The 53392-nt window shown below is 74.1% G+C and carries 58 protein-coding genes and 1 tRNA gene; 33 read left to right on the top strand and 26 right to left on the bottom strand.

All coding sequences use genetic code 11. The features are described 5' to 3' along the window. Positions 1–133 precede the first annotated feature (133 nt). Entirely contained in the window at positions 134–1027 is an 894-nt protein-coding gene (locus ACFV1L_RS13760) for a S41 family peptidase (protein ID WP_380365569.1), read from the bottom strand. Positions 1028–1124: 97 nt separating this feature from the next. Between ACFV1L_RS13760 and ACFV1L_RS13765 the strand changes: the two genes are divergently transcribed. The 3 genes from ACFV1L_RS13765 to ACFV1L_RS13775 all read left to right on the top strand — a co-directional run bounded on the left by ACFV1L_RS13765 (position 1125) and on the right by ACFV1L_RS13775 (position 4636). Further along, positions 1125–1484: a PadR family transcriptional regulator gene (locus ACFV1L_RS13765; RefSeq protein ID WP_380365570.1), complete on the top strand. Its 360-nt coding sequence runs from the start codon at positions 1125–1127 to the stop codon at positions 1482–1484. After that, the gene (locus tag ACFV1L_RS13770) at positions 1481–2443 is read left to right on the top strand and encodes a hypothetical protein (protein WP_380365571.1); all 963 of its coding nucleotides are present in this window, start codon (positions 1481–1483) and stop codon (positions 2441–2443) included. The genes ACFV1L_RS13765 and ACFV1L_RS13770 overlap by 4 nt, the downstream gene beginning before the upstream one ends. A 75-nt stretch (positions 2444–2518) precedes the next feature. After that, positions 2519–4636, top strand: coding sequence for a histidine kinase (locus ACFV1L_RS13775; protein WP_380365573.1), 2118 nt, complete (start codon positions 2519–2521; stop codon positions 4634–4636). Between the two features lie 14 nt (positions 4637–4650). Here the strand turns inward: ACFV1L_RS13775 and ACFV1L_RS13780 are convergent, their stop codons facing one another. Next, complete coding sequence (locus ACFV1L_RS13780) at positions 4651–5259, bottom strand: DNA-binding response regulator (RefSeq protein WP_380365574.1); 609 nt, start codon at positions 5257–5259, stop codon at positions 4651–4653. A gap of 86 nt (positions 5260–5345) precedes the next feature. Between ACFV1L_RS13780 and ACFV1L_RS13785 the strand changes: the two genes are divergently transcribed. From ACFV1L_RS13785 to ACFV1L_RS13805, 5 genes are all read left to right on the top strand, one after another. Continuing rightward, a complete protein-coding gene (locus ACFV1L_RS13785) occupies positions 5346–6080 on the top strand; it encodes an ABC transporter ATP-binding protein (RefSeq protein WP_380365575.1) in 735 nt (244 codons plus the stop codon). Next, positions 6077–8554, top strand: coding sequence for an FtsX-like permease family protein (locus ACFV1L_RS13790; RefSeq protein ID WP_380365576.1), 2478 nt, complete (start codon positions 6077–6079; stop codon positions 8552–8554). Before ACFV1L_RS13785 ends, ACFV1L_RS13790 begins: the two co-directional genes overlap by 4 nt. Positions 8555–8609: 55 nt before the next feature. Continuing rightward, entirely contained in the window at positions 8610–9146 is a 537-nt protein-coding gene (locus ACFV1L_RS13795) for a nuclear transport factor 2 family protein (protein WP_380365577.1), read from the top strand. A gap of 121 nt (positions 9147–9267) precedes the next feature. Further along, positions 9268–10479 carry a hypothetical protein gene (locus tag ACFV1L_RS13800; RefSeq protein WP_380365578.1) on the top strand — a complete coding sequence of 404 codons (1212 nt, stop codon included), beginning with the start codon at positions 9268–9270 and terminating at the stop codon, positions 10477–10479. Between the two features lie 114 nt (positions 10480–10593). Beyond that, positions 10594–10992 (top strand): NUDIX hydrolase, encoded by a 399-nt coding sequence (locus tag ACFV1L_RS13805; protein WP_380365580.1) that lies wholly within the window; start codon positions 10594–10596, stop codon positions 10990–10992. Between the two features lie 63 nt (positions 10993–11055). Here ACFV1L_RS13805 and ACFV1L_RS13810 read toward each other — a convergent pair whose 3' ends face one another. Then, complete coding sequence (locus ACFV1L_RS13810) at positions 11056–12078, bottom strand: CU044_5270 family protein (RefSeq protein ID WP_380365581.1); 1023 nt, start codon at positions 12076–12078, stop codon at positions 11056–11058. Further along, positions 12075–12722 (bottom strand): RNA polymerase sigma factor, encoded by a 648-nt coding sequence (locus ACFV1L_RS13815; RefSeq protein ID WP_380365583.1) that lies wholly within the window; start codon positions 12720–12722, stop codon positions 12075–12077. The genes ACFV1L_RS13810 and ACFV1L_RS13815 overlap by 4 nt, the downstream gene beginning before the upstream one ends. 75 nt (positions 12723–12797) lie before the next feature. On the opposite strand from ACFV1L_RS13815, the gene ACFV1L_RS13820 reads away from it, so the two are divergent. Next, positions 12798–13637 carry a class I SAM-dependent methyltransferase gene (locus tag ACFV1L_RS13820; protein ID WP_380365585.1) on the top strand — a complete coding sequence of 280 codons (840 nt, stop codon included), beginning with the start codon at positions 12798–12800 and terminating at the stop codon, positions 13635–13637. Between the two features lie 61 nt (positions 13638–13698). Here ACFV1L_RS13820 and ACFV1L_RS13825 read toward each other — a convergent pair whose 3' ends face one another. After that, entirely contained in the window at positions 13699–14634 is a 936-nt protein-coding gene (locus tag ACFV1L_RS13825; RefSeq protein ID WP_380365586.1) for a LysR family transcriptional regulator, read from the bottom strand. A gap of 124 nt (positions 14635–14758) precedes the next feature. Between ACFV1L_RS13825 and ACFV1L_RS13830 the strand changes: the two genes are divergently transcribed. Both ACFV1L_RS13830 and ACFV1L_RS13835 read left to right on the top strand, forming a co-directional pair. Continuing rightward, positions 14759–16000, top strand: a complete 1242-nt coding sequence (locus ACFV1L_RS13830) for an MFS transporter (RefSeq protein WP_380365588.1) — start codon at positions 14759–14761, stop codon at positions 15998–16000. A 20-nt stretch (positions 16001–16020) separates the two neighbouring features. Further along, a complete protein-coding gene (locus ACFV1L_RS13835; RefSeq protein WP_380365590.1) occupies positions 16021–16578 on the top strand; it encodes an isochorismatase family protein in 558 nt (185 codons plus the stop codon). A 19-nt stretch (positions 16579–16597) separates the two neighbouring features. Here ACFV1L_RS13835 and ACFV1L_RS13840 read toward each other — a convergent pair whose 3' ends face one another. Further along, positions 16598–17383 carry a helix-turn-helix domain-containing protein gene (locus ACFV1L_RS13840; protein ID WP_380365591.1) on the bottom strand — a complete coding sequence of 262 codons (786 nt, stop codon included), beginning with the start codon at positions 17381–17383 and terminating at the stop codon, positions 16598–16600. Between the two features lie 225 nt (positions 17384–17608). Between ACFV1L_RS13840 and ACFV1L_RS13845 the strand changes: the two genes are divergently transcribed. The 3 genes from ACFV1L_RS13845 to ACFV1L_RS13855 all read left to right on the top strand — a co-directional run bounded on the left by ACFV1L_RS13845 (position 17609) and on the right by ACFV1L_RS13855 (position 20126). After that, on the top strand, positions 17609–18277 hold the full coding sequence (locus tag ACFV1L_RS13845) for a DUF4097 family beta strand repeat-containing protein (RefSeq protein WP_380365593.1): 669 nt from the start codon (positions 17609–17611) through the stop codon (positions 18275–18277). Between the two features lie 89 nt (positions 18278–18366). Then, positions 18367–19353, top strand: a complete 987-nt coding sequence (locus ACFV1L_RS13850) for an ATP-binding cassette domain-containing protein (protein ID WP_380365595.1) — start codon at positions 18367–18369, stop codon at positions 19351–19353. After that, positions 19350–20126, top strand: coding sequence for an ABC transporter permease (locus ACFV1L_RS13855; RefSeq protein WP_380365597.1), 777 nt, complete (start codon positions 19350–19352; stop codon positions 20124–20126). Before ACFV1L_RS13850 ends, ACFV1L_RS13855 begins: the two co-directional genes overlap by 4 nt. An 87-nt stretch (positions 20127–20213) precedes the next feature. Here the strand turns inward: ACFV1L_RS13855 and ACFV1L_RS13860 are convergent, their stop codons facing one another. The 5 genes from ACFV1L_RS13860 to ACFV1L_RS13880 form a co-directional block, all read right to left on the bottom strand. Then, positions 20214–21023: a hypothetical protein gene (locus tag ACFV1L_RS13860; RefSeq protein ID WP_380365599.1), complete on the bottom strand. Its 810-nt coding sequence runs from the start codon at positions 21021–21023 to the stop codon at positions 20214–20216. Continuing rightward, complete coding sequence (locus tag ACFV1L_RS13865; RefSeq protein ID WP_380365600.1) at positions 21020–21532, bottom strand: SigE family RNA polymerase sigma factor; 513 nt, start codon at positions 21530–21532, stop codon at positions 21020–21022. Before ACFV1L_RS13865 ends, ACFV1L_RS13860 begins: the two co-directional genes overlap by 4 nt. Positions 21533–21624: 92 nt before the next feature. Then, positions 21625–22617 (bottom strand): hypothetical protein, encoded by a 993-nt coding sequence (locus tag ACFV1L_RS13870; protein ID WP_380365601.1) that lies wholly within the window; start codon positions 22615–22617, stop codon positions 21625–21627. After that, a complete protein-coding gene (locus ACFV1L_RS13875; protein WP_380365603.1) occupies positions 22614–23522 on the bottom strand; it encodes an ABC transporter ATP-binding protein in 909 nt (302 codons plus the stop codon). The genes ACFV1L_RS13870 and ACFV1L_RS13875 overlap by 4 nt, the downstream gene beginning before the upstream one ends. Continuing rightward, the gene (locus tag ACFV1L_RS13880) at positions 23519–23707 is read right to left on the bottom strand and encodes a hypothetical protein (RefSeq protein WP_380365605.1); all 189 of its coding nucleotides are present in this window, start codon (positions 23705–23707) and stop codon (positions 23519–23521) included. The genes ACFV1L_RS13875 and ACFV1L_RS13880 overlap by 4 nt, the downstream gene beginning before the upstream one ends. A 513-nt stretch (positions 23708–24220) precedes the next feature. Here ACFV1L_RS13880 and ACFV1L_RS13885 point away from each other — a divergent pair. The 4 genes from ACFV1L_RS13885 to ACFV1L_RS13900 all read left to right on the top strand — a co-directional run bounded on the left by ACFV1L_RS13885 (position 24221) and on the right by ACFV1L_RS13900 (position 28100). Beyond that, entirely contained in the window at positions 24221–25348 is a 1128-nt protein-coding gene (locus tag ACFV1L_RS13885; RefSeq protein ID WP_380365606.1) for a sensor histidine kinase, read from the top strand. Further along, positions 25345–26004 (top strand): response regulator, encoded by a 660-nt coding sequence (locus tag ACFV1L_RS13890; RefSeq protein WP_380365608.1) that lies wholly within the window; start codon positions 25345–25347, stop codon positions 26002–26004. Before ACFV1L_RS13885 ends, ACFV1L_RS13890 begins: the two co-directional genes overlap by 4 nt. 76 nt (positions 26005–26080) lie before the next feature. Continuing rightward, positions 26081–26752, top strand: coding sequence for a hypothetical protein (locus ACFV1L_RS13895; protein ID WP_380365610.1), 672 nt, complete (start codon positions 26081–26083; stop codon positions 26750–26752). Between the two features lie 145 nt (positions 26753–26897). Beyond that, positions 26898–28100 carry a serine hydrolase domain-containing protein gene (locus tag ACFV1L_RS13900; RefSeq protein WP_380365612.1) on the top strand — a complete coding sequence of 401 codons (1203 nt, stop codon included), beginning with the start codon at positions 26898–26900 and terminating at the stop codon, positions 28098–28100. Between the two features lie 57 nt (positions 28101–28157). Here ACFV1L_RS13900 and gap read toward each other — a convergent pair whose 3' ends face one another. From gap to ACFV1L_RS13920, 4 genes are all read right to left on the bottom strand, one after another. Next, the gene (gap, locus tag ACFV1L_RS13905) at positions 28158–29156 is read right to left on the bottom strand and encodes a type I glyceraldehyde-3-phosphate dehydrogenase (RefSeq protein ID WP_380365613.1); all 999 of its coding nucleotides are present in this window, start codon (positions 29154–29156) and stop codon (positions 28158–28160) included. 172 nt (positions 29157–29328) lie between these two features. Continuing rightward, positions 29329–30285: a GlxA family transcriptional regulator gene (locus ACFV1L_RS13910; RefSeq protein WP_380365615.1), complete on the bottom strand. Its 957-nt coding sequence runs from the start codon at positions 30283–30285 to the stop codon at positions 29329–29331. A gap of 153 nt (positions 30286–30438) precedes the next feature. Then, positions 30439–31110: an NAD(P)-dependent oxidoreductase gene (locus ACFV1L_RS13915; RefSeq protein ID WP_380365616.1), complete on the bottom strand. Its 672-nt coding sequence runs from the start codon at positions 31108–31110 to the stop codon at positions 30439–30441. A 371-nt stretch (positions 31111–31481) separates the two neighbouring features. Beyond that, positions 31482–32051, bottom strand: coding sequence for a DinB family protein (locus ACFV1L_RS13920; RefSeq protein ID WP_380365618.1), 570 nt, complete (start codon positions 32049–32051; stop codon positions 31482–31484). 142 nt (positions 32052–32193) lie between these two features. Here ACFV1L_RS13920 and ACFV1L_RS13925 point away from each other — a divergent pair, with 142 nt between their 5' ends. Then, a complete protein-coding gene (locus ACFV1L_RS13925) occupies positions 32194–33180 on the top strand; it encodes a helix-turn-helix transcriptional regulator (RefSeq protein WP_380365620.1) in 987 nt (328 codons plus the stop codon). Then, positions 33177–33557, top strand: a complete 381-nt coding sequence (locus tag ACFV1L_RS13930; RefSeq protein WP_380365621.1) for a MerR family transcriptional regulator — start codon at positions 33177–33179, stop codon at positions 33555–33557. Before ACFV1L_RS13925 ends, ACFV1L_RS13930 begins: the two co-directional genes overlap by 4 nt. Positions 33558–33718: 161 nt before the next feature. Here ACFV1L_RS13930 and ACFV1L_RS13935 read toward each other — a convergent pair whose 3' ends face one another. Further along, on the bottom strand, positions 33719–34291 hold the full coding sequence (locus ACFV1L_RS13935; protein ID WP_380365622.1) for a TetR/AcrR family transcriptional regulator: 573 nt from the start codon (positions 34289–34291) through the stop codon (positions 33719–33721). A 104-nt stretch (positions 34292–34395) separates the two neighbouring features. Between ACFV1L_RS13935 and ACFV1L_RS13940 the strand changes: the two genes are divergently transcribed. Continuing rightward, entirely contained in the window at positions 34396–35418 is a 1023-nt protein-coding gene (locus tag ACFV1L_RS13940; RefSeq protein WP_380365624.1) for an NADP-dependent oxidoreductase, read from the top strand. A gap of 51 nt (positions 35419–35469) precedes the next feature. Here ACFV1L_RS13940 and ACFV1L_RS13945 read toward each other — a convergent pair whose 3' ends face one another. Both ACFV1L_RS13945 and ACFV1L_RS13950 read right to left on the bottom strand, forming a co-directional pair. Further along, positions 35470–35991, bottom strand: a complete 522-nt coding sequence (locus tag ACFV1L_RS13945; protein WP_380365626.1) for a DinB family protein — start codon at positions 35989–35991, stop codon at positions 35470–35472. A 4-nt stretch (positions 35992–35995) separates the two neighbouring features. Further along, positions 35996–36796 (bottom strand): VOC family protein, encoded by an 801-nt coding sequence (locus ACFV1L_RS13950; protein WP_380365627.1) that lies wholly within the window; start codon positions 36794–36796, stop codon positions 35996–35998. A gap of 314 nt (positions 36797–37110) precedes the next feature. Here ACFV1L_RS13950 and ACFV1L_RS13955 point away from each other — a divergent pair, with 314 nt between their 5' ends. The 3 genes from ACFV1L_RS13955 to ACFV1L_RS13965 all read left to right on the top strand — a co-directional run bounded on the left by ACFV1L_RS13955 (position 37111) and on the right by ACFV1L_RS13965 (position 40634). Continuing rightward, entirely contained in the window at positions 37111–38214 is a 1104-nt protein-coding gene (locus ACFV1L_RS13955) for a hypothetical protein (RefSeq protein WP_380365629.1), read from the top strand. Positions 38215–38426: 212 nt separating this feature from the next. Then, entirely contained in the window at positions 38427–39443 is a 1017-nt protein-coding gene (locus ACFV1L_RS13960) for a hypothetical protein (protein ID WP_380365630.1), read from the top strand. A 192-nt stretch (positions 39444–39635) separates the two neighbouring features. Beyond that, entirely contained in the window at positions 39636–40634 is a 999-nt protein-coding gene (locus tag ACFV1L_RS13965; protein WP_380365631.1) for a hypothetical protein, read from the top strand. On the opposite strand, the gene ACFV1L_RS13970 is transcribed toward ACFV1L_RS13965, so the two are convergent. Together ACFV1L_RS13970 and ACFV1L_RS13975 are read right to left on the bottom strand one after the other, a co-directional pair. Continuing rightward, positions 40622–41221, bottom strand: a complete 600-nt coding sequence (locus ACFV1L_RS13970; RefSeq protein ID WP_380365633.1) for a hypothetical protein — start codon at positions 41219–41221, stop codon at positions 40622–40624. The two genes, ACFV1L_RS13965 and ACFV1L_RS13970, sit on opposite strands and share 13 nt — an antisense overlap. Before the next feature lie 26 nt (positions 41222–41247). Continuing rightward, entirely contained in the window at positions 41248–41757 is a 510-nt protein-coding gene (locus tag ACFV1L_RS13975; RefSeq protein WP_380365634.1) for a SixA phosphatase family protein, read from the bottom strand. A 95-nt stretch (positions 41758–41852) separates the two neighbouring features. Here ACFV1L_RS13975 and ACFV1L_RS13980 point away from each other — a divergent pair, with 95 nt between their 5' ends. Both ACFV1L_RS13980 and ACFV1L_RS13985 read left to right on the top strand, forming a co-directional pair. Next, positions 41853–42434 carry an HhH-GPD-type base excision DNA repair protein gene (locus tag ACFV1L_RS13980; RefSeq protein ID WP_380365636.1) on the top strand — a complete coding sequence of 194 codons (582 nt, stop codon included), beginning with the start codon at positions 41853–41855 and terminating at the stop codon, positions 42432–42434. Positions 42435–42488: 54 nt separating this feature from the next. Further along, entirely contained in the window at positions 42489–42983 is a 495-nt protein-coding gene (locus ACFV1L_RS13985; RefSeq protein WP_380365638.1) for an FBP domain-containing protein, read from the top strand. Between the two features lie 7 nt (positions 42984–42990). Here ACFV1L_RS13985 and ACFV1L_RS13990 read toward each other — a convergent pair whose 3' ends face one another. Continuing rightward, positions 42991–43512 (bottom strand): YbhB/YbcL family Raf kinase inhibitor-like protein, encoded by a 522-nt coding sequence (locus ACFV1L_RS13990; protein ID WP_380365640.1) that lies wholly within the window; start codon positions 43510–43512, stop codon positions 42991–42993. Positions 43513–43561: 49 nt separating this feature from the next. After that, complete coding sequence (locus ACFV1L_RS13995) at positions 43562–44398, bottom strand: alpha/beta hydrolase (protein WP_380365642.1); 837 nt, start codon at positions 44396–44398, stop codon at positions 43562–43564. 94 nt (positions 44399–44492) lie between these two features. On the opposite strand from ACFV1L_RS13995, the gene ACFV1L_RS14000 reads away from it, so the two are divergent. Further along, on the top strand, positions 44493–45656 hold the full coding sequence (locus ACFV1L_RS14000) for a hypothetical protein (RefSeq protein ID WP_380365643.1): 1164 nt from the start codon (positions 44493–44495) through the stop codon (positions 45654–45656). A gap of 104 nt (positions 45657–45760) precedes the next feature. On the opposite strand, the gene ACFV1L_RS14005 is transcribed toward ACFV1L_RS14000, so the two are convergent. After that, the gene (locus tag ACFV1L_RS14005) at positions 45761–47341 is read right to left on the bottom strand and encodes a helicase HerA-like domain-containing protein (protein WP_380365645.1); all 1581 of its coding nucleotides are present in this window, start codon (positions 47339–47341) and stop codon (positions 45761–45763) included. A 134-nt stretch (positions 47342–47475) separates the two neighbouring features. On the opposite strand from ACFV1L_RS14005, the gene ACFV1L_RS14010 reads away from it, so the two are divergent. Beyond that, positions 47476–47772: a type II toxin-antitoxin system VapB family antitoxin gene (locus tag ACFV1L_RS14010; RefSeq protein ID WP_014136828.1), complete on the top strand. Its 297-nt coding sequence runs from the start codon at positions 47476–47478 to the stop codon at positions 47770–47772. 205 nt (positions 47773–47977) lie between these two features. Continuing rightward, a complete protein-coding gene (locus tag ACFV1L_RS14015; RefSeq protein ID WP_380365647.1) occupies positions 47978–48667 on the top strand; it encodes a LytR C-terminal domain-containing protein in 690 nt (229 codons plus the stop codon). A gap of 85 nt (positions 48668–48752) precedes the next feature. On the opposite strand, the gene upp is transcribed toward ACFV1L_RS14015, so the two are convergent. Continuing rightward, positions 48753–49388, bottom strand: coding sequence for a uracil phosphoribosyltransferase (upp, locus tag ACFV1L_RS14020; RefSeq protein ID WP_380365649.1), 636 nt, complete (start codon positions 49386–49388; stop codon positions 48753–48755). Between the two features lie 147 nt (positions 49389–49535). On the opposite strand from upp, the gene ACFV1L_RS14025 reads away from it, so the two are divergent. The 4 genes from ACFV1L_RS14025 (at position 49536) to ACFV1L_RS14040 (ending at position 51363) form a co-directional block, all read left to right on the top strand. Continuing rightward, entirely contained in the window at positions 49536–49796 is a 261-nt protein-coding gene (locus ACFV1L_RS14025; RefSeq protein WP_380365650.1) for a hypothetical protein, read from the top strand. 285 nt (positions 49797–50081) lie between these two features. Next, positions 50082–50648: a hypothetical protein gene (locus tag ACFV1L_RS14030; protein WP_380365652.1), complete on the top strand. Its 567-nt coding sequence runs from the start codon at positions 50082–50084 to the stop codon at positions 50646–50648. A 30-nt stretch (positions 50649–50678) separates the two neighbouring features. Continuing rightward, positions 50679–51218 (top strand): tRNA adenosine(34) deaminase TadA, encoded by a 540-nt coding sequence (gene tadA / locus ACFV1L_RS14035; RefSeq protein WP_380365653.1) that lies wholly within the window; start codon positions 50679–50681, stop codon positions 51216–51218. A gap of 55 nt (positions 51219–51273) precedes the next feature. Beyond that, positions 51274–51363: transfer RNA gene (locus ACFV1L_RS14040), tRNA-Ser, on the top strand. Between the two features lie 73 nt (positions 51364–51436). Here ACFV1L_RS14040 and ACFV1L_RS14045 read toward each other — a convergent pair. Together ACFV1L_RS14045 and ACFV1L_RS14050 are read right to left on the bottom strand one after the other, a co-directional pair. Continuing rightward, complete coding sequence (locus tag ACFV1L_RS14045) at positions 51437–52717, bottom strand: tyrosine-type recombinase/integrase (RefSeq protein WP_380365654.1); 1281 nt, start codon at positions 52715–52717, stop codon at positions 51437–51439. A 13-nt stretch (positions 52718–52730) separates the two neighbouring features. Beyond that, entirely contained in the window at positions 52731–52973 is a 243-nt protein-coding gene (locus ACFV1L_RS14050; RefSeq protein WP_380365656.1) for a helix-turn-helix domain-containing protein, read from the bottom strand. Between the last annotated feature and the right edge of the window lie 419 nt (positions 52974–53392).

Genomic DNA, 53392 nt, shown 5'->3' on the forward strand with positions numbered 1-53392 from the left:
TTTTTTTTTACCTCTCTCGGTTGGCCCGCGCGCCGCTCGTTGTGGGGCGGCCCGGGGGGGGGGGGGCGGGGCGGGGGGCCGCGCCCCCCCCCCCCCCCCCCCGCCGGGTGTGGTGCGGAAGCTCGGGGCGGCCTCACCGGTGCAGCTGGGCGCGCAGGTGCTCCAGGGCCGTGGTGAGGGCGTCCTCGGGGGCGGTGGGGAGGTCGGGTTCGACGCCGACGGCTTCCCAGTTGGTGCCGGTGACGGGGTTGATGCTGCGGGCGGTGGGGACGGTGACGGTGATGTGGGGGGCGACCGGGAAGCGGGCGGTGGGGTGGGCGCCGCCGCGGGTGGTGCGGCCGACGAGGGTGGCGCGTGCGAGGGCCTTCAGGTTGTAGGCGAGTTCCTCGCCGCCGGAGAAGGTGGCCTCACTGGTCAGGACGGCGACCGGGCGGTCGAGGTAGCGCGGGCCGCCGAGGTGGCCGAGGGTCCAGTACTGGCGGACGGAGTCGGTGGTCCGGTCGTAGATGTCGTTGAGGTGGACCTCGTCGTCGGCGAAGAAGTAGCTGCACCAGAGCTGTACGCCGGCCGGTGAGCCGCCCCGGCATTGGCGCAGGTCGATGACCAACGCGTCGGTGGTGGAGAGCAGTTGCATGGCGGCGGCGGTGGCGGGGCCGCCCAGCTCGGCGGGGGCGATCATGCGCAGGTCGAGGTGGCCGATGTTGCCGTCGAGCTGTTCCACCCGCCGGACGCCGTAGTTGTGTTCGCGGGCGTACCGCGCGAAGCGGGCCCGGGCGACGTCCTCCGGCTCCTCGTCCATCGGCTGCGGCTCCTCGCTCCACAGCAGCCGCAGGTGCTTGTCCGGGCAGGCCTTCTGGAGGTCGTCCGTGACCTGTTCGCACAGCTCCCGCTCGTCGAGGCCGTCGTAGGCGCCGTCGGCGAGTTGGCGGCGGAGCAGGGCGTCGATGGCGGCCGTCCGCTCGGGGAACACGTAGCCGGTGGCGATCCGGGCCAGTGCGGCCTCGATCGTCCGGTGATGGGTCGTCATGCGGACGATGGTAGGTCCGGCCCGAGAGGCGTCCGGGGGCCGGGGACTCAATAGCTCAACCATCGACATATCTAAATCATTGATCTATGGTCTCCTCATGACAGACCGTCAATTGCAGGAGCCGACACGTCTCGTGCTCACCGCCCTGGCCGATGCTCCGCGGCACGGCTACGCGATCCTCCAGGAGGTCCTGGCGATCACGGACGGGCGGACCAGGATGCTCACCGGAACGCTCTACACGGCGTTGGACCGGCTGCTTCAGCAGGGGCTCGTCCGGGTCGACCACGAGGAGGTGGTGAACGGGCGGCTGCGGCGCAGCTTCGCGTTGACCGAGCAGGGGCAGGACACGCTGGCCGGGGAGACGCGGCGGTTGCGGGCGGGGGCGGACGAGGCGGAGCGGCGGCTCGCGCTCGGCGGGTTCCGGCCGGCTCTCGGGGCGAACGGGGGGACGGCATGAGCGGGTCGTTGGTGCGGCGGCTGCCCCTGCGGGGGCTGTACCCGGTGGCGTACCGGGCGGCGCACGGGGAGGAGATCGCGGCGGTGCTGGCGGAGTCGGTGCAGGACGCCGACCGGCGGACGGCGGTGCGGGAGTGGGCGGTGCTGGCGGCGCACGCGCTGCGGCTGCGCACGCGGCTGAGTTCGCGTGATCCGGCGGGGCGGGCCCTGGCCGGGGCGGCGCCGTTCGTGCTGGCGGGCGGCGCGGCGCTGGGTGCGGTGCACCTGGTGGCGGGGTTCCTGCTGTGGAGGTCGGGGACGGGCGTCGTTCCGGCGCTGGGCACCGTCGCGCAGAGTGCCCCGTGGGTGGCCGCGCTCCTGGGTGCCGCGCTGGGCCGTTGGGCGGTGGCCCGGGCGTTCGTACTGGTCGCCGTGGTGGCGGTGGTGGTGCAGCCGGCGGGGCCGTCCCTCTCGGCCGACAGTCTGCTCCAACTGTGGGCCGCGATGGGCGGGTTGGTGCTGCTCGCGCCGCCGGACGGGGTGGACCTGTCGCGGCGGGGGCGGTCCCGGGCGGTGGCCTGCTCGATCGCCGCGGGGCTGCCGATGTGCGGCATCGCGGCCATCTGGCTGGGGCTCTGGCCGGAGGACTTCGCGAACGTCCTGTTCCCGCCATCGGTGCAGGTTCCGCTGGACGCGTCCACGGCCTGGCCGGCGGTCGTGATGGCCTTCGCCCTCCTGCTGCACCTCGGCGATCCGCGGGTCGACCGGGTGCAGGCGGGCGGTGTGGCGCTGGCGGTCCTGCCGTGGGTCGCCATGCTTCCGCCGCCGCTGTACTACAACACCCCGCTGGACGGGCACGATCTGCTCCGCGACGGCGCCGTGGTCCTGGCGCTGCTGGCGGCGGCCACCGCCGCGGGCGTGCTGCGCCGCCGGGCCCGGCTCGCGGGGGCGGTCCGGCCGGGGGCGTCCGACCTGGCCTGACCCGGAGGGCGCCGGCCGCCCGGTCCGCGCGGCGGGCCGGGCGGCGGGCGGTCCGCCGCGGCGTACGATGCGCGCGTGGACGGAGACCGGGGGTGGGGGGTCGGGCCGCGCACGGTGCGGGTGCTGGTGGTCTCGGTGGCGGCCGCGCTGGCGTCGATGCACCTGCTGAAGGGGCTCGGGCGGGTGGCGGCGGAGCCGGTCGCCGGGGTGGCGGTGGTGGCCGCCTGTCTCGCGCTGGTGGCGTTGCAGTTGCGGCACACCCGCCCCGGTGGTGCCGGGCGGGCCGCACAGGTGGGCTGCACCGTCGTGGAGTTGGCGGTCGGGGCGGTCGCGGTCGGGCCGCTCGGGGTGTCGGTCGGCGTGCTGTGCCTGCCGGCCGCGTCGTTGCTGCTGGAGCGCCGCCGGCTGCTGCTGGGCCTGCTGGGGGCCGGTGCGGTGCTGGCGGAGGCGCTGCGGGCGGCGACGGTCCGGGACACCGTCGATCTGCTGCTGACGGTCGCGCTGGGCGGCACCATGCTGTACGCCGTCACGACGCTGGCCCTGTTGGCGACCCGGGTGCACGCCGCGCGGCTCGCCCTCGCGGCGTCCGCGGTGACCGACGAGCGGCTGCGCATCGCGTCCAGCCTGGGCAGTGGGCTGTCGGCGGGACTGGACCGGATCCGCGGCCTGGCGGCACGTCAGGACCCGTCGGATCTGGCGGAGTTGATCGCGGTGGCGCGGCGGACGCTGGCGGCGGCCCGGGCCACGGCCGCCGAGTTGCGGAGTCTGTCGCTGGCGCCGGAGGCGGCGAGCGCCCGGGCCCTGCTGGCGTCCGCCGGGATCGCGGCGGACCTGCGGGTCGGGCACCGCGAGCCGCTCGGGCCGGCCGGGACGGTGCTGGCCACGGTGCTCCGCGAGGCGGTCACCGCGGTGGTGCGGGTGGGCGACGCCCGGCGGTGCGAGGTGTCCACCGAGGAGCGGTCGGGGCAGGTGGTGCTGCGAGTGGTCAGCGACGGCGCGCCGCACGGTGTCGCGCTCGGTGCGGACGTGCTGGACGGCTTGGCGGAGCGGGTCCGGGCCGCGGACGGCCGGCTGACGGCGGGCCTGGAGCCGGACGGCCGCTTCGCCGTCGAGGCGTCGGTGGCGGCGGCTCCGGCGCCGGCCGCCGCGGACCCGGTCGAGCTGCGCACCGCGCTCGGGCTGTACTACGCGCTGCTCGGGATGTTCTGCGTGAAGGCGCTGATGTTCGTTCCGGTGCCGCGGCTGGGTCTCGGGGCGGTGTGCGTGGCGGCGTTCTGCGCGTTCCAGGTCCGGTTCTCGATCCAGGACGCGAGCCGGCACGCCCGGCTCGCCCTGCTGGCCTCGGCGGTGCTGGCGCTGGTTCCGCTGCCGTGGCTGGGCCGGAACTGGATCGGTGCGGCGGGCATCCTGGCCGGTTCGCTGCTGATCGCCCTGCCGCTGCGGATGGGCGCGGCGCTGGCGGCGGCGCTGGCGGTGACCGCCGGGGTGGTCGGCGGCGACGGCCCGGTGTCGGTGCTGCTGACGACCGTCAGCGCTCTGGTCAGCTGTGTGGTGGTCTACGCGGTGCTGCGGCTGGTCCGGCTGGTGCGGGAGCTGCAGCGGGCGACGGCGGGGCTGGAGCGGGCCGCGGTCGTGACCGAACGGCTGCGCGCTGCAAGGGACTTGCACGATCTGCTGGGGCACGGGCTGGCCGCGGTCCTGTTGAAGGCCGAACTGGCGCGGCGGCTGGCGGAGTCCGACGCGCCGCGCTGCCGGGCCGAGTTGGCGGACATCGTGCGGCTGGCCGAGCGGGGCCGGGCCGAGCTGGGGGCGCTGGCCGGCGACGGGCCCCGGCTGTCGCTGAGCGCCGAACTGGCCTCGGCGACGGCGGTGTTGGAGGCTGCCTCGATCACGGTGGAGGTGGAGGACGGGCCGGTGCCGGCGGCGGCGGGGGCGGTGCTGAGCGTGGTCCTGCGCGAGGCGGTGACGAACGTCCTGCGGCACAGCCGTGCCCGGTACGCCCGGATCGCGCTCGCGGTGGCCGACGGCTCGGCACGGCTGGAGGTGGAGAACGACGGCGTGCCGGACGGCGTCACCGCGCCCGGCTCGGGCATCGGCGGGCTGACGGTCCGTCTCGCCGAGGCGGGCGGCACGCTGGCCGCCGGACCGGACGACGGCTGGTACCTGCTGCGTGCCGAACTGCCGCTGTCCTGAGCGCCGTTGCGGGTTCAGAGCCAGCCGGCGTCGCGGGCGATCCGGACCGCGTCGGTGCGGTTGCGGGCGTTCAGCTTGCCGACGACGGCGGTCAGCACGTTGCGGACGGTTCCGGTGGACAGGTGCAGGCGCGCCGCGATCTCGGGCGGTTCGGCGCCCTCGGCCAGTTCGCGCAGCACGTCGTTCTCCCGCGGGGTCAGCGGGTTGTCGGCCAGGTCCCAGGCGGCGACCGCCAGTTTCGGGTCCAACACCCGTCCGCCCGCCGCGACCTGGCGGATGGCGGCGACCAGCTCGGCCGGCGGGACGGTCTTCAGCAGGAAGCCGTCGACCTTCGCGTCCAGGGCCTTGCGGAGCAGCCCGGGTCGGCCGAGCGAGGTCAGCATCAGGGTCCGGCAGCCGGGCAGTCTCTCCTTGAGCGCGGCGGCCGCCTGGAGGCCGTCGAGCCGGCCGGGCATCTCGATGTCCAGGATCGCGACGTCCGGCCGGTGGACCGCGGCCCGCGGCAGCACGTCGTCGGCGTTGTCCGCCTCGGCCACGACCTCCAGGTCGGGTTCCAGTCCGAGCAGCGCCACCAGCGCGCCGCGCACCACGTGCTGGTCCTCGGCCAGCAGGAGTCTGATCATGTCCCGACCCTACCCGTGACGATGTCACGGGTGGCGCGTGTTCCCGTCCCTGGGAAGGGAGTTCGCAGCTCGGCAGGCTGGAGGGCATGAGCGATGCGATCACTTTGGACGCCGTGAGCAAGGTTTACGGCAAGGGGCGGGGCGCGGTCGCCGCGCTGCGCGAGGTGACGGTGCGGCTGCCCGGGGGCGGCTTCACCGCCGTGATGGGGCCGTCCGGTTCGGGCAAGAGCACCTTCCTGCACTGCGCGGCGGGCCTGGACCGGCCGACGGCCGGAACGGTCCGGCTCGGCGGCACCGACCTGTCCGGGCTGAGCGAGACCGAGCTGACCGAACTGCGGCGCGAGCGCGCGGGGTTCGTGTTCCAGTCGTTCAACCTGATCTCCTCGCTGACGGTCGAGCAGAACGTCACGTTGCCGCTGCGGTTGGCCGGCCGGCGGGCGGACGCCGGGAAGCTGGCGGCGCTGGTGCGCCGGGTGGGCCTGCAGGAGCGCACCGGGCACCGGCCCGGGCAGCTGTCCGGCGGGCAGCAGCAGCGGGTGGCCGTCGCGCGGGCGCTGGTGTCGGAGCCGGAGGTGGTCTTCGCGGACGAACCGACCGGTGCGCTGGACACCATGACGGCCCGTGAGGTGCTGACCCTGCTGCGGCAGGCGGTCGACGAGCTCGGCCAGACCATCGTCATGGTCACCCACGATCCGGTCGCCGCGTCCTACGCCGACGAGGTGCTGTTCCTGGCCGACGGGCGGGTCGCCGACACGATGTCCGGGCCGACCGCCGCCAAGGTCGCCGACCGCATGATCCGCCTGGGAGCGTGGAACCGATGATGCTGGGACTCGCCCTCTCCACCCTCCGGCACCGCAGGGCCGGGTTCGTCGGCGCGTTCGTCGCGCTGTTCTGCGCCGCCGCCCTGGTCTGCGGGTGCGGCACCCTGCTGGTCACCGGTCTGACCGGCGCGGTCCGGCCGGAGCGGTACGCGGCCGCGCCGATCGTCGTGTCCGGCGACCCGGAGGTGCACGCCGTCGTCGACAAGGGCAAGGGGAAGGTCAAGGAGAAGGCCAAGCCGATCGCCGACCGCGCCTGGGTGCCGGCCGGCCTCGCCGACCGGATCGCGGCGCTGCCGTCGGTGGAGCGGGTCGCCACCGAGGTGACCTTCCCGGCGCTGGTGCCCGGTGGGCCCGACAGCGGCTCGTGGGGCCACGGTTGGGAGTCCGCGCCGCTGGCGGGGCTGACCCTCGCCGCCGGTCGCGCGCCGGCCGCCCCGGACGAGGTCGTCGTCGACGCGGCCACCGCGGTGCGGGCGCACCTGTCGCCCGGTGCCGGCACGGCCGTCCGGACGCCCTCGGGGACGCTGGAGGTCCGGGTGGTCGGCGTCACCGCGCAGGGCTTCGACAGCCAGGCGGCGGTCTTCTTCAGCTCCGACCGGGCCCGTCGACTGGCCGGGCACGACGGCCTGGTGAGCGCCATCGGCGTCTTCCCGGCCGCCCCGTCGGCCGCCGCCGACGTCCGGGCGCTGCTCGCCGGTGCGTCGGGCGTACCGGCCGCCGTGGTCCGCACCGGCGACGACCGGGGGCGGGTGGAGTTCCCGGACGCCGCCAACGCCCAGGTGCGCCTGGTCAGCATGGGCGCCGTGCTGGGCGGCACCGCGCTGCTGGTGGCACTGCTGATCGTGGTGGGCACCTTCGGCCTGTCGATCCAGCAGCGGCAGCGGGAGATCGCGGTGCTGCGCGCGGTGGCCGCGACCGGGCGGCAGGTCCGGCGGCTGATCGGCGGCGAGGCGCTGGTCGTCGGCCTGGCCGCGGGGGTGCTCGGGGCCGTCGCCGGTCTGCCGCTGGGCGGTTGGCTGCACGGGCGGTTCGTCGCGCTGGGCGTGGTCCCGGCGAACCTGCCCGCGGTGCTCTCGCCGTTCCCGGCGCTGGTGGCCGCGGTCGCCACGCTGCTGGCGGGCTGGGCGGCGGCGCGGGTCTCGGCCCGGCGCACCGCCGCCGTCAAGCCGGTCGAGGCGCTCGGCGAGGCGGAGTTGAAGCCGCCGCGGCTGGGCGCGGCCCGGATCGGGTTCGGGGTGCTCGCCGCCGCCGGGGCGGTGGTGCTCACCGTGCTGCTGACGGTTCTGCACTCCGACCGGTCCTCGACGCCGGTGTGCTTCCTCGCCGTGCTGCTGTGGTGCACCGCGTTCGCGCTGCTCGGTCCGCTGCTGGCCCGGTTGGGAACTGCCGTGCTGGGACTGCCGATGCGGGCCTCGCGGGTCGGCGGCCACCTCGCCTTCCACAGCCTCCGGGCCGGGGCGCACCGGCTGGCTTCGGTGGTGACGCCGCTGACCCTGCTGATCGCGATGGCCTGCGCCATCCTGTTCAGCCAGACCACGACCGGCCGGGCGGCCGCCGTCCAGCGCGAGCGCGGCAACGCCGCGGACTTCGTGGTCGGCCCGCGGGTGCCGGCCACGGCCGCGGAGGCGGTCGCCGCCGTCCCGGGCGTGCGGACCGTGACCCGGGTCCTGCACACCCAGGTCCGCGACGGGCTGACTCGGCGCAGCGTGCAGGGCGTCTCCCCGCAGCGGCTGGCGGACACCCTGGACCTCGGGGTCACGGCGGGCGATCTCGGCGCCCTGGCGGACGGTACGGCGGCGGCTGCGGACGGGCTGGGCTACCGGCTGGGCCAGCGGGTCCGGTTGACGCTCGCGGACGGCACTCCGGTGGAGGTGACGGTGGTCGCGCTCTACGGCCGCGGCCTCGGGTTCGGCGACCTGACGCTCGCGCACGACCTGGTCGCCGCGCACGTCGACGTGCCGCTCGACGACGAACTCCTCGTCCGGGGCGAGGGCCTGAGCCGCTCGGCGCTGGCGGCCGCGCTGCGCGGCGATCCCGGGCTGGGGGTGCTGGACCACGCCGCCGCGGCGGCGGCGGACCGGACCGGTGCGCAGGTCGGCGACGTCATGCTGGGGCTGATCGTCGCGTTCGTCGCGATCGCGGTGCTCAACACGCTGGCGATGAGCGTCACGGACCGCCGCGGCGAGTTCGGCGCGCTGGCGCTGACGGGTGCCACGCGCCGTCAGATCCGGCGGATGCTCGGCTGGGAGACCGCGGCCGCCGTGGCCCTCGCCGCGGTGCTCGGCCTCGGCACCGCCTTCGCGGTGCTGAGCTGCTACGCCGAGGGCATCACCCGCGGCACCGCGGGGTTCGCCGCGCCCGTCGGGGAGCTCGCCCTGGTCGTCCTCGGCACCGGCGTGCTCGCCGCCGCGGGCACCTGGCTCCCCGCCCGGGCCGCGTTGCGCGGCCGGACGCTTGATCTCAAGTCGGCTTGAAGTTCTAGCCTCCGTGGTGCGCGACAATCCACCTTCACCTTGCGGGAGTCACGACATGACCATCAGCACCGCGGAGTTCGCCGCCCTGGAGCGTCAGGTCCGGGCGCTCACCGACCGGGCCGAGATCACCGGCCTCGTCGACGGCTACCTGCTCAGCCTGGACGGCGGCCGGTTCGACGGGGAGTGGGCCCGGCGCCACTTCACCGCGGACGTCCGGTTCACCTCCCCGGTGGGCTCGCACGAGGGCGTCGACGGCCTCGCCGAGCACGAGCAGGCGACCCTCGACAAGTTCGAACGGACCCAGCACGTGGGCGCCAACCTGCTGATCGACCTGGACGGCGACCGGGCCGCCGTCCGCTGGAACGCCGTGATGACGCACGTGCACCCGGCCGCCACCCAGCGGTTCCGCGGCGAGGAGCCCGGCGGCCACTTCGACGTCGGCGGCACCTTCACCGGCGAGGCCGTCCGCACTCCCGCCGGCTGGCGCTTCCGCCGTCTCGACGTCCGCGCCGTCTGGACCACCGGCCGGGGCCCCCGCACCCTGACGCCGGAGGCCGCGGAGACCCTGCGCGCCCTCGCGGGCCCGGCGTGACGGCGGGAGCGGGGCGCTCCGACGCTCCGCGGTCCGGGGACTCCCGAGGTGTTGCGGACATGCCGAGTGCGCCCCTAGCGTGAGTGGCTGTTGATCCATTCGTACGGAGAGGATCCAACTGATGATTCGTCACGTCCGAACGGCGGCCCGGGCGGTGCTCGCGGCCGGGCTGCTGGTCAGCGGGGTGGTGGTGGGGGCGCCGCCGGCGGGGGCCGCGGCGGGCCCGACCGAGCTGACGGCCTCGCAGTTCACGCTGAGCGCGGACTACCACCAGTTCGACGCGCTGAACTCGGCCCTGGTGTCGACGCTGGGAACCTCCCCCGTGCACACGGTGATGGAGAACGCGAACCACGACCGGCAGCCGCTGCCGGCGTCGTTCTCGGTGGCGGGGCTGCAGACCGGGTTCCGGTTCGACGACACGGACAACACGGACTGCCAGAGCTACCCGCAGGGCATCACGACGAGCCGGGACGCCGTGGGCACGGCGAACAGCGGCAACTACGACGGCCACCAGCTGGTGCTGGTCAGCTGGTACACCAAGGACGGCTGCACCGGCAAGCAGCAGCGCAGCCGGATCACCCTGGCCGACTGGGACGCCACCTACCCCAACAAGTACCGCAAGATCCTGCTGGTGGAGCCGACCGGCACGACGGCGGCACCGGACTTCAAGGACATCCCGATCCACGCCGGCGGCGTCTCCTGGTACGGCGACTACCTGTACGTCGCGGACACCGGGCGCGGCATGCGGGTGTTCGACATGCGCAAGATCCTCAACACCGACACCGGCGGCACCGCCGACCAGATCGGTCGTCAGTCCGGCAGCGTCTACTACGCCCACAACTACGCGTACGTGCTGCCGCAGATCGGCACGATCACCTCGCAGACCACCTCGCCGGACAAGCTGGCGTGGTCGTCGATCTCGCTGGACCGGGTCAGCAAGTCGCTGGTGATGACGGAGTACACCTGCCCGGCGGCGCAGCCGTGCACCGACTACCCGAACCGCCCGCCGCGCGCCGTCCGCTACCCGTTCGCCGCGGGGGCGACGACGTTCGCCGCGACGACGACGGCCGGTCAGGCGCTCCAGCTGCCCTGGTACAAGCTCAACGGGGTGGCGTCGCACAACGGCCGGTGGTGGTTCAACTCCTCGGGGCAGAAGCAGCTCTACTACTGGACGCCGACCGCCGGCCCGTCGACGTTCGCCTGGGTGGGCGGCGGCGAGAGCCTCTCGTACTGGGAGGACGCCACCGACCCGGACCTGCTGTGGTCGCTGCAGGAGACCGTCGGCGGCCGCAACGTCTTCGCGGTGACGCAGGCGACCTACGGCGGCGGCTGAGCCGGCCGGTTGCGCCATCGGGAGCAGCCGGGGCGGGGCGGCGGCGGCGCCTCGGACGGGGCGGCGCGGGGGCGGGGCAGGATCGGACCGGGGCTGTCGAGGTGGAGGAGCAGCATGGCCGGTCCGGGTGTCGCCGTCGCCGTCGTGGTCCGGGACGGCCGGGTGCTGATGGTGCGACGCCGGATGGAGGACGGCGCCTTGTGGTGGCAGTTCCCGGCCGGGGAGATCCGGGACGGGGAGTCGGCGGAGGCGGCCGCGGTCCGCGAGACGGCGGAGCAGACCGGGCTGACGGTGACGGCCGGGCGGCTGCTCGGTGAGCGGGTGCATCCGGTGAACGGCCGTCGGATGTCGTACTTCGCCTGCCCGGTGGTGGCCGGCACCGCGTCGGTGGACGGTGTCGGGGACCTGGTCGCGCTGGAGTGGGTGCCGCACGGCCGGCTCGCCGAGTACGTCCCGTCGGGCCTGTGCGGGCCGGTGCGGGCGTACCTGGACGCCGAGCTGCGGCGGGACTGAGCGCGTTCCGCACGGCCGCCCGCGAGGGTGCGGCGCCCGTGCGGAACGGCGCGGGCGGGTTCCTCAGCCGGCGGGCCGCTCGCCGGCCCGGTCGGTGATCGCCCGGCGCAGGACGGCGGACGAGTAGGTGGAGCCGACCGGCGGGGCGTTCTCGCCGGGCTTGACCAGGCGGACGCCGTGCGTGCCGAGGAACGCGCAGGTGGCGCGGTCGAAGATGAGCTCGACCCGGTCGGTGCCGTCGGAGCGGACCACGCCGATGCCGTGCCGGCCGGCCGCGTCCACGGCGTCGGCCTCCAGGGTCGCCCCGGGGACGGCGGCGGCGGCCCGGCAGAACGCGGCGCCGACGGCGGGGGTCAGCAGCTGCGAGCCGACCACGTTCGCGATGGTGCGGAAGGCGGTGCCGTCCCGGTCGGGGTTGCCCTTCGGGTTGTCCGCGTAGACCTGCTCCAGCAGGCGCTGGGGGTCGGCGGGCAGGGTGGCCAGGTAGCGCAGGTCGGGGACGTGCAGGCTCGGCGGATTGCCCTCGGCGTTGGGGACGTAGGTCATGGTGCCGTTGAACGGGTCGTTGATCAGGCCCTGCGTCCTCCCGTCGGCGGCGACCCAGTCCCGGCGCACGCACGGCTGCTCGGTGTTGTGCTGCACGAGCGTCTCGGTGTAGACGAACTGCTGGTCCTTCACCTGCGGGGCGGGCTTGCCCGCCGCGGCGTTCGCGGCGGCGGTCAGGGCCTGGAGCGGGTCGCCGGCGGGCGCGGACCCGGCCGGCCGGACCGTGATGCCGGCCGGGGACGAGCCGGTCGGGCAGGATTCGCCGCCGGTCAGGACGGTGTCGGCCGAGGGGGACGGAGCCGGGCTCGCGGAGGATCCGGGCGCCACCGCCTGCGGGGCGGGGGCGGTGGGCTGCGTGGTGGACAGCAGGGCCACGGCGGCGGCCACGGCGACGACCGCCGGGGGTGCGATCAGCCAGCCGAGGCGTCGGCGGCGCGGTGCCGACCGCTCGGTCGCGGACTGCCTGGCGATCTCGTTCATCAGATGCTCCTTCAAACGCCGCTGGCGGTCGGCGGCGAGCATCTCGGACCCGTCGTTCATCTGATGTCTCCCTGCATCGACCGGGCGGCTCCGAAGCCGCCGTGCCGTACCTGTCCGGTGCCGGACCCGGGTTCCTGGTCCGACGGCACTTTTTGACGTCGCGCCAGCTCCTCGTCGGTCAGCGCCCGGAGCCGGGTCCGGGCCCGGGACAGCCGGGAGCGGACGGTGCCGACCGGCACGCCCAGTGCCTCGGCGGCCGCCGCGTAGTCCAGCCCCACCCACACGCACAGCCGGAACACCTCCCGGTCACCGCGCCGCAGCCTGGCCGACGCGCGCCGGACGGCGGACAGGCGGGCGTCGTCGTCGAGCCTGGTCACCACCTCGTCGGCGAAGTCCGGCACCGGCTCCCGCCCGGGCAGCCGCGACATCGCCGCCCGGTGCCGCCGGGCCGTCCGCGCGGTGTTGCGCAGCACGTTGGTGGCGATGCCGAACAGCCACGGCCGCACCTCGTCGCCGTCCCGCTGCAGGGTGCCGCGCAGCCGCCACGCCTCCAGGAAGGTCAGCGACACCGCGTCCTCGGCGGCCGCCCAGTCGCCCAGCGTGCGCAGCGCATAGCCGTACACGGCTTGGGCGTGCTCGTCGAAGAGCTCGGCCAGCGCCCCCTGGTCCCCGGCGCGCAGTCGCGCCCGTTGTGACAGTTCCACACCGCTCCCTGTCCGCCCGGCCGGTACAGTTCCCTGTGACCTGCGTCACCCGCTCGCGGCCCGGAGAGGTGCCCCGTGGAACACGACGCCCCGCAGCCGGCCCCCGCGATGCGGCCGGCGGTGCAGGAGACCTACGGTCCGGCCGATCTGGCCGCCGAACGCATCTTCGCCGGAGGGTTCATCAACTTCGGCCACTGGCAGGGCGTCGACCTGTCCCGGCCGCTCGACGAGGCGGACCGGATCCGCAGCCAGCAGGACCTCTACCGGCGCGTCCTGGACGCCCTCCGACTGCCGGACGCGGCACGGATCCTGGAGGTCGGCTGCGGGCTCGGGATGGGCTGCGCGCTCGCCCTGGCCGAGTACGGCGCGGCCGCCGTGACGGGCCTGGACATCCACCCCGCGCAGCTGCGGCGGGCCCGGGAGGCGCACGCCGGGACGCTTCGACGCGAACCCGGCCGGCTGCGCTTCGTCCACGGCGCGGCCGAACACCTCCCGCTGGACGACCGGGAGTTCGACGCCGTCGTCAGCGTGGAGGCCGCCCAGCACTTCCCGGACCTGGCCGCCTTCGCCGCGGAGACCTTCCGCGTCCTGCGCCCCGGCGGCCGGGCCGCCGTCACCAGCTTCTTCACCCCGGACGACTCCCCCGGCCGCCCCGAGGACCTCGCCGACCTCCTCGTCACGTTCGCCGACGGCCTCGACCTCGCCCGCCCGGTCGGCGACCTCGCGCGCGCCTTCACCGCGGCCGGTCTGACCGGCGTCCGCGCCGAGTCGGTCGGCGCGGACGTGTGGCCCGGCTGGGACCTGTGGCTCAGCCGGTGGTGGGGGCCGGACACCTGGCCGCGGAACTTCCGGCACGCGTGGGAGCGGGGACTGCTCGACTACTACGTGGTGACGGCGGAGCGTCCCGGCCCATGATCGCGCGCGGCCGAAGCCCCGGTGACGCCACGTCAGCTGCGCGGTGTCCGGGCCCGCGGTCTCAGTCCGGGTGCACCCAGCCGGGCACCCAGGTGCCGGGGGCGCCGTGGGCGGCCTTGGTGGCGGCGAGGTACCGGCGCAGGGCGGCCAGCGCCGGGTGCGGGTTGTCGCGGTGCCACACCAGCGAGTGCGGGTAGACCGGCGTCGGGTCGGTGAGCGGGATCCGGCGCAGCCCGTGCCCGGCGGGCCAGACCAGGCGGGTGCCGTCGCTCATGAAGGTGGCGAGCGCCGGGGTCTCGGCGATGGTGTCGAGGAGCGCGTCGGAGCCGAAGTTGGGGCCGGTGGCCTCGATGGTGAGGCCGAACTCGGCGGTCAGGTCGTCGTAGTAGGCCGCCCACTCGGAGCCGGGGAGGATGCCCGGCATCCAGATCCGGTGCCCGGCCAACTGACTCGGCGTCACCGCCCGTGCCCCGGCCAGGACGTGGTCCGGGCCGGTGAGGAGCTGGAGCTGCTCGTCGACCACCCGGACGGCGGCGAGGTCGTCGGGGAGCGGCCGGCCGGGCGACCCGACGGCCCGGAAGGAGGCGTCGACGGCCCCGGAGCGGATCGCGGCGACGGCCTCGTCGATGTCGAGCAGCTTCACCACGTCGAGCTCGGTCTCGGGGTGGGCGCCGTGGAAGCCGCGCAGCAGGCCGGACGCCGCGCCGCGCAGGTTGATCACGTCCACCCGCAGCGGGCGGCGCCCGGTGTGCACGGAGGCGACGGCACGATCGGCGACCCGCAGCAGTTCGCGGGCGTGCGGCAGGAACGCCTGGCCGTCGATGGTCGCCTCCGCGCCGCGCGGGGTGCGGGTGAACAGCCGCACCCCGAGGTCGCGTTCGAGGGCGGCGATGCGCTTGGAGACCGCCTGCTGGGTGATCGACAGGTCGGCGGCGGCCTTCTGGAACTGGCCCGCCTCGGCGACGGCGAGGTAGGTGCGTACGGCTTCGAGGTCCACGCTCGCCACCTTAGTGAACAACCGCTGGTTGTGCCTGATGCGCTCCTCGGTTGTTTGACCTGCGCCTCCGTGGCCCGGTTTGCTCGGGCCGGTCAACGGAGGTTTGTACGGCGGTGGGGGCGCGGTGGGCAACGGCAGACGGCGGCTGGGGCGCCGGTTCGGGTGGCTGTGGGCGGCGTACGCGGTCAGCGCGTACGGCTCCGGGCTGGGCTTCGGGGCACTGCCGCTGATCGCGGTGCTGGTGCTGCGGGCCGGTCCCGCCGAGGTGTCCGCGCTGTCGGCGGTCGGCCCGGCCGTGGGGGCGCTGCTGGCGGCGCCGCTCGCACCGTGGGTGGAGTTCCGGCGCAAGCGGCCGGTGATGATCGCCGCCGACCTGGTCCGGTTCGCCGCGACGGCGTCGGTCCCCGTCGCGTACGCCTTCGGGGTGCTCGGATTCGGCCAGTTGTTCGAGGTGTCGGCGGTGGTCGCGGCCGCGAAGATCGCGTTCGGGGCGGCCGGCGGCGCCTTCCTGAAGGCCCTGGTCCGGCCCGACGACCTGCTGGTGGCCAACTCCCGCTTCGAGTCGACGAACTGGAGCTCCCTCGCGATCGGCCCGCCGCTCGGCGGTGCGGCGATCGGCGCGTTCGGGCCGGTCACCACCGTGCTGGCGGACGCCGGCAGCTACCTGCTCTCGGCGCTCGGCATCGCCGCGATCGGCGGCCGGGAGGAGGCGCCGCCCCGCAGCCGCGGTGCGGGGTCCGGATCGCTCCTGGACGGCTGGCGGCACCTGCTCGGCGACCCGGAGCTGCGCCCGCTGTACCTCAACAACCTGCTGGTGTCCGGCCTGATCATGGCCACCGAACCGGTGCTGGCCGTCCTGCTGCTGCGCCAACTGCACTTCCCCGCCTGGCAGTACGGCCTGGCCTTCGCCGCTCCCTGCCTCGGCGGCCTGGTCGGCTCCCGGCTGGCCCGGCGGGTGGTGGCCCGCCGGGGCCGGGCCTGGGTGCTCCGCACCATCGGCACGCTGCGCGCCGTCTGGCTGATCGGGCTGGCCTTCGTCCCGCCCGGCACGGTCGGCCTGGTCACGGTGATGGCCGTCGAACTGGCGATCATCGTCAACATGAGCCTGTTCACGCCGGTGCTGGCCGCCCACCGGCTGGAACGCACCCCGCAGCACCTCGTCGCCCGCACGCTGTCGGCCTGGTCGATCGGCCAGCAGGCGGCCGTCGCCGCGCTCACCGCGCTCGGCGGCCTGCTCGCCGCAGTCACCGGCCCGCGCACCACGCTGGCCGTCGCGGGCCTGCTCGCCCTGGCGACCCCGCTGCTGCTGCCCCGCCGCGCGGCGGCCGCGCCCGACCCGTCCGCGCCGCTCGACAGCCGCGCCTGACCACCAGCGGGGTACTTCCCGTGCAGAACACCGCACTGCTCGTGCCGGACTGCCGGCCGGCCGTCCTGACCGTGCTGCCCGGAGCCGGGCGTCCGCTGCTCGACCGGCCGGCCCGGGCCGCCGCCGCGGTCCGCGAACGGGGCGGCACGGTGGCCCACGTGCGGACCGCGTTCACCGAGGACGGCTGGGCGGCCGCCCCCGCCGGCAACAGCGCGTTCGCGGCGATCGCCCGGCACCGGGCCCTGCACCCCGAGGATCCGGCCACCGCCCCCGATCCCCGGCCGGCGCCGCGGGACGGCGACCTGCCGGCCCGCAAGACGCGCCTCGCCGCGTTCTCCACCACCGGCCTCCACCGGCAGCCGCGCGCCCGCGGCATCGACACCCTGATCCTGGCCGGCCTCAGCACCGGCGGTGCCGTCCTGTCCGCCGCCCTGGACGCCGCCGACCGCGGCTACCGCCTCCAGGTCCTGTCCGACGTCATCGCGGACCCGGACCCGGAGCTTCACCGGGCCGTGCTCGGCCGCGTCCTGCCGGCCCGTGCCGAGATGCTCACCTGCGCCTTACTGCGGCCGAGCTGACGCCCCGTCGGCCGAAGGTTCAACTCGGTTCGGCGCGCTCCTGGTTGTCGTCGCCGCCGGTGCGCCCGGAGGCGGTTTCCGGGCCCGCCGCGTCCGGCGCGGGCTTGGCGAACAGGACGTCGCGCGCCTGGTCGGCCACCCGGATCAGGCTCTCGGAGACGAAGTCGAGGAACCGGGCGACGTTCTCCAGCCGGGTGGCGGCCGGGGTGCCGGGGCCGAGGACGGCGACGCCCTGGCGGGCGGTGGCGACCACGGCGGCGTTGGCGCGGGCACTGGCGACGGTGGCCTGGTACCAGATGTCCTCGTCCAGCACGTAGCGCTCGCGGCGGCGCTCGTCGCGCTCGCGGCGGATCATCGTCTGCTCGTCCAGGTAGGTGACCGCCTTGGAGACGGACGCCGGGCTGACCTGGAGGCGCTGGGCGAGCTGGGCCGCGGTGAGGCAGCCGTCGTCGGTGAGCAGCAGGGCGGCCAGCACCCGGGAAGGCATCCGGCTCATGCCGGACTGCATGAAGACGGTGGTGACGGCCTCTTCGTAGGCCTGCAGGGCCACGGGGTCGCGCCCGTCGGCGGGCCGGTCCGCGGCCGGGCTGCGGGGCAGCGACTGGCGGCGCTGGGCGCGCTGCTCGGTGGCGCGGTGGGCGAGATCGGCGCGGTAGCCGTTGGGGCCGCCGTTGCGCATGACCTCCCGGGTGACGGTCGAGGTCGGGCGGTCGAGGCGGCGGGCGATCTCGGCGTAGGCGAGGTCGTCGGCCAGCCCCAGCGCGATCTGCTGGCGTTCCTGCTGGGTGAGCCTGCCTCCCGGCATCACGGTCTCCCTCGGTCGGTGTCCTGGACCGGAACAGCATAGCGTTCACCTCCACTTTATTGCAACGAACGCACATCTGACGTTGCATTACCTCGCTCCACGTTGCAACGAAATTCCCTCGCTGACCTGCTCTTTTGCCACTCGATTGCAACAAAAGCATTGCCGGATCATCGAACGCAACGTAGCGTTTCCCATGTCAGAAACGAAGCGCACAGGGGGCTCATCATGCAGAAGTTCGACACCACCGCCGCGATCACCGCCGTCGTCGACATCCCGGCCGGCCGGCTCAACCTGATCGGCAGCGACCGCACCGACACCGTCGTCGAGGTGCGGCCGGCCAACCCGGAGAAGAACCGCGACGCGCAGGCCGCCGAGGCCACCGAGGTGACCTTCGCCGACGGCGTGCTGCGGATCGTCACCGCCGCCGCGAAGAACCGCCTGCTCGGCCCGACCGGTGCGCTGGAGGTCACCGTCCAGCTGCCCGCCGGCTCGCGGGTCGAGGCGAAGACCGCCGACGTCGAACTGCGCGGCGTGGGGCGGCTCGGCGAGGTCTCGTTCGAGAGCGCCCGGGGCGCGGTCAAGCTCGACGAGAGCGCGGGCGGCCGCCTGGTCCTGCAGGACGGCAGCATCGAGGTCGGCCGCCTCACCGGGTCCGCCCGGCTCGACACCCAGCGCGGCGACCTCACCGTCACCGAGGCGACCCGCGGCGAGCTGGAGCTCACCACCCAGTCCGGATCGATCACCGTCGGCGCCGCCCGCGGCATCTCCGCCTCGCTGGACGCCGGCACCGGCCACGGCCGCATCCACAACGCGCTGCGCAACGCGGACGACGTGCCCGCGCTCACCATCCGCGCCACCACCGCGCACGGCGACATCACCGCCCGCACCGTCTGACCGCCGCCCCGCCGTCCGGCCGCCGCCCGAGCGGCGGCCGGGCGCCCCACCAGGCACCACCCCGCACCCACAGCAGAAGGAGCCCACTCATGACCGGCCTGGCCATCTCGGCGCAGGGGCTGCGCAAGTCCTACGGGGACAAGACCGTCCTCGACGGCGTCGACCTGTCCGTCCCGGAAGGGACCGTCTTCGCCCTGCTCGGCCCGAACGGGGCCGGCAAGACCACCGCCGTCAAGATCCTCTCCACCCTCGTCTCCGCCGGCCCGGGCAGCGGGCCGATCCGGATCGGCGGCCACGACCTGGCCGCCGACCCGCAGGCGGTGCGCGCCGCGATCGGCGTCACCGGCCAGTTCTCCGCCGTCGACGGCCTGATCACCGGCGAGGAGAACATGCTGCTGATGGCGGACCTGCACCACCTCTCCAAGGCCGAGGGCCGCCGGGTCGCCGCCGACCTGCTGGCCCGCTTCGACCTCACCGAGGCCGCCCAGAAGCCCGCCTCCACCTACTCCGGCGGCATGAAGCGCCGCCTCGACATCGCGATGACCCTGGTCGGCAACCCGCGGATCATCTTCCTGGACGAGCCGACCACCGGCCTCGACCCGCGCAGCCGGCACGGCATGTGGCAGATCATCAGGGAACTCGTCACCGGCGGCGTCACCGTCTTCCTCACCACCCAGTACCTGGAGGAGGCCGACGAACTCGCCGACCGCATCGCCGTCCTGCACAACGGCGTGATCGCCGCCGAAGGCACTGCCGAGGAGTTGAAGCGGCTCGTCCCGGGCGGCCACGTCCGGCTCCGCTTCACCGACCCGGCCGGCTACCGGTCCGCCGCCGACGCGCTCACCGAGGGCGCCCGCGACGACGACTCGCTGACCCTGCTCGTCCCCAGCGACGGCAGCCAGCGCGCGCTGCGCTCGGTCCTCGACCGGCTGGACGCCGTCGGCGTCGAGGCCGAGTCGCTGACCGTGCACACACCCGACCTCGACGACGTGTTCTTCGCCCTGACCGGCGCACCCGCCGTCCCCACCCAGCCCGCCGCCCCGTCCGCCGCCCCGTCCGAGGAGACCGTCCGATGAGCTCGTTCGCACTCGCCGTCCGCGACTCGTCCACCATGCTGCGGCGCAACCTGCTGCACGCCCGGCGGTACCCGTCGCTCACCCTGAACCTGCTGCTCACCCCGGTGATGCTGCTCCTGCTGTTCGTCTACGTCTTCGGCGACGCGATGAGCGGCGGGGCGGGCCGCTCCGCGTACGTCGCCTACCTGGTGCCGGGCATCCTGATGATGACCATCGGCTCCACCGTGATCGGCACCGCCGTCTCGATGGCCACCGACATGAACGAGGGCATCGTCGCCCGGTTCCGCACCATGGCGATCCACCGCGGCTCGGTGCTGTTCGGCCGGGTGATCGGCAGCGTGCTGCAGTCGGTGCTGAGCGTGGTCCTGGTCGGCGCGGTCGGTGTCGCCATCGGCTTCCGCTCGCACCACGCCACCGCGCTGGAGTGGCTCGCCGCGTTCGGCCTGCTGGTGCTGGTCGCCCTCGCCCTCACCTGGATCGCCGTCGGCATGGGCCTGGGCAGCCCCAACGCGGAGGCCGCCAGCAACAGCGCACTGCCGCTGATCGTGCTGCCGCTGATCTCCAGCGCCTTCGTCCCGCTGCACTCCATGCCCGGCTGGTTCCAGCCGATCGCCCAGTACCAGCCCTTCACCCCGGCCATCGAGACCCTGCGCGGCCTGCTGCTCGGCACCCACATCGGCAACAACTGGTGGATCGCCCTGCTCTGGTGCGCCGCCCTCACCGTGCTCGGCTACGTCTGGTCCCGCGCCCAGTTCGACCGCGAGCCCAAGTAGCGGCAACCGCGCCGATGGAGCCGACGTCAGGTCGGCTCCATCGGCGTTCGCTGCGGGCGGTCCCGCCGGGCCGGCTCGGCCCCGGGGTCAGACCTTGGCGTCCGGCGCGGTGTCGGCGACCTGCTGCCAGACCGGGTCCAGCGCCAGCGCCGTGAGCCGGTCGCCGTCGAGGACGGGCGTCCGGAGCCGGTCCTCCTGGCCGAGGAAGATGCTCGAAGAGGCGACGATCATGCTGCCGTCGGTGCGGAACAGCGTCACCTGCCAGGTCTGGTTGCCGGTCGCCACCTCGGGGAGGACCTTGTACAGCTGGCTGCCGTCGGGGCGGTTCTCGACCCAGCACCTGGGTGTGTCGGCGCAGTTCGCGTGCGGCTTGAAGTCCTTCGAGTGCCGCGGCACACCCGGCACCTGGCCGACCTCGATCCGGATGTCGCCCGACCGGGTGCCGTTGGTGATGCCGTGCAGCGCCCCGACCCGGAACGCCTGCGCCCGGTAGCCCGCCGTCGGGCTCGGCACCGGCTGCGGGCCCGGGTCGGTCCAGGTCTTCTCGATCCGGTAGCCGGCCGGGATCCGCGCCGCGAGCAGCTCCGCGACGTCGGGCCCGGAATCCGGATCGCCGGGCCCGGGCGACGCCCCGCCGGTGGGGCCGGCCGACCCGCCGCCGGACGCGGCGGCCGCCGGACCGATCCCGGTGCTCGTCGGCCCGGCCGGCAGCGCGGCCACCCCGGCCAGCGCGGCGGCGACGACCGCGGCGGCGCCCGTCAGGGCGGCGGCACGCCCGCGCCTGCTGCGGCGGCCCCGGCGCAGCAGGTCCGCCACCGGTGCCGGGCCGTCCGGGGCCTGACGGTCCGCCAGTACCGCCAGCGCGTGCGACAGGTCCTCGTGATCCGTGGTGCTCATGGGCTGACAGCCTCCTCGTTCTTCAACCGGTTCTTCGGAAGGGCCGCGCGCAGCCGGGCCAGCGCCCGCGCGTGCTGGCTCTTGACGGTGCCGACCGAGCAGCCGAGGACGGTCGCGGTCTCCTTCTCGGACAGGTCCTCCAAGTGCCGCAGCACCACCACGGCCCGCTGTCGGGCGGGCAGCGCGAGCAGCGCGCGGTGGAGTTCGTCCGCCTCCCCGTAGTCGGCGCCGGGCGGCCCCGGGCGGTCCGGCAGGTCCGCGGTGGGCGTCTCCCGGCGTCGCCGGCGCCACCAGCTGACGTGGCCGTTGACGAGCATCCGCCGCAGGTACGCGTTCGGGTCGTCGGTGGCCGCCCGGCGCCAGCGGACGTACAGCTTGACCAAGCAGTCCTGGAGCAGTTCCTCGCCGCGGTGCCGGTCCCCCGCGATCAGGGTGGCCGTCCGCAGGTGCCTGGGCCAGGCGGCCGCGACGAAGGCTGCGTAAGCGTCGTCCTCGGTTTCTCGACTCACACCGACCACACGCCCGGGCGGGGTGAAAGGTTGTCAGGTTCCCGGACGGGTTTCCGGGCGGGTCTCCGGGGCCGCCCCGGACGGGTCGCCGGTCAGTCGGCGCGGGTGCGCAGCCGCCGGAGCGCGAGCGCCGCGGTGACGGCGGTGAGCACGGCGAACAGGGCGCTCTCGACGGCCTGGAAGGTCCAGTAGCGGTCGGCGGGCTGCTGGGTGATGTCGACGTGGATGCCGTGGTCGGCCAGGCAGCCGGGCAGGTCGGCGAGCGAGCTGTGGTCCATGCAGTCCCGGAACCAGTCGGTGTGCCCGGCGGGAGCGCCGCTGCGGTCGAGGATCGGGCTGGTGTCGATCACCCAGGGTCCGCCGGGGACGCGCAGGCCGCCGATGTCGCCGTAGGTGCCGATCTTGCTGAGGTTGGCGACGATCGGCGCGGTGAGCTGCACGCTGGTGTGCTCCGGCGTCCGGTAGTGCGGCCGGACGAGGGCCGGGACGGCCAACTGCACGACGGTGAACACCGCCAGGGCGGCGGCCATCGCGGGAACCGTCCGGCGCAGGTACAGGCCCAGGGTCGCGCCGAGCACGACGGCGAAGGCGGCGTACGCGGCCGGTGCCGGGCCGTGCGAGGCGAAGGCCACGGGCTCGAAGCGCGCACCCCGGACGGCCGCGACCGGCCCGGTGGCCCGGCCCAGCAGCAGCGCGGCGGCCAACGTCGCGGCCGTGCAGCTCCCGCCCACCACGGCGAGTTTCACCACCAGCCAGCGGCGGCGGGTGATGCTCTGGTTCCACACCAGCCGGTGGGTGCCGGCCTCGAACTCGCGGGCGACCAGCGGCGCTCCGCAGAACACGCCCAGCACGGCCGGCAGCGCCAGCAGCAGGTAGCCGAGCAGGTCCGCGCGCAGCTGGTAGCGGTCGGCGAACGCTGCCAGCGCGCCGGTGCAGTCGGGGCGGCCGGCGCAGTGCGCGAGGGTGTCCCGGTACGCCTGGTGGATGTCGGCGCCGAGCAGCAGCAGGTAGCCGGCCAGTACGAGCAGGGCCGCCAGGCCGATCAGGGCCTGGGTGCGGAACTGGCGCCAGGTCAGCCAGATCATCGGCGGGCCTCCGGTCGAGCGGCCGACTGCCGCCCGCCGCCGGGGCGTTCGGCACGGGCGAGATGGGCGAGGACGAGTTCTTCCAGGTCGGGTGCGGTCACGGTCCACGGCCCGTCGGCGGGCAGCGGCCGCCCGGTGCGGACCAGCGCGGTGGCCGGGCCGTCGGCCGGCCCGCCGCGGGCGAGCACGGTGACGTCCGGCGGCAGCGCGTCGAGGTCGGCGGGGCGGCCGGTCAGCCGGGCGTGCGCGGCGAGCAACGGGTCGATGTCGCCGTGCAGTTGGACCCGGCCCCGGGCCAGCACCACCAGGTGGTCGCAGACCCGGGCGACGTCGGGCAGGGCGTGCGAGGAGAGCACGGCCGTCGCGCCCAGCTCGGTGACGGACTCCATCAGGTGGTCGAGGAACGCGTGCCGGGCGAGCGGATCCAGCGCGGCGGCCGGCTCGTCGAGGATCAGCAGGTCGGGCCGCTTGGCCGCCGCCACCATCAACGCCAGCTGGGCACGCTGGCCACCGGAGAGCCGGCCGGCCTTCTGCCGGGGATCGAGCTCGGCCCGGGCCAGGCGGCGCTCGGCGAGGGCGGCGTCCCAGCGCGGGTTGAGCCGGGCTCCAAGACGCAGGTGCTCGGCGACGGTCAGGTCCGGAAAGACCGGGGTGTCCTGGGCGACGTAGCCGACCCGGGCGAGATGGTCCGGCGTGGTCCCCGGCTGGGCACCGTGCACCCGGATCCGGCCCTCGGTCGGCGCGATCAGCCCGCAGGCCAGCTGCATCAGCGTCGACTTCCCGGCCCCGTTGGGCCCCACCAGGCCGACCACCCGGTCCGCCGGCACGCTCAACTCGACGCCGACGAGGGCCGATCGGCGGCCGTACCGCTTGCCGAGACCCACGGCCTCCAGCACCGGCGTCACCACTGCCCGTCCTCCGCGTCCCGCTCGGCCCGCCGGGCCCGCCACCCGCGCACCAGCCGGTACCCGCCCCACCCGAGCGCGACCAGCACCCCCAACTGCACCGCCCACCAGGCGTACAGCAGTGGACTCCGCTCGGTCTTCTCGGCCACCGCCAGCAGCACGGCGCCCTTCAGATTCACGTTCATGCCCACCACGCTGCCGCCCGCCCCCGGCCTCCCGCAGCGGCCGAAGGTACGGTCCGACCGCCCTCCCCTCGTACTTCCGGCCGGTTCCCGGCGGCACCCCGCCGCCGCCACACCCACGGTGGCCCCACCGTCGCCGCACGGCAGACGCCACCAGCAGCAGGCCTCCCGGCCGATCCGCCGCGGAGCGTCGCCCCGAGCCCCCGCCGCCACCGCAAAGCCCGGCCCTGCCGGACCACTTCACCCCGCACCACGCGCCACCGACCCTCGGTGCCCGCGACCGGGGCGGCACGGCATCACGGCGGGCCCGCGCCGACGACGCACCCGACCCGGCGAACTCCACCAGCCCCGTGGCCGATCCGCCGCGGAGCGTCGCCGCACGCCCGCGCCGCCACCGACACCGAGGAGCCCTCGCCCGGGTCGGCCGCTTCATGCCACCCCGACCACGGCCGGACCGGCGCGGGGTCGTACTTTCGGCCGGTTCGCCGTGGTGGCGGATTCGCCTAGCGTGGCCGGGTGAGACGGACGTCGGTGGTGGGGAACGCGGTGCTGGGTGCGGGGTTCGCGCTGGTGCTGCTGGTGATGGCGGCGCAGTACGCCGCGCAGGGCCGGGTGTGGGCGCTGGACGCGGCGACCGGCGCGGTGGTGTGCGCGCTGGCGGTGGGCCGGGGACGCAGCCGTGGTGGGGCGGCGGCTCTCGGACTGGCCGTGGCGGGCGTCGCCGCGCTGGTGGCCAGGGAGGCCGGGCTGCCCGGAGAGCCGGGCGCGGCGGCCGTGTTGGGGCTGCTGGTGCTGGGCGGATCGGCGGTGCGGGTGCTGCCGTGGCGTCCGGCGGCCGCGATCGCCGCAGCCGGGCTGGCGCTGATGACGACCGGTCTGCTGGCCGGGCAGGCCCCCGCCACGCCGTTCCGGGTCGGCATCGAGGTGTGGACCCTCGCACTCGCCGCCGGCCTCGGCCTGCGCCTGCTCGACCACCGCCGCCGGTCCGCCGCCGAGGCCGCCCGCCGGGACGAACGCCTGGCGCTGGCACGCGAGTTGCACGACCTGGTGGCCCATCACATCACCGGCGTGGTGGTGCAGGCGCAGGCCGCCAGGATCGTCGCCCGCAAACGCCCCGAGCAGCTGGACGGGACTCTCGCCGGGATCGAGGCGGCGGGCGCGGACGCGCTGTCCGCGATGCGCCGCGTGGTCGGTCTGCTGCGCGCCGCCGACGACACCCCCGGCACCGCACCCGCCGCCCCCGGGGCCGCCGAACTCACCGACCTGGTACGGCGGTTCGACGGGCACGGCCCCACCGTCCGGCTGCGCCTGCCGGACCGGGACACCGCACCCTGGCCGCCCGAGGTCGCCACCACCGTGCACCGGATCGTCCAGGAGTCGCTGACCAACATCGCCCGGCACGCCGCGCACGCCCGCACCGCCGAGGTCTCCGTCGTCCACCCGCCCGGCACGCTCACCGTCACCGTCGCCGACGACGCCCCGCCGCCCGGGCACACCCGGCACCTGCGTCCCGTCGGCTTCGGCCTGCTCGGCATGCGCGAACGCGTCGAAGCCCTCGGCGGCACCTTCACCGCCGGGCCCGGCCCGTCCGGCGGCTGGACCGTCCGTGCCGAACTTCCCGTCCCCGAAAGCGCCGACCGATGACCATCCGTGTCCTGCTCGCCGACGACCAGGCGATGATCCGTGGCGGACTGCGGCTGATCCTGGAGGACCAGGACGACATCACCGTGGTCGGCGAGGCCGCCGACGGGCCCGGGGCCGTCGAACTCGCCCGGCGGTTGCGGCCGGACGTCTGCCTGGTCGACATCCGGATGCCCGGCCTGGACGGCATCGACGTGACCCGGACCCTGGCCGGCCCCGGCGTGCCGGACCCGTTGCGGGTGGTCGTCGTGACCACGTTCGACCTCGACGAGTACGTCCACGGCGCGCTGCGCGCCGGCGCGGTCGGGTTCGTCCTCAAGGGTGCCGCGCCCGCGCTGCTGATCGAGGCGGTCCGGGCCGCGCACGCGGGCGACGCGCTGATCTCGCCGTCCCTGACGCTCCGTCTGCTGCGCAACCTCGCCCCGGCCGCGCCCGCCCGCACCCCCTCCGAACGGCCGCTCTCCGCCCGCGAGTCCGAGGTCGTCCGGGCCATCGCCCGGGGGCGCACCAACCAGGAGATCGCCGCCGACCTCTTCATCACCCTCAGCACCGTGAAGAGCCACCTGACCGCCGTCCAACAGAAGCTCGGCGCCCGCAACCGCGTCGAAATCGCCGCCTGGGCCTGGGAGCACCACCTGATGACCCGCCCACCGACCTGACCTCGACCGGTACCCGAACCAGGCCCCGCCCCGGTACGGTCACCCTCCCGTCGCCCCGCGGAAAGGTGCCGCCGCCATGACTGTCGTGCTGACCAAAGCCTCGCCCACCGTCTCGCTGGACAAGCACGGTGTCACCGCCGGCCTGATCCGGGTCAACCTCAACTGGGCGTCGCCGCAGGCCGATGCCGGACGCAAGGCCGCCGAGGCGACGGGCCTGCTGCGGCGGCTGCGGGCGTCTCTGGCGGCCGGCGCCGCCCATGGAGCGCCCCGGGGCGTGGACCTCGACCTTGGCTGCATGATCAAGTTCGCCGACGGCAGCAAGTCCGTGGTCCAGGCCCTCGGCAACTCCTTCGGCGCGACGGATCGCCGCCCGTACGTCGCACTGGACGCGGACGACCGGACGGGAGCCCGCACCGACGGCGAGAACCTGGTGATCAACCTCGATCACCAGGAGGAGTTCTCCAAACTCCTGCTCTTCGTCTACATCTACGACGGCTCCACCGACTTCCGCGGGCTGAACGCCGTGGTGTCGCTGACCAGCGACCGCGGCGAGCGGTTCGAGGTCCGCCTCGACGAGTGCCCGCCGCAGGCCCGCTCCTGCGCGATCGCTCTGATCAAGCGTCAGAAGCGCGAACTGGTGGTGACCCGTGAGGTCCGCTGGTTCACCCCGAAGGACGGCCCCCGCATCCAGGAAACGATCTCCCGGGCCTACCGGTTCGGCATGAAGTGGACCGCCGGACACAAGTAGCGAGGCCCGCAGGGGGCCCGATTCGCTCCTAGGGGTTGATCACCGGGGGCGGTCAGGGTCCGTCCCTGATGTCCCCGTGGCGGGTCGGCGCGAGGCTTCTTCATGTCAACAGGTGTGGCCGGAGAAGGCGTTGAGGAGCACGGGGATGCGCGCGAGGATCAGGGGACACAGGCTCGGAGGGACGGCGGCGATCGGTGCGCTGGTGGTGGCGCTCGCCGCGGGGACGGCCTCCGCCGCGCCGGCCGCCGGGGCGGCGGCACCGAACGCGGCGGCGCTGAGCGCCTCGATCGCGGGGCTGCCGAACGCCCAACTGACCAGTGCGGTCGTGCTGGTGGGCGGCGACGGCGGGCGCTGGTCGGGCACCTCCGGCACCGGCGATCCGGCCACCGGGCGGCCGGTGGCAGCGGACGGGCGGTTCCGGATCGGCAGCATCTCCAAGATCTTCACCGCCACCGTGCTGCTCCAGCTGGCCGCAGAGCACCGGGTCGACCTGGACGGCACCGTCCAGCAATACCTGCCCGACACCCTGCCGAAGGGCTACCCGGACGTCACGGTGCGGCAGTTGCTCAACCACACCAGCGGCCTGCCGACCGCCCAGGGCCTCGGCGACGACGACGGCAGCGCGGAGTGGTTCGTCGCCCACGCCGCCGACAGCTGGACCCCGGAGCAGGTGGTCCGGACGGCGATGGCCAACCCGAAGCAGTTCGAGCCGGGGACCGCCCAGCAGTACAACGGCGTCAACTACTTCGTCGCGGGCCTGCTGATCGAGAAGGTCACCGGGCACAGCTACGCGCAGGAGGTCACCGCCCGGCTGCTGCGCCCTCTCGGCCTGCACCACACCTCGGTGCCGGCCGCCGACGACACCGCGCTGCCGAACCCGACCGCCCACGCCGTCCTCGCCGTCACCCGCCCCGACGGCGGCACCGCGCTCACCGACGTCACCCGGCAGAGCCCGTGGGCGTGGGCCGAGGGCGGCCTGGTCTCCACCGCGCCCGACCTGGAGCGCTTCCTGTCGGCGCTGCTGCACGGCCGGTTGCTGCCGCCCGCCCAGCAGGCGGAGCTGTTCGCGGTGCCCGACCTCCCGAACGACCACAACAAGAACTGCGACCTCGGCCCGACCACCGGCCGGGCCTGTTTCAGCGCGGGGCTGATGCGCTTCACCCCCGTCCCCGGTGTCGAACTGTGGGGCAAGACCGGCAGTCTCCCCGGCTTCACCAACGGCGTCTTCGCCACCCGCGACGGCTCCCGCGACGTGGTGTACTCCTTCACCGCGACCTCCCGGCAGGGCGCCTCCTTCGGCGCGCAGTACCGGGTCGCCGCCGCCGCGTTCGACCTGCCGACGGGCTGAGCCGGGCATGCCGAGGGGCCCGCACCGTCCGAGCGGTGCGGGCCCCTCGACGTGTCGTCAGCTCGCGGCGAGCAGCTCCAGGGTGTCGATGACCCGGTTGGAGAAGCCCCACTCGTTGTCGTACCAGGCGACCACCTTGACGTGGCGGCCGTCGACCCGGGTCAGCTCCGAGTCGAAGATCGAGGACGCCGGGTTGCCGGTGATGTCCGAGGAGACCAGCGGGTCCTCGGAGTACTCCAGCACGCCCGCGAGCTTGCCTGCGGCGGCCTCGCGGTAGGCGGCCAGCACCTCGTCGCGGGTGACGTCCCGGGAGACCGTGGTGTTCAGTTCGACGATCGAGCCGACCGGGACGGGCACCCGGATCGAGTCGCCGGACAGCTTGCCGTCCAGCTGCGGCAGCACCAGGCCGATCGCCTTCGCGGCGCCCGTGGTGGTCGGCACGATGTTGACGGCGGCGGCGCGGGCCCGGCGCGGGTCGCGGTGCGGGCCGTCCTGGAGGTTCTGCTCCTGGGTGTAGGCGTGCACCGTGGTCATGAACCCGTGCTCGATTCCGGCCAGTTCGTCCAGCACGGCGGCCAGCGGGGCCAGCGCGTTGGTGGTGCAGGACGCGTTGGAGACGATGGTGTGCGCGGCCGGGTCGTACGCGTCGGTGTTGACGCCGTAGGCGAGGGTGACGTCGGCGCCGTCGGACGGCGCGGACACCAGGACCTTCTTCGCGCCGGCCGTGAGGTGGGCGCGGGCCGCCTCCGCCGAGGTGAACCGGCCGGTGGCCTCCAGCACGATGTCGACGCCGAGTTCGGCCCACGGCAGGTCGGCGGGGTTGCGCTCGGCGAGGACCTTGATCCGGCGGCCGTCGACCACCAGCGTGTCGCCCTCGACGGTCACCGGGCGGCCCAGCCGGCCCGAGGTGGTGTCGTACGCCAGCAGCCGGCCCAGGGCGGTCGGCTCGGTCAGGTCGTTGACGGCGACGACCTCCAGCTTGCTGTCGCGCTCCAGCAGGGCGCGCAGCACGTTGCGTCCGATGCGGCCGAATCCGTTGACGGCGATGCGGGTCATGGGTGGTGCCCTTCTGTGCGGGGTGGACTCCTCCACTTTCGCTCGCCCGCCCGGCCGGTGGCAGTGGCGACCGTGCCATGGTTCGCAAGGATCGTGCCAGCCGTCGGCCGCGACCGGAAAGCGCTTTCAACACAGGTGTGGAAACTGCTTTCCTTGCCTCCGCGGAGCGCCTTCACTCGCCCTTGGCGAAGGTCCGCCGGTAGTCACTGGGCGTCGTGCCGAGGATCTGCTGGAAGTGCGTGCGCAGGTTGGCGCCGGTACCGAGCCCGGTCTCGGCGGCGATCCGCTCGACGCTCCGCTCGGAGCGTTCCAGCAGCTCACGGGCCAGGTCGACGCGGGCCCGGAGCACCCACTGCATCGGCGTGTACCCGGTGTCCTCGACGAACCGCCGGGAGAAGGTGCGCGGCGAGACCGCCGCGTGCCGGGCCAGCGCCCGGACGGTCAGCGGCTGGTCCAGCCGGTGCAGCGCCCACTCCCGGGTCGCGGCGAACCGCTCGCCGATCGGCTCCGGCACGCTGCGCGGCACGTACTGCGCCTGGCCGCCGCTGCGGTACGGCGCGGCCACCAGCCGTCGCGCGGTGTGGTTGGAGGCGGCCACCCCGAGGTCGCGGCGCAGCACGTGCAGGCAGAGGTCGATGCCGGACGCCGCGCCCGCCGAGGTGAGCACGCTGCCCTCGTCGACGAACAGCACGTTCTCGTCCACCCGCACCCGCGGGTACTTGGCGGCCAGCGCCCGGGTGTAGTGCCAGTGCGTGGTGGCCCGGCGGCCGTCCAGCAGTCCGGTGGCGGCCAGGGCGAACGCCCCGGTGGAGATCGCCGCCAGCCGGGCGCCGCGCGCGTGGGCCGCGCACAGCGCCTCGACCACGGCGGCCGGCGGGTCCTCCCGGTCGGGGTGCCGGTAGCCGGGCACGAACACCGACTCCGCCCACTCCAGCGCCTCCAGCCCGTGCGCCACGTGGTACGACAGCCCGTCGCCGCCCGCGACCAGCCCGGGTGCGGCCCCGCACACCCGGACCTCGTACGGCATGCTCGCGCGGGTGGAGAACACCTGCGCCGGGATCCCGACGTCGAGCGGCTTGGCACCGTCCAGGACCAGCACGGCCACCCGGCGCAGACGAGGAACAGACATCCCCTCAGCCTAGGTGTGCCGCCCCCGATCACTCCCGACGGCGCAGGCCGGCCGCCTCCGACCGGCCCGTGCGTCCCCGCGCCGCCCCGTCGGGCGGCGCCGCAGGACGAGGCGCCGCAGGACGTGGCGCCGGGCGCTCGACCTGATGCCCGCTCAGTCGGCGATGCCGAGGATGCGCCCCACCGTCTCCGGTTCCCTCAGGCTGCGCAGCATGCAGTGCGCGACGTCGGCGCGGGAGACGCTGCCGCCGCCGCGCAGGTTCTGCCCGTAGGCGGTCCGGTAGTCGCGGGTGAGCGGCTTGTCGGTGAGGCGGGGCGGTCGGACCACCGTCCAGTCCAGGCCGCTGGCGAGCACCACGTCCTCCATCCGGGCCAGGTCGGCGTAGTGCGCGCGCAGCACCCGCTTCACCACCGGGGTCAGCACGTACCGCATGACCGGCCCCTCGCCGGGGTCGTGGCGCGGCGGGTGCGGCCGGGCCGGGGACGGCACGGTGCCGATCGGTGCGGCGCTGACCACGACCAGCCGCCGCGTCCCGGCCTGCCGCATCGCCTCGACGACGGCCCGGGTGCCGTGTTCGGCCACCCCGATCCCGGCCCTGCCGACCGCGCCGAGCCCGGACAGCACCGCGTCCGCTCCCTCCACGGCCTCCCGCAGCTCCGCGGGCCCGGCGCTCGCCAGGTCCGCCCGCACCACCCGCGCCCAGTGCTGCTCGCCCAGCTTGGCGGGGTTGCGGACCACCGCCGTGACGTCGTGCCCGGCCGCCAGCGCCTGCTCCAGCAGGTGCCGGCCGATGCCGCCGGTGGCGGCCAGTACGGTCAGTCTCATCGCTCTCCCCTGTTCTCGATTCCCTGTGCAGCCGCCCGGTTGAGGCCACGCCGCGGGTCACGCCGCGGATCACGCCACGGCTCCGGCGCGGACGCGGCCGTCCGGGTCGGTGACGCAGCAGACGGCCGTGGCCTGTCGCCGCCCGGCGTCGGGTCGAGGACCAGCACGGCGAACGGTGCACCACCGACGACCAGGACGACCGACGGGTCGCCGCCGGCGGTGGTCCACCGCACCCGCAGGTCACGGCTGCGTCCCGGGAGTGACACCGCGCGCCGGATGTGGCACGGATGCCGGAGATTCTCCCCCGAACGCCGAGGACCCGCACGACTGACCGACCGTCAGTTATGCGGGTCCTCGGCATGATTGGGGCGTCAGCCCATGCTCTTCGCCCCGTCCAGGGACTCCCGGATGATGTCGGCGTGGCCGGCGTGCTGGTTGGTCTCGGCGATGATGTGGATCAGGGTGCGGCGGGCGGACCAGCTCTCGTCGGCCTTGAACCAGGGGGCCTTCGGCAGCGGGTGGCCGGCGTTCAGGTCGGTGAGGCCGGCGACCAGCTCGTCGGTGGCGGCGGCCACGGCCTGGTACGCGGCGAGCACGCCCGCCAGGGTCTCGCCGGGGAGGAGGCGGAACTCGTCGGCGCGCTGCTGGTAGTCGGCCTCGGTGAAGGTGTCGAAGTCCGGCATCGCGGCGGGGCCGAGCTCGATGAACGCCGCCCAGGTCCGCTCCACCGAGGTGACGTGCTTGATCAGGCCGCCGATGCACAGCTCGCTGACGGTGGTGCGGCGCCCGGCCTGCTCGTCGTCCAGGCCGCGGGCGGTCAGCCGCAGGAAGTGCCGGGCCGCGCGCAGGGTCGCCAGCAGGTCGGCCTGCTCGCCGGTCAGCCGGTCGTCGGCGATGGCGTTGGGGTACTGGCCGACGGGGGTCTCGGTGGTCTCGGTCATCGTCTCGCCTCTCGCTGGGGCGTCAACGGCGTTCTCTCCCAAGGGAGTTCTGCACCGTTTCGCGGTTGTCTTCCTCGCTCGTGTTCCACTCTAGGGAGCATTGCGGCCAGTTTCCGGCCGCAATGGGAGGAGGATCGGATTCATGGCCGACACCAGTGCCCGCACCCTGCGGCTGCTCACCCTGCTCCAGTCCCACCGCTTCTGGCCCGGCGAGGAACTCTCCGGCCGGCTGGGCGTCTCCGCGCGCACGCTGCGGCGCGACGTCGACCGGCTGCGCGAGCTCGGCTACCCGGTCGAGGCCCGGCGCGGCGTGGACGGCGGCTACCAGCTCGCCGCGGGTGCGGCGCTGCCGCCGCTGGTGATCGACGACGAGGAGGCGGTCGCCCTGGCCGTGGGCCTGCAGGCGGCGGCCGACGGCGCGGTGGAGGGCATCGCCGAGGCCTCGGTGCGGGCGCTGGCCAAGGTGGTGCAGGTGATGCCGGCCCGGCTGCGCCGCCGGGTGGACGCGCTGCGCGCCGTCACCGTGCCGGCGACCTGGCGGGTCGACTCCGGGCCCCGGGTCGACCCGGACGTCCTCACCGCCGTCGCGCTGGCCTGCCGCGACACCGAGCGGCTGCGTTTCCAGTACGGCACCGCGGACGGCCGCGCCGGCGAGCGCCACACCGAGCCGCACCACCTGGTCCGGCTCGGCCGCCGCTGGTACCTGGTGGCGTACGACCTCACCCGGCAGGACTGGCGCACCTTCCGTCTGGACCGCCTGTCCTCCCCGGTGCCGACCGGTGCCCGCTTCCTGCCGCGCGGCCTTCCGGCCGACGACGCCGCCGAGTTCGTCCGCGCCGGCCTGTCCGGCCCGTCCCGGCAGTACCGGGTCGAGGTGCTGGTGGACGCGCCCGTCGCGGCGGTCCGGCAGCGGATCGGCCCCTGGGCGGAGATCGAGGAGGTCGACGCGGACCGCACCCGGGTCCTGATGAACTCCGACTCGCTGGACTGGCCCGCGATGGCGTTCGGCTCGCTGGACGTCGACTTCCGGATCGTGTCGCCGCCCGAACTCGGCGCGCTGATGACGGCCTGGGGCGAGCGCTTCCTCCGCTGCGCCGGGCCGAACCGGCGGGCAGAATCGCCTTCGTGACGACTCAGCAGCTGCTCACCCCCGCCGAGGCCGCCGAACGGTCGGGCTTCACCCTGGACACCCTGCGCTACTACGAGCGCATCGGCCTGCTCACCGCCATCACCCGCGCCACCAGCGGCCACCGCCGCTTCAGCCCCGACGACCTGGCCTGGCTGGGCATCCTGCGCTGCCTGCGCGACACCGGCATGCCCATCGCCGACATGCGCCGCTACGCGGAACTCGCCCGCACCGAGGGCCCGGACAGCCTGCTCGACCGGATCGCCCTGCTGGAGAAGCACGACAGCGCCGTCAACGAGCGGATCGCCCTGCTGGAACGCCAGCGCACCCACCTGCGCGACAAGATCGACTACTACCGCAGCGTGCTGGCCGCCGACTGAGGCCGTGGCAGGCAGGCCCGCGAGCCGCCCGCGGGCCTGCCGACCGGCGGCACGGCCCGACGCCCCGTCAGGCGCCCGGTCCGCCACGGGCCGCCGACACCGCCCGACGCCCCGTCAGGGGCCGGATCTGCTACAGCCCGCCGACACCGGCCGGGGCCGTGTCAGGCCCGCAGTCCGTCCACGACCAGCCGGAACAGGTGCTCGCGCCGCTCGGCCAGCGACGGTGCCTGGTCGGCGATCCAGCTGACGGCGTTCGCCAGCGCGAACAGGTCGGTGCCGGTGACGTCCGGCCGGATCCGCCCGGCCCGCTGCGCGGCGGACAGCAACCCGCCCCCGGCCTCCCGCATCGCCGTGCAGCGGGCGTGCAACGGCGAGGCCGGGTCGCGCAGCGTGGCCATCAGCGTCTCGGGCAGGCCCTGGTAGGCGCCGGCCCCGTGGCAGAACTCCCGCAGCCACTCGGTCAGCGCCTCTCCCGGATCGCCGGCCGCGGCCAGCTCGTCGGCGCGCTCCGCCAGTCGGTCGAAGCGTCGGCCGAGCAGGGCCTCCAGCAGGGCCTCCCGGTTCGGGAAGTGCCGGTAGAGGGTGCCGAGTCCGACGCCGGCCCGCCGGGCGACGTCGCGCAGCGAGGCCTGCGCGCCCTGTTCGGCGACCACCTCGGCGGCGGTCTCCAGCAGTCGGTCCCGGTTGCGCAGGGCGTCCGCGCGCGGTGCCCGCGCGGTCGGCTCAACGGCCATGGCGATTCCCGTCGTTGACATTCGGAGCAGTGCTCCGTTCAACTTTCCGGAGCGGTGCTCCGCATTCTACGGGAGTGCCGTCCGGCCTGCGGAGGGGAGATTCGGTGGACGACAGGACGATGTGGGCGGTGCGCATGCACGCCTTCGGCGAGCCGGAGGTGCTGGTCCGGGAACGGGTGCCGCGGCCGGTGCCCGGGCCCGGCGAGGTCCTGGTCCGGGTGCATGCGGCGGGCATCAACCCGCCCGACTGGTACACCCGGCGCAACTTCCCGTCGATCCCGGCCGAGTTGCGGCCCCGGTGGGCCCTTCCGCTGATCCCGGGCAGCGACATCTCCGGCACGGTCGCCGCCCTCGGACCGGCCCCGGACGGCCTGCCCGAGGGTTCGACGGCGGGTGCGACAGCGGGCTCGGCAGAGCCGCGGTGGCAGGTCGGCGACCGCGTGCACGGCCTGGTCAACTTCCCCGGGCGGGGCGCGGGTTACGCCGAGTACGCGGTCGCCCCCGCCGGCCACCTGGCCCGGCTGCCCGCCGAGCTCGACCACCTCACCGGCGCCGCCCTCCCGATGGCCGGCCTGACCGCCCATCAATACCTCGCCCACCTGCGCCCGGCCCCCGGCATCACCGCGCTGGTCAACGGCGCGGCCGGCGGCGTCGGCCACCTCGCGGTGCAGCTCCTCAGGGCCGGCGGCGCCGACCGGGTGATCGCGGTCGCCTCCGGGCGGCACGAGGAGTTCCTGCGCGGCCTCGGCGTCGACCGCTTCGTCGACTACACCGCCACCCGGGTCGAGGACGCCGTCCGCGACGTCGACCTGCTCTTCGACACCGTCGGCGGCCCGGACGCCCACCGGCTGCTCCCGGCGCTGCGCCGCGGCGGCCGGGTCGCCCCGGTCTTCTTCGGCGACTACCGCCCCGCCCTGGCCGCCGAACTCGGCCTGGCCGTCGAGGAGCGCACCTGGCAGGTCCGTTCCGACGGCGCCGGCCTCGCCGCGCTCGACGCCCTGGTGGCCGCCGGCGCCGTCCGCGTCGCCGTCGCCGGCGTGTTCCCGCTCGCCGAGGCCGCCGCCGCCCACCGTCGTGCCGAACAGGGCCACCTGCAGGGCAAGTTGGTCCTCCACGTCGCCGACTGAGGCGGCGGCCGGCACTGGACGGCGTGCCCGCCCGGCCGTCGGTCCACCGGTTCAGCCCATGGTGCGCTGGCCGTCCAGGGTCTCGCGGAGGATGTCGGCGTGGCCGGCGTGCTGCGAGGTCTCGGCGATGACGTGCAGCAGCACCCGGCGCACCGTCCAGGTCGCGCCGGGTTCGAACCAGGGCGAGGACGGCAGCGGGTGGGCGGTGTCCAGGTCGAGCGTGGCGACCAGGTTGTCGGTGTGCTCGGCGACGGCCCGGTAGCGCTCCAGCAGGACGTCCAGGGTCTCGCCGGGCAGCATCCGGAACTGGTTCGCCCAGGCCTCCGCGTCGTCCGGCGCGCCCTCGGCGCGCATCGCCTCCGCGCCGCCGACGGCGAACCGCATCCAGCGCTCCTCGACGCCGGCGACGTGCTTGATCAGCCCGCCGAGGGTGAGCGCGCTGACGGTGAGGTGCTGCTGCGCCTGATCGTCCGTCAGACCGCGCACGGTGTAGCGCAGGAAGCCGCGGTGCTTGTCCAACGCGGCCAGCAGGTCGGCGCGTTCGCCGGTCAGCTCGGGGAGCGGGGTGACCATCGGCTCAGGCCACCTCCACCGTGGCCGGCGGTTCGCCCTCCGCCGCGGCCGGGTCGATCAGCGAGAACGCCGCGCCCTGCGGGTCCACGAAGGACGCGAACCGCCCGAACGGGGTGGTGATCGGCCCGAACACCAGCTGTCCGCCGGCCTTGGCGACCCGCTCCGCCGCGGCGTCGCAGCCGTCCACCACGAAGTACACGCTGATGAACGACTGCACCTCCGCGGGCACCTGGGGCGTCATTCCCATCGAGCCGAGCACCGGCGTGTCCGCGAGGTGGAAGACGCTGTAGTCGACGTTGTCGTCCACCAGCTTCCGCACCTTGTACGAGAACACCTTCGGGAAGAAGGCGTTGGCGGCGGCGGTGTCCCGGGTGAACACCTCCGCCCAGCCGTAGCTGCCGGGCGCGTCGCGCAGTTCGAAGCCGGTGTGGTCGCCGCCCTGCCAGATGCCGAACACCACGCCGGCCGGGTCCTTGGCGATCGCCATCGAGCCGAACGTGCCGACCTGCATCGGCTCCAGCAGCAGCGCGCCGCCGGCCTCCCGGATCCGCTCCGCGGTGGCGTTGACGTCCAGCGAGGCCAGGTAGAGCACCCAGGCGGACTGGCCCGGACCCTGCCCCGGCATCGGCGGGACGATCGCGGCCACCGCCTTGCCGTCCCGGTACGCCTGCGTGTAGTTGCCGTACTCGGTCGAGGATTCGCCGAACGTCCAGCCCAGCACCTCGCCGTAGAAGGACTTGGCGCCCTCCAGGTCGGTGAACATCGCGTCCGCCCAGACCGGGGTGCCTTCGGGTTGCGCAGCCATGGTGCATCTCCGTCCGCTGTCGGGGATCCGGGGCCGGGCCCCGGACAGAACCGCGTGCGCCTGCCACGCTAGCCACCGACCGTGACAGTTGCCCGACGACGCGCGCGGCGACCCCACCGGGCCCGCCCGGCCAGCCGGTCGGACGGGCCGTCAGGAGCCGCCGGACAGCAGGCCGAACGCCTGTTGCACGGCAGTGACAGTGCACGCACGGATCGAGGTCATGCGGCTGCGAATCTTCTGTTGTCGCCCGAACGACAGCGCAGAGCGCGAGCCGGGCGGAAACCGTCGACCACCGTTCCAGGGGGGAACCATCCATGTCCGCGCGCGCCCGCCTCCGCCGCTCCGCCGCCGTCGCCCTCGTCTCCGCGATCACCGCCGGCTCGGCCCTGCTGCTCACCGCCTGCGACCCGTCGGCCCAGGCGACCGCCCCGAAGCCCGGCAGCGCGGCGCCGGCCGGCACCACCGGCTCCCCGTCCGCCCCCGGCTCCGCCACGCCCTCGGCGTCCGCGAGCAGCTCCGGCACGCCGTCCGCCCCGGCGTCCGCCCCGGCCACGCCGAGCAGCCCCGCCTCCGCCCCGGCCGACCGGCCGACCGCCACCCCGACCGAGGCCGCGCTGAACCTCACCAAGGGCACCGGGCTGACCATCAGCAACGGCACCCGGTACGTGGTGATGGACGGCAGGACCGTCGACTTCGGCACCGTGGTCCGCGACCTCGCCTGGTCCCCCGACGGCAAGCACGCCGCGTTCATCGACGGCGCCGGCAACCTGCAGACCTCGAACCCGGACGGCAGCCACAAGGTGCTGATCGCCAAGGCCCCCACCGGCGTCACCTGGTCCCACCCGACCTGGCAGGTCACCACCCCCGACCAGTTCGACAAGGGCCGCACCAACCTGATCTTCACCGCCGACGACCACGGCACGCTGCGCCTGCTCCGCCTCCCGGCCCAGGCCGGCGCCACCCCGGACGTGATCAGCCTGAACCCGTACAGCGACGAGAACCCCAAGCTGCCGCCGACGACCGGCAACCGGTGGCCGAGCTCGACCGGCGCGCACGGTCGGATCGTGTACGCGAACAAGGACGACGGCCAGGTCTACCTGCGGGACGACTACCTGCGGCAGAACGGCGGCCCCGTCACCAAGGGCTCGCAGCCGGCCGCCGACGACGAGGGCGACCTGGTCTTCGTCCGCTCGGTCGACGGGCACAGCCACATCTTCGCCTCCCACCTCAACCAGGCGAACCCGGACGTGCAGGACCTGACGCCCGGCGCCGTCGTGGACTTCACCGAGCCGGTGATCTCGCACGACGGCAGGACCGTCGCGTTCCGCGGCCCGGACGGCATCTACACCGCTCCGACCCGGGGCGGGAAGCCGCAGAAGGTCTCCGACACGGTCGGCCTGCCCGCCTTCCGCTCCTGACGCCCCTGCGTGCCGGCACCCCGCGGCCCGTCCGGCACCCGCCGGGCGGGCCCGCTGCTGTCGGGCCGTCAGTTCGCCCACCGAGCAAGCCGGTGAGGCCTGTTGCACGGCGGTGACAGGGCACGCACCGGGCACGGACGTGCGCCTGCCAGGCTGGAGCCGTCGCCCGGGGCGCCACCCGCCCCGTCCACCGTTCCAGGGGGGAACCATCCATGTCCGCGCGCGCCCGCCTCCGCCGCTCCGCCGCCGTCGCCCTCGTCTCCGCGATCACCGCCGGCTCGGCCCTGCTGCTCACCGCCTGCGACCCGGACGGCACCGACAGCGCCACCGGTACCACCGGCTCCCCCGCCGCCACCGCGTCGGCCTCCTCCGGCAGCACCGCCGAGCCGTCCGAGGCCGCTCCGTCCGCCAGCAGGAACGGCGGCACCCTCAACCGGACCGCCGGCACCGGACTGACCGTCAGCACCGGTACCAGCACGGTCCTGATGGACGGCAAGTCCGTCGACTTCGGCACCGTCGTCCGCGACCTCGCCTGGTCCCCCGACGGCAAGCACGCCGCGTTCATCGACGGCAGCGGCAACCTGCAGACCTCCGACCCCGACGGCAGCCACAAGACGGTCATCGCCAAGGCGCCCGCCGGCGTCACTTGGTCCCACCCGACCTGGCAGGTCACCACCCCCGACCAGTACGACAAGGGCCGCACCAACATCGTCTTCGCCGCCGACGACAAGGGTGTGCTGCGGCTGCTGTCCGTCCCCGCGAAGGCCGGCGCCACCCCGGCCGTGCTCGCCCTGAACCCGTACAGCGACGACAACCCCAAGGTGCCGCCGGCGACCGGCAACCAGTGGCCCGGCTCGACCGGCGCGCACGGCTCGATCGTCTACGCGAACAAGGACGACGGCCAGGTGTACCACCGGGACGACTACCTGCGGCAGCAGGGCGGCGTCACGACCAAGGGCTCGCAGCCGGCCGCCGACGACGAGGGCGACCTGGTCTTCGTCCGCTCCGTCGGCGGGCACGACCACATCTTCGAGCGCACCAACGACGACAGCCACCAGGAGCGCGACCTCACCCCGGACGCGGCGGTCGACTACACCGAGCCGGTCATCTCGCACGACGGCAGGACCGTCGCGTTCCGCGGCCCGGACGGCATCTACACCGTCCCCACCCGGGGCGGGAAGCCGGAGCGGATCACCGACACGGTCGGCCTGCCCGCCTTCCGCTCCTGACATCCGCATCGTCCCGGTTCGCGCATTCGGCACGCGGGAACTGGAACTGACGCTCCGACAGCGCGTACGGCCCCCGCCGTCCGGGCTGCCGGCGTGACTGACAAGATGTTTACGAGGCATCTGCCCGGCGGCGCCGCCCCGGTCCCGACCGGGTCGGCGCCGCACAGTGATCCGTTCATGGGGGAATCGTTGATGAGCGAACGCATCCGTCTGCGCCGGTCCGCCGCCGCCCTGCTGGTGGCCCTGGTCACCACCGGGTCGGCGCTGCTGCTGACCGCCTGCGACCCGGAGGGGGACACCGGGACCGCCGCGCCGAGCAAGGCCGCCGACAGCCCGGCCGCCGACAAGCCGAGCAGCCCGGCCGGGGAGTCCTCGCCCGCCAAGGGCGGCGGCACGCTGAACAGGACCGCGGGCACCAAGCTGACCGTCAGCACCGGCACCAGCACCGTCCTGATGGACGGCAAGTCCGTCGACTTCGGCACCGTCGTCCGCGACCTCGCCTGGTCGCCCGACGGCAAGCACGCCGCGTTCATCGACGGCAGCGGCAACCTGCAGACCTCCGACCCCGACGGCAGCCACAAGACGGTCATCGCCAAGGCGCCGTCCGGCACCACCTGGTCCCACCCGACCTGGCAGGTCTACGGTCCGGACGAGCCGCACGGCGCGGGCACCTACCTGCTGTTCACCGCCGACGACAAGAAGGCGCTGAAGCTGCTGTCGGTCGAGGCGAAGGCCAACGCCAAGCCCGAACCGCTGCACGTCGGCGACTCCGAGTCCCAGAAGCCGCTCCCGGACACCGGCAACCAGTGGCCGAACTCGGCCGGCCCGGCGGGCATGACGGTGTACGCCAACAAGAACGACGGACAGGTCTACTTCCACGACGTGATCGGCCGGACCAACGGCGGCGTCATCACCAAGGGCTCGCAGCCGGCGATCTCCGACGACGGCGAGGTGGTGTTCGTCCGCTCGGTCAGCGGCCACGCCCACATCTTCGCCAAGGCGTCCGAGCAGGGCAGCAAGGAGACCGACCTGACGCCGGACGCCTCGGTCGACTACACCGAGCCGGTCATCTCGCACGACGGCAAGACCGTCGCGTTCCGCGGCCCGGACGGCATCTACACCGTCCCCGCCAAGGGCGGAAAGCCCGACAAGATCACCGACACCGTCGGGCTGCCCGCCTACCGCTCCTGAGCCATCCGGGCCAACTCCTCCTGAAGGTTCGGGAGTTGCTGGTCCGCCAGGTCGTGCGGCAGCCACTCCATCGGCTCGATGAAGCGGAACAGCACCCGGCTGGGAGTGATCGCGAACTCGTAGTCGACGAAGCCCACCACGGCGCCCAGCTCGCCCCGGGCGGCCCCGCGCACCACGTGCGCGGTCAGGTCGTCCGGGGCGCCCTCCTGATCGGCCGTCAGGTGCCGGCGGGCGTTCGGGCGGCCCAGGTAGGGGCAGACCATCGTCGCGTACAGCATGCAGGCCCGGTGGCCGGGCGCCTCCATGGTGGGCGCCATGTTCCGGTACGGCCGGCCGGCCGCCAGCGCCTCGCCGATCGCGGCCGCCTCCTCCCCGCCGACCACCCGCCACACCGGCCCGCGCGGCATCAGCGTGTTGCACACCGAGCACAGCCGCTCCCGGGCGCAGGTGGCGGACCGCTCGTAGTCGGTCAGGCCGAACTGCGGGTGCCCGTCCTCCCACGGGGTGATCGCGGGCACCGGGTAGCCGCGCTCGTCACGCGGGCGGACGGCCACGGCGGGCGGCTTGGGCACGGAGTCGAAACGCATGCCCCATGCCTATCACGCCCGGGAGCTCACCCGCGCGGCACCGCATATTCGGTCAACTCGGCACAACGAGGGACGAGTTGGCTCCACTCCCCGGGCACCTCCAGCACCGCGATCCCGGCGGTGGCGAACTTCTCCCGCAACCGCTCCAACGGCTCGCTCTCCCGCCCCCCGGCCAGCGCCAGCACCAGCTCCTGCACCTCCGGCCGGTGCCCGACCAGCATCACGGTGTGCACCACCGGCGGCAACTCCCGCAGCAGGTCGAACAGTTCGTCCGCCCCGGCACGGTACGCCCGGGGCTCCAGGACGAGCTCGGGCGCCCCGCCGAGCTCCTGCTCCGCCAACTCCCAGGTCTGCCGGGTGCGCACCGCCGTCGAGCAGAGCACCCGGTCCGGCACCAGCCCGTGCGCGGCCAGCCAGCGGCCCGCCGCCACCGCATCGGCCCGGCCGCGCTCGGCCAGCGGGCGCAGCTCGTCCGGAACGTCCGGCCAGTCCGCCTTGGCGTGCCGCAGCACGATCAACCGCCGCTGTTGGGTCATTGCTCCAGTGTGGCCCGCCCGGCCAATAGTGTGTTGCGGGACGCGCCGCCGAACCGCGGCTGCCAGGATGGGCATCCCGACCTCTGGAGGCCGCCATGGCTGTCACCGTCCACCTCGCCCAGCAGGACGACGCCGACGCACTGCTCGGCCGCAGCCCGCTGGCCGCGCTCACCGGCATGCTGCTGGACCAGCAGGTGCCGATGGAGAAGGCGTTCAGCGGCCCGCTGGTCATCGCGCAGCGCATGGGCGCGGACGACCTGGACGCGCACGCCATCGCCGCCGCCGACCCGGAGGCCTTCGCCGCCCTGTTCGCCGAGAAGCCCGCCGTGCACCGCTTCCCCGGCTCGATGGCCAAGCGCGTCCAGCAGCTGTGCGCCTACCTGGTCGAGCACTACGACGGCGACGCCGAGGCGGTCTGGCGCGACGCCCCCACCGGCAAGGACCTGCTGGCCCGGCTGAAGGCGCTGCCCGGCTTCGGCGTGCAGAAGGCGCAGATCTTCCTGGCGCTGCTCGGCAAGCAGTACGGCGTCCGCCCGGCCGGCTGGCGGGAGGCCGCGGGCGCGTACGGCGAGGAGGGCTGCCACCGCTCGGTCGCCGACATCACCGGCCCCGAGTCGCTGCTGAAGGTCCGCGCCACCAAGCAGGAGGCCAAGCGCGCGGCGAAGGCCAAGGGCTGACATCGCCGGAAAAATCGGACGACACCCGTCCGCCGTCCCGCTAGCGTCGGAGGCATGCGTGCCCTGACCGAGCCCGAGATCCGCGCGTCCTTCGTCAACTGCTCGAAGGGCGAGGCCAAGCGGCTTCCCGTCCCGCGCGAACTCGCCGAACAGCGGTGGGACGACCTGGACTTCCTCGGCTGGCGGGACCTCGGCGCCCCGGACCGGGCGTACCTGGTCGCCGAGCTCGACGGCGCCCTGGTGGGGGTGACGCTCCGCTCGCCGAACGTCCGGCGCAGCCTGACCCGCACCAACGTCTGCTCGGTGTGCATCACCGCCCACCAGGGCAGCGGCGTCTCGCTGCTCACCGCCCCGCGGGCCGGCGTCCGCGGCCGCGAGGGCAATTCGGTCGGCACCTACCTCTGCGCCGACCTGGCCTGCTCGCTGTACGTGCGCGGCATCCGCCGCCCGGCCACGGTCAGCCGCCCGAACGAGTCGCTCCCGCTGGAGGACCAGATCGCCCGGACGGTCGCCAACCTGGAGTCCTTCCTCCGCCAGATCCTGGCCTGACGCTCCGTCACGGTGCGGACCGGTAGTCCACGGTGAGCAGCGCCCGGCCCAGCGCGTGCGCGGTCAGCTGGAAGCCGACCTGCGCGGCGGGGGTGTCGCGGTCGACGCCGAGGTGCTCCACGTCGAGCGCGTGCACCACGAACACGTAGCGGTGCGCCGGCCCGGGCGGCGGGGCCGCGCCGTCGTACCGGTGGCCGGGGAAGTCGGTGCGGACGTGGAACGCCCCGCCGGGCAGCCCGCCGTCGTCCGACCCAGCGCCGCGCGGCAGTTCGGTGGTGGTGGCCGGCAGGTCGACGGCCAGCCAGTGCCACCAGCCGGCCGCGGTCGGCGCGTCCGGGTCGTAGCAGGTGACCGCGAACGAGCGGGTCCCGGCCGGGAAGCCCGACCAGGACAGCTGCGGCGACTGGTTCCCCGCCGCGTGCACGTGCGCGTCCGGCATGGTCCCGCCGTCCACCAGGTCGTCGCTGCGCAGCTGGAACCTCGCCACCGGCGGCAGGAAGTCGTACGGGAGCGGAATGCGTCCGGTCATCGGTGTCCTCTCACAGGCGGTTCGGGTACGCCGGGCAGTCTACGGAGCGTCAGCCGCGGCCCAGCGCCTCGACGGCCGCGCCGAGCACCGTGTCGGTGCGGCCGAGGTCGAAGACCAGGTCGAAGTGGTTGCGGCCGCCGATCAGCAGTTCCCGCACGGCCACCCCGGCGTCCCGGGCGGCGTGCGCGAAGTCGGCCTGCTGGCGGGCGAACTCGCCGGTCTCGTACTCGCCCAGCGCGAGCACCAGCGGCGGCAGCCCCGCCAGGTCGGCGAACAGCGGGCTGAGCCGGCGGGCCCGTTCCGCGTCCAGGCCGAGCGGCTGGTTGACGTAGCTCAGCGCCACCGGTTCCAGGTCGTACACGCCGCTGAGCAGTGCCGCGCCGGCGATCCGCCCCTTCAGTCGCGCGTCCAGCAGCGCGGTGGCCGCCAGGTGCGCGCCCGCCGAGCTGCCGCTCAGCACGATCCGCTGCGGGTCGACGCCCAGCTCGGCGGCGTGCTCGACCAGCCACACCACCGCCTCGGTGGCCTGTCGGGCGATCTGCTCCACCGTCCACGCGGGCGCCAGCCCGTAGCCGACGGCGGCGTAAGCGGTGCCCCGGGCGACGAAGTCCAGCGCGGGGAAGACCGAGTCCTCCTTGCCCAGCTCCTGCCAGAAGCCGCCGTGCACGAACACGTGCAGCGGCGCGCCGGGCCCGGCCGGGAAGAAGTCGATCAGCTCCGGCCCGTCCGCCCCGTACCGCAGCTCCCGCTGCCCGGGCAGCTCGCGGTAGGCCCGACCGCTCTCCCGGGCGTACGCGGCGAGCTCCGCGTCGAAATCCTCCACCCGGCTGCTCGGCGAGTACTCCCGATCGAGTTCCCGCTGGTCGAAGCCCCGGTAGACCGCCATCGCGCCGCTCCCCTCACCCAACCAGGTATAGACCAATACGGGAAGGCGCGGTTAGCGTGGTCACTCCCCGTACTTCCTTCTCCGGAGTTGCCCCGTGGAGACGTCCGTCCTCGCCTTCGCCACCGACCTGCTCGACGAAGGGGCCGACACCTTCTTCGGCAACCTTACCGACCGGGCGGGCGTCGGCGGCGTCACGCTCGCCTCCGTCTACCACGAGGCCCGCGACGTCTTCCCGCACAATCCGCACCGCGTGCTGCGCTACCTCGAACCCGGCGCCGCCTACTTCCGCCCCGACCCCGCCCGCTGGGCCGGCCGGCGCCTCGCCCCGCTCCCCTCGACCGCCATCGGCACCCGCGACCCGTTCGCCGAGGCCGCCGAGGAGACCCGCCGCCGCGGCCTCAAGCTCCATGCCTGGACGGTGTTCTGCCACAACGACCGGCTCGGCTTCGTCCACCCGGACTGCGCTCCCGCGAACGCCTTCGGCGACCGCCACCTCACCGAACTCTGCCCCGCCAACCCCGAGGTCCGCGAGTACTGCCACACCCTGGTGGAAGAACTCGCCCGCTACGGCGTCGACGCGATCCGCGCCGAGTCCCTGCACTTCCACGGCCTGGCCCACGGCTACCACCACGAGCGCTACTTCGAACAGCTCGGCCCCGTCACCGAGGCGCTGCTGTCCCTCTGTTTCTGCCCGCACTGCCTGGCCGCCGCCACCGCCGCGGGCGTCCCCGCCGAGCACGTCCGCGACACCGTCCGCACCGAACTGCGCGCCCGCCTCGCCGACGAGACCCGCGCCCTCACCCCCGCCCCCCTCGACCGGCTCGCCGGCGGCGCGCTCGCCGCCTACGTCGACGCCGCCGCCCGTACCGTCACCACCCTGACCGCCGAACTCGCCGCCACCGCCGCCGCCCACGGCATGCGCCTCACCTTCATGGACGGCGGCGGCCCGGGCACCGGCTGGCTCTCCGGCATCGACCTCCCCGCCCTCGCCGGCGCCGCCCACCGGATCGAGACCCTCGGCTACGCGAAGACTCCCGAGGAGGTCCGCGAGAAGGTCGCCGCCTTCGCCCTCCACGGCGTCCGCCCCCAGAACCTGGCCGTCATCCTCCGCCCCATGTCCTCCGACTGCGACGGCCCCGCCAACCTCACCGCCAAGATCAGCACCCTCCGCGAACTCGGCGTCCCCGAGGTCGAGTTCTACAACTACGGCCTGATGCGCCTCACCTCCCTGGACCGGATCGGCGCCGCGCTGCGCTGAGGCGCTCAGCGGCTCGGGGAACTGCGCGGAGCGGGAAGGCGACGGTCGGGAGGAGCGCGGCGCTGGACGGTGACGTGCAGGTGCTCGCGCCCCACCGACAGGACTCAGCGCCGCCGCTTCGCCGTCCCGAACAGGCTCCGGCTGATCTCCCGCCCCAACTGCGTCCCCGCCGACCGCGCGAACGACTTCAACGCCGCACTGTTCAGCAACGACCCCAGCATCCCCTCGTCCTCGTCCTTGTCCTTGTCCTTGTCCTTCTCCCTCCGCTCCGGCTCCGCTTCCGGTTCCGGCACGTGCGCGGGCACCGGCTCGGGCTCCGGCCGGGCGGCCGTGAGCTTCTCGTAGGCCGACTGCCGGTCGATCGCCTCCCGGTACTTCGGGTTCAGCCCCGAGGCCGCCACCGCCGCCGCCAGCTCCCCCTCCGGCAGCGGCCCCATCAACGACCGCGGCGCCCGCAGCCGGGTCGCCGCGACCGGCGTCGGCGCCCCCTTCTCCGAGAGCACCGTCACCACCGCCTCCCCGGTGCCCAGCCCGGTGAGCACGGCCGCCAGGTCGTACGCGGAGCGGGGGAACGTCGACACCGTCGCCCTGAGCGCCTTCGCGTCGTCCGGCGTGTACGCCCGCAGCGCGTGCTGGACCCGGTTGCCGAGCTGCGCCAGCACGTCCGCCGGGACGTCCTTCGGGGTCTGGGTGACGAAGAAGATGCCGACGCCCTTGGAGCGGATCAGCCGGACGGTCTGGGTGATCGCCTCCTGGAACGCCTTCGACGCGCCCTTGAACAGCAGGTGCGCCTCGTCGAAGAAGAACACCAGCTTCGGCCGGTCCAGGTCGCCGACCTCCGGCAGGTGCTGGTACAGGTCGGCGAGCAGCCACATCAGGAAGGTGGAGAACAGCCGCGGCCGGTCCTGCACCGCCGGGAGTTCGAGCACCGACACCACGCCGCGCCCGTCGTCGGCGGTGCGCAGCAGGTCGGAGGTGTCGAACTCGGGCTCGCCGAAGAACGCCGCGGCGCCCTGGTTCTCCAGCACGGTCAGCGAGCGCAGGATCACCCCGGCGGTGGCGGCGGACAGCCCGCCGATGCCCTTCAGCTCCTCCTTGCCCTCCGGCGAGGTGAGGAAGGAGATGACGGCGCTCAGGTCCTTCAGGTCGTACAGCTCCAGGCCGTGCCGGTCCGCGTAGGAGAACACCAGCGAGAGCGAGGCCTCCTGGGTCTCGTTCAGTTCCAGCACCTTCGCCAGCAGCAGCGGCCCGAAGCTGGTGACGGTGGCCCGGACGGGGGTGCCGGCGCCCTGGCCGCCGAGCGAGAGGAACTCGGCCGGGCAGCCGGCCGCGGTCCAGTCCTGCCCGACCTCCGCGGCGCGGGCGGTGAGCTTCTCGCCGCCCGCGCCGGGCGCGGCGATTCCGGACACGTCGCCCTTGATGTCGGCGAGGAAGACCGGCACCCCGGCGGCGGAGAGCTGTTCGGCGATCAGCTGGAGGGTCTTGGTCTTCCCGGTGCCGGTCGCGCCGGCGACCAGGCCGTGCCGGTTCAGCACGCCCAACGGGACGCGCACCTGTGCGGCGGGGAAGGCGGCGCCGTCGTGGAGGACCGCGCCGAGTTCGAGGGCCGGTCCGGTGAAGGCGTAGCCGGCGGCGATCCGGGCGACCGGTTCGGGCAGGGCGGCGGGTTCGGTGTCAGCGGTCATGTCTCGGATCTCCCCGACTGAACGGTGAAATGACAACATTTCCTATGAAATAGCCCGCATTGCCCCGCGTCCGTTCAACGCACCGTTGGTCCCGCTTGCTGCGCCCGCCATGCCCCAAACGGTAGGCTTTCCGTGTGATCTTCAAGCGCATCGGTAACGGGCGGCCGTACCCGGATCACGGCCGGACCAGCACCCGCCAGTGGGCGGACGTCGCGCCGCGTCCGGTGCGGCTCGACCAGTTGGTGACCACCAAGGGCCAGTTGGACCTGGAGACCCTCCTCGCGGAGGACTCCACCTTCTACGGGGACCTCTTCGCCCACGTGGTGAAGTGGCGCGGGGACCTGTACCTGGAGGACGGGCTGCACCGTGCCGTGCGGGCCGCCCTGCAGCAGCGGCAGGTCCTGCACGCCCGCGTGCTGGAGATGGACTGACGGACCGTCATCCGCCGTCGGCTGCAACCGATGGTCGGTGCCGGTACGTCCTTTCGAGTGCCGTCGTCCCCCGGATGATGATCATCCAGTACCTGCGCCGCTGTTGTCGGATTAGTCTGCTGACTACCGCGGTGCACGCGGCCCTCTTCCACGGCCGCGCTGCGGTCACCGGCACCCCACCCTGGCACCTATGGGGAGACAGATCATGAGCATGTTGACTCCCCGGGGGTTGAAGGGGAAGCAGTACCGGATCACCGGCAACAGCTACCCCCGCCTCGGGCGTCCGTCCCGCCGCGGCCGCAAGGTCGCCGTCGCCGTCGGCGGCGTCCTCGCCCTCGGCCTGGTCTCGGTCGGCGGGGTCCAGCTCTACGGGGTGTTCACCGGCAAGGACAACCACGCCGCCGCGCAGGCCTGCGCCACCCCGTCCGGGAAGCCGCTGGCCGCCCCGGACGGCTCCGCGTCCCCCTCGGCCGGCGGCTCCCCCGCCGCGGGCGGGGCCGCCCCGGCCGCGCGCAACACCGCCGTGCCGCAGCCGGGCGCCGTGACCGTGAACGTCCTCAACGCCACCGGCAAGAGCGGTCTGGCCGCCCACACCGCCGACGAGCTGCGCAAGCGCGGCTTCCAGGTGGGCACGGTCGGCAACGCGCCGTCCGCGCTGGACAAGAAGGTCCCCGGCACCGCCCAGGTGCTGAGCGGTCCGGGCGGGCTGGGCGCGGCCACCCTGCTGGTCTCCCAGGTGGCGTCCGCCACCAGCACGGAGGACGCCCGCACCGACGCGTCCGTGGACTTCGTCATCGGCGACGCCTTCACCGCGCTGGCCGACCCGACCCAGGCCGCCGCCACGCTCGCCGAGCTCACCAAGCCGTCGCCCAGCCCGGAGCCCGGCCACTGCTGAGCGGGCCGGGACAACAGAGATCCGGCCGGAAACGGAGGCCCCGTTTCCGGCCGGATCTCTACGTTTGGAACCGTGCGGAGGACGCTCAGCCGGCCGTGCCGTACAGGCGGTCGCCCGCGTCGCCGAGGCCCGGGACGATGTAGCCGTGCTCGTTGAGGCGCTCGTCCACGGCGGCGGTCACCACGGTGACGGGCTGGCCGGCGAGCTCGCGCTCCATCACGGCGACGCCCTCGGGCGAGGCGAGCAGCACCACGGCGGTGACGTCGGTGGCACCGCGCTCGATCAGCATCCGGATCGCCGCGACCAGGGTGCCGCCGGTGGCGAGCATCGGGTCGAGGACGTAGACCTGCCGGCCGGAGAGGTCGTCCGGCATCCGGGTCGCGTAGGTGGAGGCCTCCAGGGTCTCCTCGTTGCGGACCATGCCGAGGAAGCCGACCTCGGCGGTGGGCAGCAGCCGGGTCATGCCGTCGAGCATGCCGAGGCCGGCCCGCAGGATCGGGACCACCAGCGGGCGCGGGTAGGAGAGCCGGGTGCCCTGGGTGACGGCGACCGGGGTGGTGATCTCGACCGTTTCGGTGCGGACGTCCCTGGTCGCCTCGTACGCGAGCAGGGTCACCAGTTCGTCGGTGAGCCGCCGGAAGGTCGGCGAGTCCGTGCGCTCGTCGCGCAGGGTGGACAGCTTGTGGGCGACCAGCGGGTGGTCGACGACGTGGAGACGCATGACAACGACGATAACGGCCATCGGCACATGTGTACGACTTGCACGGTTCGCACCGACCTGCCGTGACCAGGCCGGAGTCCTGTGGAATCAGCGATTCCCGGCCGCTCCTGTGGTATCGGAGGGTGACATCTGGGAAAGTCGGAACCTATGAAGAGCAACCCGACGCGGGCATCGACCGCCGGCGCGGGCGGGTCCGGCTCGACAGACGAGGCCCGTCCTGAGTCAGCGGCCGTCGAGGAGACGGCCGCCCAGACCGACGAGGAGACGGACGCGGAACGGCGCAAGCGCCGGGCCGTGTTCCTCCGTGAGCTGGCCGAGGCCCGCGAACTGCGCGCCCGGGTGCAGCCCAGACGCACCAAGGAGCGCCGCATGCGCGAGGCGTTGCGGATGCGAACCTTCCGGATCTGAGCCGCCCGGGGCCGCGCCCCGCACCGGAGTTGCGCCCCGTGAGCCCCCGTCCGCCCCCCGCCCGGGGGCGTTCGAGGGGCAAGATCCACGCCCGGACCGGCCGGAAGCCGGCCATTCCGACACGACCTGCGAAGACGCGCTGCCGAACACCCCCCGCAGCGGCGGCCTTTCTGTCACGATGCGGTGGGACGGTCCGAACAGCGGGCCGCCTTCTGGCGCGGGGGCGGCCGGACCGCACCCGCCCGAGATCGCCGACAGCCGAGACCAATCTTGGGAGTGTCCCTGGTGGCGTACTTCGCTGCAGTGCTTGCTCGCACCGGTGCCGGGTGGGATGTGAGCGAGACCGAACTCGACGACGTAGAGACCCTGGCCGACCTGACCGACCTGGCCCGCGAAACGGCCGAGGACGACGACACCGTGCTGGTCTTCATCGAGCAGGAGGACGCCTGGTTCGCCGTCCTGCGCATCGACGGTGAGGACGACCCGCGGATCTTCGTCTCGGACGCGGCCGCCGCGGCGCGCAGTTCGTACGGCTCGGTGCTCACCGACGAGCTGATCGAACAGGACGGGGAGGCCGACTTCGACGACCTCGACGGCCTGGTGGCCGAACTCGACGAGGACGCCGACGCGAGCGCCGAGGCCGACGACGCGGACGAGGACGACGACGAGCCGGTCGGCGGGCGGGGCGCGACCCCGGTCGGGCCGATCGGGGACTCCGAGCTGCTGAGCGAGTTCGGCATGGGCGCGAGCGCCCTGCTCGAACTGGCCGGCGAGGGCGCGGCCCCCGGCGACGCACTCGGCGAGATCGCCGAGGCGCTCGGCTGCGGCGAGGTCCTGGAGGCCGTTCGGTAGCGGCGGGCCCGGTGCCCGACACTGGGAACCATGCAGCCCGTCCCCTCCCTCTCCAGCACCCTGGGCGAACGGCCGCGGATCGCCCCGCTGCCCGCCCCCGAGCGCCCCGACCCGGTCCGCGACCGGTGGCGGGACCGGATGCGCCTCGCCATCGACGAGGCGGCTCTGGCCACCGCGACCGGTGACGTCCCGGTCGGGGCGCTCGTCCTCGGGCCGGACGGCGCGGTGCTGGGGCGCGGCCACAACGTGCGCGAGGCGGTCGGCGACCCGACCGGCCACGCCGAGGTGGTGGCGATCCGTCAGGCGGCGAGCGCCGTCGGCGAGTGGCGGCTCGGCGGCTGCACGCTGGTCGTGACGCTGGAGCCGTGCACCATGTGCGCCGGCGCGATCGTGCTGTCCCGGCTGGACCGGGTGGTCTACGGCGCCCTCGACCCGAAGGCCGGCGCGGCCGGTTCGCTCTTCGACGTGCTGCGCGACAACCGCCTCAACCACCGCCCCGAGGTGATCCCGGGCGTGCTCGCCGAGGAGTGCACCGCACAGCTGCGGGCCTTCTTCGACACCCAGCGCTGAGCGCTCCGCGGACACGGATTTCGTCCGCTCCCGCCGATCCGGTAGAGTTCCCCTCGGTAGCGTGTCCGAGCGGCCAAAGGAGCACGCCTCGAAAGCGTGTGTGGGGGCAACTCCACCGTGGGTTCGAATCCCACCGCTACCGCCATTGAGCAGTAAAAACGAAGGGCCCCGACCGGTGACGGTCGGGGCCCTTCGTCATGGTGGTCTCAAATGTGGTCTCAGTTGGCCTGCTGGGGGCCCTTCTCCGGGCCGCTCGGGTCGGTGCCCGACTCACCATCGGCCGGGTCCCTGACGGCTTCCCAGATGAGTCCGCCGATCTGCTTGGCCACGTCCCGCCGGACCCGCTTCGTCACGTGCTGGTACCGGTGGGCCATGGCTGTGCTCGACCACCCCATGATGTCCATGACGATCCGCTCGGGCACACCGAGGATGAGCAGGATCGTGCCGGCGGTGTGGCGGGCGTCGTGGAGACGGCCGTCCCGGAGCCCAGCGGCCTGAAGCAGGCGCTTCCACTCGTCCCAGTCAGTGCGCGGGATGAGCGGCTGGCCGGTCTCGGTGGCGAAAACCCACCCGCCGTCCCGCCAGAGCTGCCGAGCCTGAAGTCGTTCCCGCTGCTGCTCCTCCTGGTGGAGCCGCAGCAGCTTGATCAGCTGATCGGGCAGGCCGATCAGGCGCTTACCCGCCTTCGACTTGGTGCGGGCGGCCTGCTGGTTCGTGCGAATCCGCTCCGGGCAGCGGCCGGCGTGCTTCTTCCCGCAGGACTCCCCCTCGCAGCCGTGACGGTACTTCGGCCGCTGCATGCTCTGGCGGACCCAGAGGGTGCCCTCGTCCAGGTCGATGTCCGTCCACTGGAGTCCGAGCGCTTCACCCTGCCGGAGCCCGAGCGCGAGGGCGACCGCCCACCGGCCGCTGTTTCGGCGCTTGCCCGCCTCCAGCAGGAGCCGTTGCACCTCCTCGACCTCGTAGGGCGTCACTTCCTCCTCTTCCACCTTGGGTGCCGTGGCCAAAGAGGCGACGTTGCGGGTGATGTGCCCGCGCCTCACCGCCTGGTTGAGCGCGGCCCGAATGGTGCGGTGGGCTTGGTGGGCGGTGGCGGGCTTGCTGCCGTTGTCCTGCATCTTCTTGTAGAAGCGCTCCAGGTGTTCCGGCTCCAGCTTCTCCAGCCGGTGAGCACCCAGTCCGGGGATCAGGTGGACGTTGACCGCCACCCGGTAGCCGGACAGGGTGTTCGGCCGGACCGACAGGGCCGCGATGTTCTCGACCCAGTGGGTGAGCCAGGATGCGACGGTCCACTTCTTGCCGGCCTTCGGGACGTTGCCCTCGTCGCGCTTCTTCTCCAACTCCCGGACCTTCTTGGTGACCTCGGCTCGGGTCTTCCCGCGGATGTGACGCCGGTCGGGGGTGCCGTCGTCCTTCACGCCGACGGTCACGCGGCCGTGCCACTTGCCGTCCTTGTCCTGATAGATGCTCGAAGCGCCGTTGGGCTGACGGGTTGCCAAGGGTGAAGCCTCCTCAGGCTGCGATCGAGGTGAAGCCGGACTCCTGCATCCGGCGGCGGACGTACTCGGTCAAGGCCTCGGCCGGCACGCGGCGGAGGCGACCGATGGGGATGCTCGGGACCTCGCCAGTCCGGATCAGGGCGAACATGGTGGTGCGGCCGACACCGAGGCGGCGAGCCGCCTCTTCAACGGTGAGGGCTACCAAGGTGAGGTCGTGGTTCTGCGTGGTCGGGGCCGGCGGCGGATCGGTGGTCAACGTGGTCCTCCCTGCGCGTGGGCTCAGGCGCGCCGGAGTGCTGACACAACCGCCAGAACCGACACAACCTGTGCTGATCGGTTCTGAGCCGGTGGTGCGGTTGATGGGCTCGCGGTGGATGTGTCCTAGGTGGGGATTTCTGCGTCACCGCGTCATCTGCGTCATTCAGGTGCTCTGACCTGCGGTTTTGAGTGACGCAGACGGCGGGCTCTGCGTCACCGCTGCGTCATCGGGTGCGTCATCGGGTGACGCAGGTGACGCACGATGACGCAGCGGCCGTCGTCTGCGTCACCCCTTTCCGTGCAGGTCGGGGGCCGTTTTCCGGCTCGGGTGACGCAGGTGACGCAGGATTCTCTACTTAGGAAAAATTGAGGCGGTTCCTGCTTGGTACTTGGGTGCACCTCAGAGCGAGAAGGAGG

This window comes from Kitasatospora sp. NPDC059646 (assembly GCF_042734615.1).
GTDB lineage: Bacteria > Actinomycetota > Actinomycetes > Streptomycetales > Streptomycetaceae > Kitasatospora.

Bases quoted from the DNA above. Each gene is read 5' to 3' on its own strand.
- ACFV1L_RS13760 (WP_380365569.1), bottom strand. From the start codon at position 1,027: ATGACGACCCATCACCGGACGATCGAGGCCGCACTGGCCCGGATCGCC.
- ACFV1L_RS13765 (WP_380365570.1), top strand. From the start codon at position 1,125: ATGACAGACCGTCAATTGCAGGAGCCGACACGTCTCGTGCTCACCGCC.
- ACFV1L_RS13770 (WP_380365571.1), top strand. From the start codon at position 1,481: ATGAGCGGGTCGTTGGTGCGGCGGCTGCCCCTGCGGGGGCTGTACCCG.
- ACFV1L_RS13780 (WP_380365574.1), bottom strand. From the start codon at position 5,259: ATGATCAGACTCCTGCTGGCCGAGGACCAGCACGTGGTGCGCGGCGCG.
- ACFV1L_RS13785 (WP_380365575.1), top strand. From the start codon at position 5,346: ATGAGCGATGCGATCACTTTGGACGCCGTGAGCAAGGTTTACGGCAAG.
- ACFV1L_RS13790 (WP_380365576.1), top strand. From the start codon at position 6,077: ATGATGCTGGGACTCGCCCTCTCCACCCTCCGGCACCGCAGGGCCGGG.
- ACFV1L_RS13795 (WP_380365577.1), top strand. From the start codon at position 8,610: ATGACCATCAGCACCGCGGAGTTCGCCGCCCTGGAGCGTCAGGTCCGG.
- ACFV1L_RS13800 (WP_380365578.1), top strand. From the start codon at position 9,268: ATGATTCGTCACGTCCGAACGGCGGCCCGGGCGGTGCTCGCGGCCGGG.
- ACFV1L_RS13805 (WP_380365580.1), top strand. From the start codon at position 10,594: ATGGCCGGTCCGGGTGTCGCCGTCGCCGTCGTGGTCCGGGACGGCCGG.
- ACFV1L_RS13810 (WP_380365581.1), bottom strand. From the start codon at position 12,078: ATGAACGACGGGTCCGAGATGCTCGCCGCCGACCGCCAGCGGCGTTTG.
- ACFV1L_RS13840 (WP_380365591.1), bottom strand. From the start codon at position 17,383: ATGCCGGGAGGCAGGCTCACCCAGCAGGAACGCCAGCAGATCGCGCTG.
- ACFV1L_RS13845 (WP_380365593.1), top strand. From the start codon at position 17,609: ATGCAGAAGTTCGACACCACCGCCGCGATCACCGCCGTCGTCGACATC.
- ACFV1L_RS13850 (WP_380365595.1), top strand. From the start codon at position 18,367: ATGACCGGCCTGGCCATCTCGGCGCAGGGGCTGCGCAAGTCCTACGGG.
- ACFV1L_RS13855 (WP_380365597.1), top strand. From the start codon at position 19,350: ATGAGCTCGTTCGCACTCGCCGTCCGCGACTCGTCCACCATGCTGCGG.
- ACFV1L_RS13860 (WP_380365599.1), bottom strand. From the start codon at position 21,023: ATGAGCACCACGGATCACGAGGACCTGTCGCACGCGCTGGCGGTACTG.
- ACFV1L_RS13870 (WP_380365601.1), bottom strand. From the start codon at position 22,617: ATGATCTGGCTGACCTGGCGCCAGTTCCGCACCCAGGCCCTGATCGGC.
- ACFV1L_RS13880 (WP_380365605.1), bottom strand. From the start codon at position 23,707: ATGAACGTGAATCTGAAGGGCGCCGTGCTGCTGGCGGTGGCCGAGAAG.
- ACFV1L_RS13890 (WP_380365608.1), top strand. From the start codon at position 25,345: ATGACCATCCGTGTCCTGCTCGCCGACGACCAGGCGATGATCCGTGGC.
- ACFV1L_RS13895 (WP_380365610.1), top strand. From the start codon at position 26,081: ATGACTGTCGTGCTGACCAAAGCCTCGCCCACCGTCTCGCTGGACAAG.
- ACFV1L_RS13900 (WP_380365612.1), top strand. From the start codon at position 26,898: ATGCGCGCGAGGATCAGGGGACACAGGCTCGGAGGGACGGCGGCGATC.
- gap (WP_380365613.1), bottom strand. From the start codon at position 29,156: ATGACCCGCATCGCCGTCAACGGATTCGGCCGCATCGGACGCAACGTG.
- ACFV1L_RS13910 (WP_380365615.1), bottom strand. From the start codon at position 30,285: ATGTCTGTTCCTCGTCTGCGCCGGGTGGCCGTGCTGGTCCTGGACGGT.
- ACFV1L_RS13915 (WP_380365616.1), bottom strand. From the start codon at position 31,110: ATGAGACTGACCGTACTGGCCGCCACCGGCGGCATCGGCCGGCACCTG.
- ACFV1L_RS13920 (WP_380365618.1), bottom strand. From the start codon at position 32,051: ATGACCGAGACCACCGAGACCCCCGTCGGCCAGTACCCCAACGCCATC.
- ACFV1L_RS13925 (WP_380365620.1), top strand. From the start codon at position 32,194: ATGGCCGACACCAGTGCCCGCACCCTGCGGCTGCTCACCCTGCTCCAG.
- ACFV1L_RS13935 (WP_380365622.1), bottom strand. From the start codon at position 34,291: ATGGCCGTTGAGCCGACCGCGCGGGCACCGCGCGCGGACGCCCTGCGC.
- ACFV1L_RS13945 (WP_380365626.1), bottom strand. From the start codon at position 35,991: ATGGTCACCCCGCTCCCCGAGCTGACCGGCGAACGCGCCGACCTGCTG.
- ACFV1L_RS13950 (WP_380365627.1), bottom strand. From the start codon at position 36,796: ATGGCTGCGCAACCCGAAGGCACCCCGGTCTGGGCGGACGCGATGTTC.
- ACFV1L_RS13955 (WP_380365629.1), top strand. From the start codon at position 37,111: ATGTCCGCGCGCGCCCGCCTCCGCCGCTCCGCCGCCGTCGCCCTCGTC.
- ACFV1L_RS13960 (WP_380365630.1), top strand. From the start codon at position 38,427: ATGTCCGCGCGCGCCCGCCTCCGCCGCTCCGCCGCCGTCGCCCTCGTC.
- ACFV1L_RS13965 (WP_380365631.1), top strand. From the start codon at position 39,636: ATGAGCGAACGCATCCGTCTGCGCCGGTCCGCCGCCGCCCTGCTGGTG.
- ACFV1L_RS13970 (WP_380365633.1), bottom strand. From the start codon at position 41,221: ATGCGTTTCGACTCCGTGCCCAAGCCGCCCGCCGTGGCCGTCCGCCCG.
- ACFV1L_RS13975 (WP_380365634.1), bottom strand. From the start codon at position 41,757: ATGACCCAACAGCGGCGGTTGATCGTGCTGCGGCACGCCAAGGCGGAC.
- ACFV1L_RS13980 (WP_380365636.1), top strand. From the start codon at position 41,853: ATGGCTGTCACCGTCCACCTCGCCCAGCAGGACGACGCCGACGCACTG.
- ACFV1L_RS13985 (WP_380365638.1), top strand. From the start codon at position 42,489: ATGCGTGCCCTGACCGAGCCCGAGATCCGCGCGTCCTTCGTCAACTGC.
- ACFV1L_RS13990 (WP_380365640.1), bottom strand. From the start codon at position 43,512: ATGACCGGACGCATTCCGCTCCCGTACGACTTCCTGCCGCCGGTGGCG.
- ACFV1L_RS13995 (WP_380365642.1), bottom strand. From the start codon at position 44,398: ATGGCGGTCTACCGGGGCTTCGACCAGCGGGAACTCGATCGGGAGTAC.
- ACFV1L_RS14005 (WP_380365645.1), bottom strand. From the start codon at position 47,341: ATGACCGCTGACACCGAACCCGCCGCCCTGCCCGAACCGGTCGCCCGG.
- ACFV1L_RS14015 (WP_380365647.1), top strand. From the start codon at position 47,978: ATGAGCATGTTGACTCCCCGGGGGTTGAAGGGGAAGCAGTACCGGATC.
- upp (WP_380365649.1), bottom strand. From the start codon at position 49,388: ATGCGTCTCCACGTCGTCGACCACCCGCTGGTCGCCCACAAGCTGTCC.
- ACFV1L_RS14025 (WP_380365650.1), top strand. From the start codon at position 49,536: ATGAAGAGCAACCCGACGCGGGCATCGACCGCCGGCGCGGGCGGGTCC.
- tadA (WP_380365653.1), top strand. From the start codon at position 50,679: ATGCAGCCCGTCCCCTCCCTCTCCAGCACCCTGGGCGAACGGCCGCGG.